Here is a 56667-nt window from a genome sequence, read left to right as displayed (position 1 = left end):
ATCGCAACATTGCCATATTTTGGGCTTTCCAACCCATTGCCATTCCACAGAGGAAGCAAGTAATGGTTCATCCCGCCGATTAATTCTACTTTGTCATACAGGCAAACTCCCACACAGGAACCAAGAACTGTGACAATTTCGGTAGGTTTGATGCCAACAAAAATCTCTCCAACATGGATAAATTTACGAGGCAACATCAAAACTCTTTCATCTCTTGCGTATCGTCAAACATAAATTCGTTGGCACTTTCGCTCATCAGTGCTTCAGCTTTGTCCTGATCTTGCAGTTTGAGGCAAATGCTAAATTTAGTCTCTTCTTCTGTTGAGCTATACTCAACTTCACCATCCAAAGACTCTGCAAGTGAGCTTACGATACTGAGCCCTAAACCCAAGCCATCTACAGACGTTCGTGCTTTACTTTCGCGTACACCCACTTTCTTGAAACGGCTAAAAATCTCTTTTTTATACTCTTTGGAAATTACATCGCCAACATTACTCACACTAATACATAATGATTCATCACGAATATATGCCTTAATGCCTACGTGTGTGCGAGGGAAAGAGTACTCGCATGCATTGGAAATCAAGTTGGAAAAAATAGTGTGGAGTTTTTTTGCATCACTCACGATCAAACGATCTAAGGCAACATCGATATCAAAGCTCAATGCTTTTTCTTCAATAAGATACGCAAACGACTCTTTGACTTCTTCGATGATAAGGCGCAAATCGATCTCGCTCCAGTAGTTTGCAATCTCCCCCGCTTCAATTTCAGCGGCTGTAAAAATGTTATTCAGCTGAAAATCAAGCTTACGCAATTCCATGTCTAAAAGCTGCTTCATTGTCTGTGTTTTAGGCGTATCTTCATTTTTACGCATCATCGAAGAGAGGTTCAAAAGAGAACTTAAGGGGTTGTTGAAAACATTTTTAATCAACGATAAGAACTCACCCTTAATCGAATCATGCTCTTTTAGTTTTTCATTAAGAACATAAAGCTTTTTGGTTAAAAATGCCATCTCATCAAGGGTGCTATTTTTCTGATCAAACCTGCGTTTTACCTCTTCGAGTAAAACAGCATCACTGACATCATCAAAGTTTCTATTTTTACTCATGTTATCCCTTTTGATAGATTGAAGCACTCTTTGATTTAAACTCTTTTTTCATATCGGTAAGGGCTTCAGAACTTCCGATAAACAGATATCCTTCTTTTGTTAACATCGTATGAAAACGCTCTATCAGAGCATTTTGGGTTGGTTTATCAAAGTAAATCATGACATTGCGACAAAAGATAATGTCAAATTCTTTTTGAGCAAACAGACTATACTGTCCCGTCACAAGGTTGAATTCTCTAAAAATAATCTGCTTTTTTAGCATATCATTGATACGGTAGCATACCTCATTTTCAACCATAATTGGCGAAAAATATTTGCGTAAATATCCCTCTTTTAAAGACATACATGCTTTTTGACTGTAAATGCCCTTCATTGCAATTTTAAGGACTTTGGACGAAACATCGGTTGCTAAAATCTTTATATCACACTGCGTCACATTGGGGATATGCTCGGCTAAAAACATCGCAAGACTGTAAGGCTCTTCTCCCGTTGAACATGCCGCTGACCAAATGCGTAACTTTCCACCCGTACGTTCTAAAATAGAGGGAAGATGGGCTTTTAAAAACTCCCACTGTTTTTGTTCTCTGAAAAAAGAAGTTACATTGGTTGAGATCAAAGAAGAGAGATACTCAAGTTCTACACCTTTTGTATCTGCGACTAAATGGTCATAATACTCTCCAAAGCTCTCTAACCCTAATTGCTTGACACGTTTTGCAAGCCTTGCTTGGACTAGATAGATCTTGTGATCCCCCAAAGAGATACCGATGTGTTGATAGATAAAGGCTTGTAAAAGCGTAAACTCCCTACGCTTTAAAACGAGCTGTTCCATCAGTACAACTCTTCAACATTGAGAATCAGAGCAATTTCACCATTGCCCATTACAGCTCCGCCACTGACCCCTTCTGTTTTGGTTAAAAATCCACCCAACGTCTTGATGACCACCTGTTGCCTGCCAACCAATTCATCCACTAAAAGTGCAAATTTACCTCTGACATTTTCAATGCATACCAGTGTTGATTCCCAAGGGTGAGGAGCATTATCGTCCAGCTCTAACACACGATTGAGGCGAACAATTGGTAAAAGATTGGAGCGTAGTTGTACAAATTCTTCTTTGCCGCCTGCGCTGTGAACACTCTCTTGCTGTGGTCTAAACGACTCGGTAATGCAAAGGGTTGGAATAATAAAAATCTTCTCATTGGCCCGTACGATCATACCATCGATAATCGCTAATGTAAGAGGCAATACAATGCAAAACGTTGTGCCCTTGCCTTCTTCGGAATGAATGTCGATTTTACCGCGCACCGCTTCAATCGCCGTTTTTACCACATCAAGTCCAACACCACGCCCCGATATATCACTCACAACATCAGCTGTTGAAAAACCAGGTTGCATAATGAGCCCATAGATTTGAGACTCACTTAACTCTTCATCTTTATCAATAATCCCTTTCTCAAGGGCTTTTTGATACACCTTAGCTTTGTTGATACCCCGTCCATCGTCTCTGACTTCAATGATAATATTGCCACCACGGTGATACGCCTTAAGCGTTACAATGCCCTCTTCACTTTTACCCGCTTTAAGACGATCTTCAGGGCTTGCTTCAATACCATGATCGATCGCATTACGAATAATATGCACTAACGGATCAGAGAGTGCTTCAACCATCGTTTTATCGATTTCTGTCTCTTCTCCATCCAAAATTAAATGAATCGGCTTATTCACTTTTTTGGAGGAGTCTCGCACCACGCGTTTCATTTTATCGAACGTATCACGAATCGGGATCATACGCAAAGACATTACGCGGTTTTGAATGAGACGCGTAATCTTAGAGAGATTCTCAATCGTCTTGGTCACTTCAGCATCTTGGATCGCTTTGATCTTGGTATTTTCGCCCAAGTAATTCTGCGCGATCACCAGTTCACCGATAGAATCAAAGAGTTCATCAAGTTTCAACGCATCGATTTTGAGGAAATTTTTAGAAATCACACTACTTTTTCTCGGCTCTTCTTTCTCTTCGACCACTATGTCTTTGGGGACATCAACAACGTTTACAACTTCTCGTGGTTGTGTTTTGAGCGCTTCGACTGAAAATTCTTCCTCTTCCAAAAAGGCAAAGACATCGGCAATACTCTCAGCATCTTTTTCACTGGCAAAGTAAAGACTTACCTCTTTGATGACATTGCGCTCTACGTCAAATATTTCTTCATCCAAATGCTCAGGAACACTCCAACATGAAGCTAAAATTCTTCCTACATGTAAAAGATTTTTGAAAAATAAAAAATGGTCAAACCCTCGTAGATAAATATCATCATCAAGTTTCAATACAATTTTATACAAGCGTTCATTCTCATGAAGTTCATTTAAAAAAGCATCGACCTTGCATAGGGTAGGTGCTTGAAAAAAGGCATCATTCCCAAACTCTAAAGAGAGATCATTGCTGGAGCTTTTTTCAGGCTCTGCAACATCGTTTACATGTAAAAGAATGTGCTGGATTTTTGCGAGACACGGTGCGTACTCACGGGGCAGTTCAGAATTCTCTTCCACTTCGCAAAAAAGCGTCTCTTTAATGACATTCACGCCTTCTAAAAAAAGGTCTACATCCGCACTACTAGGTATAGCATCACTGTTCCTAAAGTAATCGAGCACATCTTCAAAATGGTGAACGAACTCACCAAGGTGTGAAAAATTAAAGGCGTTAGCGCTACCTTTAAGGGTATGGACACCTCTAAAAATCTCATTGAGCAACGCTTTATTATGAGGAGATTCCTCATAATTTAAGATATCGACATCCATTTTCTCGATGATCTCATTGGCCTCTTCGATAAAAATCAGTCTTAGTTTTTCTCTACTCATGTACTATCCAATTCATCATGCCATAAGTCTCTAAATTGAGATTCATTGTATCGATAAAATCAATCTTGATGGCAGGTTTTTTACGTTTGACCCAAAAGAGCAATGAAAAGAGTGCAGACGTTGAGGGTGTTCCATCTTTTGAGCGTAGCAGAACAATCTCCTCAATATAATCCAAACGATCTTTGATAAAGAGTTGAAGTGTTTTAACCTCTTCTAAATCCATCTCAATATCGAGTTCCAGTACATCGCCATCTATATACATCGCACACCCTTATTTAAAAGATATTTCACGCTACGCTTTACATGTAAAGCAAAAAAAATTAAAACTCTTTTAAATCATCTTCATCTAAAGGGAACACCTCTTCGTTACTTCGCTTGCTTGATGCGGATGATGAAAACGTTGGTTTGGATTTTTTAGGTGCCATGCCTAAACGTTTAGGAGACATACTTAAACTTGCACTTGAAACACGTTTAGCAGCTGATGCTTTCGCACTCTCTTTTCCCATATCAAACCCTGCAAGTGCCGCAATTTCAGCAACACTCTCAAGCATTGAAAGCGCTTGTGCATTCAACTCTTCTGCGGCTGCGGCTGTCTCTTCTGAAGCGGAAGCATTTTGTTGGGTAATTTGATCCACAGAACCCATCGCTGTAGCGATTTGATTCATACCTTCTGCTTGTTCTTTGGCAGAAATAGCAATCTCACCGATAAGATCAGATGTTTTTTTAACGCCCAATAAGATTTCAGCAAAAGATGCTTTTGTACGATTTGCGACCTCAGTTCCCATTTTAACTTGGTCAATGCTCGCCTCAATAATACCTGTAATCTCTTTCGCAGCACCCGCACTACGTTCTGCAAGGTTTTTCACCTCTTCAGCGACTACAGCAAAACCAAGACCATGCTCGCCTGCGCGCGCTGCTTCAACAGCAGCATTGAGGGCAAGAAGATTGGTTTGAAAAGCGATCTCATCAATGGTTTTAATGATTTTGGCAATTTTTTGTGAAGAGTCTGTGATCTTCTCCATTGCCACCATGAGGTCTGCAACTTGTTGATTACCTTGGCGGGCGGCATCGTTGGAGTTTTGTGCTAAAAGGTTGGCTTCACGGCTATTGTCGGCATTTTGATTATTACTCGCCGTTGCTTGCTCTATGGTTGCACTCACCTCTTCTACACTGCTCGCTTGAGAACTTGCACCCTCAGCAAGCGAAACGGAAGCTGAGCTGATCTGCTCACTCGCACTGACCACTTGCGCTGTGCCTTCAGAGAGTGATTTGACAGAATCCACAACAACTTTGACAATACTTCGAATTAAGAAGAAAGCGATGAGAATACTAATAATCAAACCTGCAATAACGCCAATAATCATGATCCAAGAAGCTTTATCTAACGTATCGCTAGACTCATTTGCAATTTCAATGATGGTGCTAAAACCTTCTTCAATAATCGCATCAATCGCACTGTTAAGATCTGTACCAATTCTTGCACGTACTTTTTGCTCATCTTGAGTCTCTTGCATAACGCTCACAAAGCCCTTTAATGAGCTCTCATACGCTTTTGCAGCCGCTTCCATGCCATTGATTTGTGCCAAATTCATCGCATCATCACTATTCAATTTCAATGTAGCAATAGCTTTATAAAGTAACTCAAATTTTTGTATTGCACCATCTAAAACAGTGGCATCTCTAACGACTTGTGCTCTTTGTCCATAGACCCTAGAGTACGTTGCAATATCGAGGATTTCACTTAAATGATTCAGTTTTTCATAACGTGCTTTTAAAGCAGATGGTGATACTTTATCAGCAATCTCTTTGATGAGCTTATCTTCTTGAGATTGACGATACTCCCCTGTGCTCTTAAGAAAAACATTTGCATTCGTAACCATTGTAGCATCAAGCGTTTTCTTTTTCGCAAGTGTTTTTTCACTACGCTCAACAGATGCCATATAATCAGACAGTGATTTAACAGCAAGTTTATCTTGTTCTAAAAGTTTTTTGAGGTTGTATTTTTTACCTAATTCTTCTGCTTTTTGTAAATTGGTTTGTAACTCTGCAAAATTTTTCTTTGCTTTCACTAAAGACGCTTCATCATCAAGGTCAGAAAAAGCTTGAATGTTATAACGCCCAGCACTCACGTTTTGTAAAATGTCATTGGCGATACTCACCTCAGGAACATAAATCTGTGATAAACGAGCTGCTGCAGAAGAAGCCGTACGCATATTGACGATCCCTGTAAGCCCTATTAATAAAACGATTGCTATTAAAAACCCAAATCCTAACGAAATTCTAAACCCTAATGTTGCGTTTTTCATCACTGCTCCTTTGCTTTATCACTGGCTGTTTTACTGAGATTTTGTACCATATTCAACTCTTCTTCGCCAAAAAGGGCAAGAAGGTCTAAAATCATCACTACTTTTTGCTTATATTGCGCCATATTTTTAATAAATTTAGTATCAATATGCCCTCCAAATTCGGGAGGTAAACTTAAATGTTCATCATCCACATTAATGACCTCTTCGACTTTATCAACAATAAAACCAATAAGCTTCTCGCCCAATTTGATGATAACAATCGCCGTGTACATATGTGGAGGAATTGAAGGCATATCAAATTTAAGACGCATATCCACAACAGGGATAATGTTACCTCTTAAATTCATCACGCCGTGAATAAACTTGGGTGTTTTTGGAACGGGTGTCGTTTTCATCATCGCGATGATCTCTTTGACATCCGAAATATGCACACCATACACTTCATCTTCTAAGTAAAAGGTCAAAAAGCGATTGCTCGCTCGCTCACGTTTGCTTGGTTCCATTGTTTATAACCCCAATACCATGTTGATCGCTTTGACAAGTTTGTCATCGCTGAAAGGTTTTACCATCCAACCTGTAACGCCAATGGCTTTACCACGCGCTTTCATTTCAGGTGAACTCTCTGTTGTAAGAATTAAAATAGGTCTGTTTTTGAATTTTTCATGGCTTTTAAGCTCTTCGGCAAGATCAAGACCACTCATCTGCGCCATATTAATGTCGCTAATCAGCAAGTCATAATCTTCATTACCGCTTAAAAGTGCATCGCGTAATTCGGCGGGATTGAGATAAGTAGCAAACTGGATAAGTCCTTTAGTGACCAACTCCTCCAATGCCATTTGCGCTGTTGCGAGAATTGTTTTAGAATCATCGACTAAAATTACTCGTTTACTCACATAATCTCCTTTCTATCTTCAAGGCATTTTATATTTTAAAATAAATGTCACATGTACTGCCTGCAAATATAACTTAAAGAATATTAAAAAAGTGTTAACAATGACGAAAAAAAGGCATTTTAGAAGAGGAATTGATTTTGCTTTAATCCTTTATCAAAGGAGCAAATATGAAACTGCATCTCACATCTGATTGTATTACCATTTATGCTGCAGAAAACTCATCACACTATTTACATGTAAGCCGTGTATTGGCACATGTCATTGGGCGTTCTTTTTGGGTCAATGAAACACTCATCAACTTTGACATACCAGAGCATAACCAAAGGCGTAAAGCTTTTTTGAACGCTTTGTATCACACCTGCGCTTTCACTTCTAAAACGCACAATGCTTCTTTTTTACAAAAGCTTCTCCTAGCGTCTCAAAAGCCTATCAAGCTTGTGAAAAAAAAGCTCAAACAACACACACGGCACATTCCAACAATAGGTCATAATCCCTATCGTTTACTCAATGCCGATGAAGCAGAAAGTTTAGAGAGCATCCGCCAAAAATATCTCGCTCTCGCAAAGACATTTCATCCCGATAGCATCGTACCTAAAGACGAAAATACTCTCAAAAATTCTACAGTAAAATTTCAGCAAATTCAAGAAGCCTATGCCATCATTAAGGCAGAAAAACAGAGAAACTATGCCGCATAAGAGCCAATCTTTAAGTTTCTCTTGGTAAAATACCTCTTCTTCAAATGGGGTGTTAGCTCAGCTGGGAGAGCGTCGCGCTGGCAGTGCGAAGGTCAGGGGTTCGATCCCCCTACACTCCACCACGTATTTTAGGGCTTCCAAGCCACTTACCAAATCTTTAACAAATCCTCATCCACTCACAAAAATTCACTCATACGATCTTTTTGCTTCTTTAGATGATCCCCATACTTTAAATTCTAATACACCCGCGTCACAGTTTGCGTCACAGAATTAAAAAGTTAATAGTTGTTTTTATGAGTTTTGCCATTCTTTTTTATCTTTACATGTATAGTTTTTGTGGCTTAAAAAGGTTTACATGTAAAAAGTTAAAAGTTTAGTCCTGCCCCCCTTTATTTTCACATGTCAATAGGTTCCAACTGAAATAATAAATATTATTTTTGTATAATATGGTTATTTTAAAGATAGGATCACAAATGAACTTAAATAAAATTGCCCTCCTCTCGTCAGCGCTCATAGCCTCTCTTTCTTTTGCAGAGACAAAAATCGATTATGTTTTAATGGATCCAAGAGATTTGCCAAAAGATCAATATACATTCAGGTTCCAGCTTGAAAAGAATGGAGAGCTGATTGCAGGTTCTAGCGTCATTTTTTCTTCAGAAAGACCTTCTTCAACAAAAGGTGGCGGAACAGGCTCGGCAACAAAGATGTATTATTATAATTGTGATAATGGTGAGAGAGATTCTAAACCTTACAGTCAAACAGTTTTAATTAATGACTACCCAACATTAGATTGTCTTGCAAAAGATAATGGTGATGCTACATGTACTGTAAAACTTTATAATGCAAAAGATCAAAACGCCCTTGTTTTTGAAGAGTATAATAAAAAAAGTTGCAAAAAAATTGAGCCAATTATTTCGGTTCAAGAATTCACACTCAATTTGAACGCAACTGATAAAAATGGTATAAAAGATTTTGGCAATGGCTACAAATTACACTACGTGTATAGAGAATTCCAATAATAAAAAGCGAGGTTAAACAACTATGGATATTTTAGAGTTATTTTTTAAAAATGTTTCTTTGGGGCATTGTTGAATGGTTTTATCTTGCTCTTCATTGTCGTGGCGATAAAATTTATTAATAAAAAAGGTTTTGAGTTTGTGGAAAAATACACAAAACTAAAAAGGGGTCAGGGCTAAATTTTTAACTCTTTTGTCATATTTTATCTTTACATATAAAGTATTATCTAGCTTATACTCCCATCGCTTTTCCTATTTTTTTCGGTCAAACTTCACACATTCCGTTACAATAAAATCAACGATCCAGTCAACCGCTTCGTTTTCTCGCTCACCCAATAGCGTTACGTTTTTTGTGCGCGGATATGTCCAGCGTCCAAGTGTTGCGAGGGAGTATCCGCGCTCTTTTGCCTCTTCCAGTTTTGCTTTTCTCACTGCATCCCAAATGACCAGTGTGGGTTTCTCAAAAGCTGCTGCAATGTGTGATGGACCCGTATCGAACCCGACATACACATCGCATGCCCAGATCAGCGCCATCATCTCTCGTACGGTTGTGTGTTCGGGTGTGAAAAGGGGCAATGCTTTATGGTTAAATTTATCGTGTCCTACTTGAAAAAAACTCACCTTACTTTTAAGCTTTTCAATAAGAATCAACCACTTTTTTTCATACCAATCGCTCTGCTTTAAAGGAGCAGAATTGCCATACGGACAAAGCGCAACAATGGGACGAGGTAAATGGCTTAACATTTCAAGAGCCGTCTGTTTTTCTTCTTTGGTGAGGTACAAATCTCCGTGTAATTTTCGAGGTTTCAATCCCCAAGGCGCGCAGATGTTTTCGGTGATGTGACCAAGTTGAGGGAAATTATCGATCTCGCGTGCGATGTGTCGCATGATTTTCAGGTCAATCGCATCAGCGTTCACGATCTCTTTTATATAAGGATTTTCATCCAAAAGGGGATAGTGACGTTCATTTAAAGCTATGCTCTCCTCTGTGTAATAATGAGGTGCTGTTAAAATCTTAAGAGGCCTTCCAAGGCGGAGTGAAAAAGCCTCGATCAACCGTGTATAAACGACCATCGTTCCTAGTGCTGACCAACTGGGGATGGCAAGGTCACATCCGTATTTTAAGGCGTATTTTTGACTGTAATAAAAAGGCTCCGTTTTTAAAAAACGCTTTGGCATCTATGCGTCTTTGACAACAACCGGCATCATCGGGCTTAGTCCAAAGGGATCACTATAGCCGTAAGCTCTAAAATTGGAAAATTCCCCATCAAAAAATTCAGATCTGAGTTGTGCTCTCCAAGGCCTGATAGGCTTTGAATTTTCATCTTCGTAGTAAAATTCTTCTGCATTAAAAAGCTCTTGCACAACATATCGGTTAGCATCTTTGTGAAAAACTTCTTCCATGAGTTCTAATGAAGGTTGGATGTAAACGCCTTGGGTATGAAAATTGTCAATCGGTTTGAGTACTAGATGCTTTTCATCTTTGAAAGCATTGCATATCTCTTGAATGCTTTTAAACTCGCTCATTAACCGCGTCTTGAGGGTGATGCTTTTTAAAATTTCGACATCCTGCGCATCTAATCCAAAATCGCCCACTTTGAGCTGAGGCAGTAACGTCAAAAAGCGTTTATCGCCAATCGTCCAGCACCAAGGATTGGGGAAAAAGAGATCGGATGCCTTTTCATAGAGTTTCGTGTAATTCACAAAAACATCGCTATTATGTTCCCAAATGCGTGGGATGACGATGTTAAAGACACCATCAAACTCTTCATTGTCCCACATGGGTTTATTCGATGAAGAAACCTCCGCATCTTTGGCATAAACCACTTTAACGTCTATACCATGCTTGTTCAAACTCTTTTCAAGATACTTATAGTGCTCAAAGTAGTGAACGCTTAAGCCCAAATGGTTGACCGCCAAGGCAATTTTAGTACCTGAAAATCTTTGTTTGAGAAAGTTGGCTAACTTCTGCTCAAAGCCATCGGCAAAAATTTCAAAAGGGTAGTCAAAGTTTTTCGAGAAAAGTTTGGGAAAAAGCTCTACAAAGCCTATATGCCCTGGTAAAAAGAAGTTCAGTTCGATCAATTTAACCTCATCCCCATTGATGTGAAAGTCTGCACACCCCACAAAATCTTCTTTAGTTACCTCCACTTTAGGCAAAAACCATCCTCGCCTATACACACTCTCTTGATACGCTTTAGAGCTTAAAAGCTTGATGAGTGTGGGTAAAATCGTCTCTCTAATTTTTGAGGCTATGGGTGACTTTAAAAAATAAGGCGCTGTTGAGAGGCTATACAATTTCCCTGATTGCTCTTGAAACTCTTTTTGATACTGTTTATAGCGTGCTTGTGTAAAATGGTTATGGTAAAAAGCTTTATATTCGTTTTGCATTACTCTTCCAATGTTATGAAATAGGGTTTATCGTTTTTGTCTAAAAGCTTTGCTAAATCATCGCGTTTGACTTTGCCCAAGTCTGTTCGTGGGATTTTCTCTTCAAAATAGATTTTTTTGGGTATTTTGTAACTGTACAAGGGCGTTTCATCCACTTTGTATTTGGTTTTGAGCAGTTGGTATATCTCTTGGGTTAGCTGTTTTTTATCGGACGTTGTATGAGGTACTACCACTAGCCCTATTTGATGGTAAGACATTTCATCTTCAAGTGAGCAGACTCCCACATCTTTGATGCCAGCGTGCGTGAGAACAATGTTTTCCAGTTCGGTTGGGAAGATTTTCAACCCATCAATGCTGATGGTATCTTTGATGCGCCCAAGAACTTGAATCAAGCCATTCTCATGCACTTTCCCCACATCGCCACTTCGAAACCATCCATCACTAAATCCATCATCTCCTCTTCCAAGGTACCCTTTCATCACATTGGGTCCTTTGATGAGAATTTCACCTTCGCCATGCAGATTGGGATTGTCAATTTTAATCGCAACGCCAAGAGCGGGTCGACCTGTTAAATGCTCATATCCAGCATTATCTCTGCATACATTGAGGATGCAACGACTCGCTTCGGTGGAGCCATAGTAGGTACAAAAACGAAGATTGGGAAGCATGGCTAAAAGCTCCATGATGACCTCTCTTCGCATCGGTGTTACATTGGCGAGGGTGTAGTGAAGCTTCTGCCCAACGGCAGTAAATCTCGTTTTATACTCTTTTAAAATTTTCATGATAATACCTGGAGTGAGCAAGATACCCGTAATATTTTCGCGCTCAATCACATCAAACAACACCTCAAAACTCTCATCGTTCATTTGCGCATAAAACCCTGGTAAAAGACGTATGGAATTTCCCAACATCAAACACGCGTGAAAATGTCCCAAACCTCCTGTGGAACCTAAAGGCATAAAGATGACCTCTTTCTCCTTTTGTTCTCGCATCTGCGCAACATCAATAAGTGTTTGCGTTACAAAAAGAATGTTCTCTTGGGTTGTTTGCACCGCTTTGGGTGTCGAGGTTGTACCACTGGTGAACATGATATAAGCAACTTCAGATCTATCTCCACTCTTTACATGTAAAGGTTTACACTCTTGGTATTCTAGTTTATTGATAACCATACAAATGTCTAACGGCTCTTTAAAGGTAGTGCTGATAATGGCTTTGGCATCGCAATGTTTTGCGGCAAAGACAATGTACTCATTTTCCCGCTCAGGATAGATATGCACACAAATTGCACCCATATGTAAAAGTGCCATATACGCTAAAAGATGCTGACTTTTTTGCTCCAAATGCACCAGAACATGGTCACCTTTTTGGATTCCTTTTGCTTTAAAAAACGTTCCTAATTTTTGAACATCGTTGTAAAAAGAGTGGAATGTCCACTGTTTACCATCTTCTTCGATAAAAAGTGTATCGGGCGACTGTTGTGCCCACTTTTGCACATAATCAATGATTGAGGGCATCTATGTCCTTGCTTGTGTAAATTCTTGAAGTGTAAGAATCAAAGGATCAAATAGGGTAACACCTGAGAGATACTCTTGGATATCATGGGGAGCCTCTTTTTTGAGCGAATCCACAATAATGGGAAGCTCCGTACACCCTAAGAGCAATCTTTTGGCTCCATAATCTTTTAAAGCTTGGAAAACCTTAATGGCATTAAGCAGTGTTGCATGTTTGTCAAAGCGTTTCACACCTTCAATCGCTAATGCTAAATTCTTTTGATACGCAGAAAGCGCTGGGATTTTATCCATAGAATAAATAGGATGGGTGTCGCCATATATCCCCATAGAAGCTGCAAAATTGGTTTGCAGAGCAATGCATTTGAGCTTTCCAAATGCACTGCTTCTTTTTTCAACAGACTCTTTGAATGAATGAAACCGTATGGTTTTATCTTTATGAACACTGTTTTGGTAAAAATGCTTTAACACCCTTTCCATATAAGGATGCGCGCTGTTGCACAAAACAATCAAATCAATACTTTTATGTGATGGGCACTGGGGAATAGCGTGTTCGAGTGCTTCGTACAGACTCGTTACAATATCAAGATCCGAATCTCGCTTAGGAACAAAACAAGCTTGAAAAAGTGTCATAGAGTATTCATCTTCCAAAAATGACAAACACGATTTCATACCATATGCCCCAGCCATTGGTCCCATACCTCCCAAAAGAAGCAAATGCCTCTGGCATCCACCTCCTAAGGGAATATACGTTAGTAACCCTGAGCTAAAACATTGATCGGCAAGGTCTTTATTTACCTGCTTTAACTGCTCTGCCTCGTGATGGAGTCGGTCAATATAAACATCTAAATAGCTCACAATCTCTTCTGAATTATTGAATAATGTTGTATTAAATGCTAAAGTTGGGCATTGAGACATTAAAGTACTCATCGCTATCAATCTTTACCAAATTTTTTTGATATGGCTTCAAAAGCAACTAAAATCAAGTCAATATAGGTATTGATAACCTCCGTTATCAACTCTTTTGTTATTTTCTCACCCGAAGCATCTTCGTATTTTTGAATGGAATTAAGAACGGCTAAAAAGTGATGAATTTCTGTCTCATACTGGTTATGCACATCGATATAACGTATAGCATCTTCCAATGCATTACCCTCTAAGTTGTAAAAGTTCTCCATACTGTATTTGAACGTTTGGTAACTGTACGCATACTCAGCATGATTGTAAAATTCAGAGACCATATTGATGCACAAGGCATAAGGAATGGTGTTTAAAAGCATACTGCGATAAACCCACCCTGAAAAGGCATTTGCCTCTTTGGTATCGTAACAGCTTAGTTTCCACTCATCATTCTTGAGCATCGCATAGGCAAACTCATCGTACAATCTGCCATGTGAAATCGCATCAAATCCAAGACCTAAATCTTCATGGCTCGTACTAGAGTTAAACGCTGAAGCTTCTAAATAATCCAGTTTTTGAGCAGGATTTTTACACTCAAAACCTAACGTATTCAGTCTGCAAGAAAGCCCATAAATAGGGAGCATCTTTAAGTGAGTGGCTTTCCAACCATTGAGAAAAAAACTCAGTGTTTTATTGGGATATTTTTTAGAGCATACTTTTCTAAAAATGGCTTCTATTGTGGTGAAGCTCTCTTTTTTGCTGGACATCGTCATTGCAATCGCCTCTTTGATAATGCTCGGTGGTAGCATATCTATCACATCTTGCATTGTCTCTAACATTGACCTTTTAACCAAAAGACTCATTCTAACCCCTTATGTTAATGTAATAAATTCCATCAATTTCAACAACTCTTCTCTTTACATGTAAAGACTTCTTCTCATACACTGTAAAAATTATAAATCATTCGCGTCACAGTTTGCGTCACAGCTTTTATTTTTAGTGACGTTAACTGTGACGCCCTTCTTGTAGGATTGTTGTATCCCAATTTTAAAGGAGAGAACATGGTATACATCAACAAAAATGGTGCATTAACGCAGCTTAAAGCGTTAGTGCGAGAAGATGCACATCCACACAACAATGAATCCTTGGAACCTACGCAAGAGAGGGCATTAGGGCTCTTTCAAAAAAGGCTTTTTTTAGAAGAGATCATTGAAGAAAGTATCTCCTTTAATAAAAAGTTGGCATGGAACAATGAGCAAAAAATACTCAAACTCACCACCACAGCAGAAGAGCTCATTAAAGTTTTTACATTACGCAGTGAGGTCTATGCGACAAAAGGGTATCAGCGTGAATTTAAAGATGAAATTGAAGGGCTCAATTTTGATACCTACGATACACACTCTGCTATTTTTTACTACCAAAGTGAACAAGAGATAAGTGGCTCCATTCGGCTTATTTTTGATGAGAAGCATTTTCTTCCCACCGAAAAAAATGTTTCATTGGACTATTTAAGAGAACATAAACTGGTGGAGTTGTCGAGGCAAGTGGTCAAGCAGAGTGATAAAGGGTTAGGGTTGGAGTTTAAGAATTTTTACAAGGGTATCTATGAGCTTGCGCTCCAAAATCCAGAGAAGGTCAATCTCATTTTAGCCGCCATTACCAGTGACCATTATAATTTGTACGCTAAATTTGGCGGTATGAAAATCGAAAAAGAGCTAGACGCTTATGGCAATCTTGATAAAGCTATTTTGGTGCTTTCATGGGACATGAGGCAGGTGTCTGACTTCTTCAAAAAATGCTTTTTAAGATAGCCTAGGAAACGGGGGTGAGTTTACACCCCACAAAGGGAATCGTCTCAATGATTTTGTATTCTAATTTGGCTCTGGTTCTGTAGATAAGTGTTCGAAGTGTACTTCTACTGATAGGACTATTGGGCCAAATGAAATACTCTAATTCTGTAAATGAGATGACTTTCCCTTTGGCTTCAATCAATATTTTTAAGAGTAAATTTTCATTGATACTGAGTTTAATAGGAATATTGTTGTAAAAAAGTTGCTCACCGTTAAGATCATAACTATAATTAAATCCCAAAAAAGTGAGGCGCATATCTGCAATAGCATTTTCCGTCATCGTTTTTTTATGCAAGCCAAGCAATATGGTTGATTTCAACTCTTCGCGTTTAAAAGGCTTAATTAAATAACCAATAGGATTGGTTTTAACAGCTCTACTAATGGTGTCATCATCGGCATAGGCGGTCAAATAGATGATAGGAATATTTGCAATTTTTTGAATCTCTTCAGCCGTTTCGATGCCATCTTTGCTATGGTTTAAGTGTATATCCATGATGATAATATCGGGTCTATTTTTCTTAATGCAAGCTATAGCATCGTCCGCATTGGTAACGCATGCAATCACTTCGTGCCCCAATTTGACCAGAGCATTTTTAATATCCAGTGCAACGATCGATTCATCTTCAACAATCAACAGTTTTGTTTTAATCATGCGCACTCCATGTAATTTCTACGTTAACACCTTGACTTGAATCGACACTGATCTTTCCTTTGAGTTGCTGGACTGTGAGTGTTTCAACCAAAACCAACCCTAATGAGTGAGACGTTTGCTCTTGAACGTACCCTATACCATCATCATAAACACGTAGATGATACTGCTCGTTGACTTTGTTCAAAAAAATGTGAATACTGCCCTTCCCATTGGGGAAAGCGTATTTAAAAGCATTGGTCATCAGCTCATTGAGAATCAGTCCGCAATACATTGCTTGATCGATTTTCAGATCGGTTTTAATATCAAAATGAATGGCGATATCTTTTTCATAGCTCTCCTCCAACTCTTCCATCAGAAGCGAAAAATAGTCGTATGTGTTTACATGTAAAATGGTCTCTTGTTTGTATAAAAGATCATGGAGATGGCTCATAGCATTGATTCTGTTGTACACCGTTTGGAGAATATCTTGCAATTTTTCATCGCTTATTTCATCTTTTTGCAAACGCACAAGCGAGACAATCATCTGCATGTTGTTCTTCACTCTGTGGTTTAGCTCTTTAAGCAGTAACTCTTTTTCATCAAGCGCAACATTGAGGTTTTTTGTTTTTTCGATGACTTTAAGCTCTAGGCGTTGTTGTTCATTTTTTTGCTGATGAATTAGTGTTTCATTGGCAATCTCTTTATCTTTTTGAAGCTGTTTAATTCTATCGGCTAAGGCGATGGAAAAGATAAGTGCTTCTAAGACAATGCAGAGTTCAACAAAATAACGCACGTGTTCATATATATTAAAAATACCTGCACTGGAGAGGAACATAAAGAAAAATGCTACCAAAATCGTAATCCACCCAAAGAGAATAAAATAGGCCTGTCTGTTTTTCTTCAAGGCCGCATAAATGGCTACGATGAAAAGATAAACCAAAAGGGAGATAAAAAAGATATTGCGATACGGATGCAATGCATTGGTTAAGAGCGTCGTCATGAGAAAAAGAGAAAAGACAATGAGGTAGATGTTGAGTATTTTATTGAGCAATGGATACTGTTTAATGCGTAAAAAAGAGCGTGAAAAAAAGGCTAGAGCAGCTATAGGAAAAGCGACAATGAAAGGCGATAAGCCAATGAGGCGTATAACCCACTCTTGATTTAAAAGGTAAATATTGGCAATTCCCACGTAAATGCCATGATGCACCATAACGCCAACGATGTAGAGAACATAGTAAAGATAACTGACATCTTTCGTAAAGAAAAAGAGAAAAAGATTGTAGATGGCAAGAATGCTGATGGCTCCAAAAAAGAGTGCCAAACAGAGTTGATGCACGATCTCTTTTTCATAAAAACGCTCACTCTCCCATAGATTTAACTTAACGATAAGCGCCGTAATATACGAATGTACTTTAAGATAATACGTTTTAGATTCATGCGGTGAAAGCGAAATCCTAAAAATAGGGTTGATCGTTTTACGATCACTGTCAATATGAAAAAGACCCTCTTTAAGAGGATTTTGGTGGAGAGGTTCATAAAATTGGATTTCGGATGTAATCGTATTATCATATTCAAGAATCTTCTCAAGGACTTCATCCGTTGCATTGGTGAGTGTAAATTTCACCCACACATCAAAGCTTGGAGCATAGCCAAAACCCAGAAGCTTTTTCTCATTTGCACTCCATGCAATCTCTTTTTTTTCAAAATCATCCATCGTTAAAGAGTGCGTTTGATCGATATAAATTTCACTGTGCGGAAGAAGGTCGTAAAAAGGAGTTTTAGCATCAATGGTTAAGGAGCTACTCGCATACATCAGTGATGAAAAAAGCATTAAAATAATGAATCGAAGAGATAACATCCCTTAAAAGCCTTTCGTGTCATGATGATCGTATGAGTGCTGTGGATAAATGCTCAAAACAAGGAAGCATTTTTACTTTACATGTAAAGCTTTATCACTTCTCTTTATGCTCTATTCTAGCGAATTTTAGCCCTCAGTCGTATATCGGAAAAAAGTGTCCTTACATGAAGTAAAAAAGATTCTTTTGAGAATTTTTTATTTATTTTATAGGGAAGAGAGGAGTATACTTAACAACTGTACTTAGGTACATTGAGTATTCGCTTTGAGGAGATAGCACAGATGCAAGAGCCTTTACATACGATTATTACCATTAGCCGTCAAATTGGAAGTGGTGGAGCCTACATTGGACAAAAATTAGCAAAAAAACTCGACATCGGCTATGTTGATCGAGAGATTATAGCGCAAGCAGCCAAAGCGTTTTCGATTCAAGAAGATGACCTTGAATCCATCGATGAAAAAACGCCCTCTTTTTGGCAATCCTTCTTTCAATCGACCATCTGTAGCCCCGATGTTTATCTTCCACCCCAGCTCTTTGTTCCAACCGAAGAGGCAATTTTTAAAGTCGAGTCAGAAATTATTCAACGCATTGCTAAAAACCGCTCTGCTGTCATTATAGGCAGGTGTGGTTCGCACATTTTACGTGACAACCCAAATCATCTGAGTGTTTTTTTATACGCAGATACTAAGTTTCGCAAAAAACGTATAGAAGAACTTTACAAAGTTTCAGGAAAAGAAGCAGAGAAAATGATCGAGCAAAGCGATGGTGAGCGAGCGCGCTATCATCAGCTTTTAGTAGAAAAAACATGGAGCGATGCAACACAATATAATCTTTGCATCAACACCTCTAAAATGGGGATCGATAACACAATAGAGTTAATTAGCGAAACAATGAAACGCTACCAAAACCGCTAAAAGAGGACTTATGCCTCTTTTGGTTTTGGTTTACGTGTTCGTTTTGGCTTAGTCACTTCAGTAGGCGTTGTAGTCTCTTGCGCCACTTTGGCACTGCTTTTTTTAGACGGCTGATAGAGCATATGATGCCACAGTGAAAAACCCACAAGCGCCACACCTGCACCAATATGAAGATTTTTCATAATCTTAGACTTCATTCCAAAAGAAGTACCAACCACAATCGCCATCGAAGCGGTCATACCGATCTTAGCAACCTCTTTTTTCGTATCTAAGTCCCATTTTTTAAAGCTTGGTAGTTTTAGCTCTTTTTTTATCAAATTTACGTTTTGCATTTTTTCCTGTCTCATACGTTAAAGCCAAGGTTAAAACCGCGGCAATTCCAAGGGGAAAGAGAAGAGGCATAAATATCCTTTATGATATAAGTTATCATAATTATAAAACCTCTCCCCTAAGACTCTGCTTAGCTTTTCTCAATACGAATTTTTTGCATGGAATTGAGTAATAATCCAATCGTCGTTCCATTGTGCAAGAAGGCTGTTTTAACAGGGCTGAGCAAGCCCACAGCCGCTCCTATCAATATAAAACTGTTAATCCCAACGGTCGCATTAAAATTGCTCTGAATACGTGCCATCGTTTTATTCGCTAAGACTTTAGCTTCAACAACCGCTTCGATGTCATCTTTGAGCAGACTAATGTCAGCTGTTGCTTTGGCGATGTCAGCGCCTTTGTACATGCTTATGCCTACATTGGCATTCATGAGTGCGGGTGCGTCATTGATGCCATCACCTACAAACGCAACATGTTTTCCACTCTCTTTGAGCGCTTGCACGATGCTGGATTTATCGGTTGGTAAAAGTCTTGCGTACACCGTGTCAATGCCAAGCTCTTTGGCTAAAGCTTGGGCTTTATCTTCCACATCGCCTGTCAGCATCACGATCTCTTTAGCCCCTAAAGAACGTAGTTTTAAAAGAGCTTCTTTGGCATTTTCACGCACGCGATCCACCATACCAATCGTGCCTAAAAGCTTGTTGTTATACGCGATGTACAACAAAATCTTGCCATTTTCCAAACACTTCTCGATTTTGGCTTCATGCTCGCTAAAGGAGACTTGCTCATCTTCTTCTAAAAAGTGGCGACTTCCGATGATTGCCTCTTTACCGTTGATTTGGGTGCGAACACCGTGCGCTACGATAAACTCAACCTCTTCATGATGCATATGCACAAAACCACGCTCTTTGGCCGCTTTTACGACCGCTTCAGCGACAGGATGAAAGTAGTGCTCTTCGGCACTGGCCGTTAGATTTAAAATTGCATCTTCACTCCATGCTTTATCAAATGAGCAAATCTCTACCACTTCAAGCTCACCATGGGTCAATGTGCCTGTCTTATCGAAAATAAAGGTATCAACAAGGGAAAGGGCTTCAAGCGCTTTGGCCCCTTTGATCAAAATGCCATGATGTCCTGCAATAGAGAGTGAATTTTTAAACGCAACCGGTGTAGCGAGTTTGAGCGCACACGAGTAATCCGCTTGTAAAACTGCCGCAACACTTGCCATATCACGTCTGATAAGATACGAAAGTCCTGCCATTCCTAAGGTAATAGGAACCAACTTATCGGCTAAACGTGTCGCTTTAAGACCAATGGAGGACTTTTCATCCAGTGAGCTTTTGATGTAGTGCCTGATACGCTGTGTTGCGGTGTCATCACCAACTTGTTCAGCCCAGATGCGAATGCGCCCTGCTTCAACCACCGTACCAGATATTACCCGTCCACCGCGCTCTTTTTTCACAGGTTCCGCTTCGCCTGTCATCGAAACTTGATTGATCGAAGCTGTTCCATCGATAATATGCCCATCAATGGGAATCGTATCGCCTGAACCGACAATGATGATGTCACCGACTTTAACGTCTGAAGTACGGATGCGTTCTTCTGTAATTTTTCCATCCACTTCGACTTCAATCCACGCCTCTTCGACATTGGGTTTAGCAAGCTCTTTGATAAGATCATCACTTTTATGAACGGTGGTCTCTTCAATGTATTCACCAATTTCAAGCATCAAATTCGTACTATTGGCCGCTGTGTAATCACGGCGCGCTAAAGAAACACCCACCGCCATCGCTTCAAGTACTTTTGAGGTTAAACCTTCGCTGAAAAGCTCAATGGTTCCCTCTTTGAGTAAAGGAATACTCGCAAGTGTACTCACGGCTAATTTAAGATTGGGCTGAGGAATGAATGGCTGAACTGCCAATGCTATACCTGAGCGTACAATGCCTTTTACACTTGGTTTTTCATCGCGGTCATTAAAACACGCATTGATGGTAGTATCACACATTTGATACGGCGTAATGTTAAGTTCTTGAAGGTGTTTTAAAAGAACTTCTGCATTCAACTCATCGCCTTCAAAAACGACTGAACCAATTTTAGCATTGATGCGAACTTCGCTCACGCCCTCAATTTTTTTAAGATCAGCTGCGAGACTATGGGTATTGATATACCTAAGCGCATGGCTCACATAGCGCAATCGCTGGGGCGTTTGGTGAATCAGGCGTGTTTTATGCATGAAAAATTACGCTTCTTTAGCCGCTAACTCAGCTTTAGCATCTTCAAAACGCTCTTTCATCTCTTCAATGCCCGCTTGAAACATCTCAGACCCTTTTGCAATGGTTTTGAAAAGATTTTTTTGTGCTTTTTCGTTGGTGAGCAAATACGCTCCTACAGCACCAATGAGTGCGCCAATGACGAACTGTTTCGTGTTAAATGCGCCCAAAAGATGCTCAGGATTGGTTAACATACTGCCTTCGTTTTTTATCTCGTTTGCAGGTTCTGATCCAATGTAAGGATTTTTATCCAGTGAGTTTAATAGTTCCATTATTTTGCGTCCTCTTCAATCGTTTCTGCATCAACTGCTTTATGATCGTATGTTTTAGAATAAAGTTTTTCAATCCCATAAATACCTGCAATTCCAACAGAGAGTGAACCTAAAAGTCCTAACCAACTGTTACGCCCAAGTGCATTAGCCGCGGCAATAGCACTTCCAGTAGCAATGCCACCTTGAACAGCAAGCTTTAGGCTCTGCTTAATGGCTTCTTCTTTAGAGAGTTCAGCTTGTTTATATTTGGTATAAGAGAGTGCGGTTGCTACCATACCCGCTGCCAAGGCTCCACTCACAATATTTCCTGTTACACTACGAGGTGTGCCTGTATTGATCGTTATTTTTGGCGTCATTGTCCCTCCTCTTTTGTTTTTACATGTAAAGCTTTTTTCGACTTCATACACTCAATGGTTCCATCGACACTTTTCTTCACTTCTTCCGCAACCTCTTTGGCTTTGCATACACCTTGTTCAAAACCCTCTTTTAGCTCTTTTTTCTTGCTAAATGCGATAACAGCAGCAGCTCCTGCAAGCGCTCCTACAATAAATGGTAACATCGTTTTCTCCTTGGATTGATCTTTAAAAGTTTACGCTTCTTCATGTTCGTCTTTGTTCTCTTCTGGTTGAACCATACCACCTAAAACACCTGCGCCCACAACGCCTAAAAGTGCCCCTGCTACAAAGGAAAAATTAGAGCTTAAAAGCTTAGTGATCTCCTCTTGGTTGATTTCACCTTTGGCAATTTTTTGTGCCATTTGGCTAAATTCGCCCCATTGTCCCATCATGCCTTCCAATGCCGCCATTGGGTTAGCTTCTGCTGTATTTTTTGGCGAAGCATACGAGATTACAGCATTTCTAAATGCAGGCAAATGGTTGTTAAAAGAAGCTGCTTGGAGTCTGTAAAACAAGTCTTGCACTTCAGCATAATCTTTTACATGTAAAAGAAGTTCATCGTAGCATTGAATATTTTGAATCTCAGCAGCAACGCCCAGTTCGCAACATTCACGAAGTGTTTTTGGAATGCTGATGTGCTCTGGAACAGTACGAACAAGTATGATTTCATGCGCCGTTGCAACAGCGACAAGTGCATCTTGATGGGTCTGTTCGGCTTGAATGATGTTCATAAAAGGAAAAACAGCACCAAATTTTTCAATAACAGCACTGTAGGTTTCATAGGCCTTGACTTCATCATCAAATGCGTGCTGCAAGGCCTCTTTTAAACTTGAAATGGCAGTGACTTTTTGAGTCGTTTTCATATCAGACGATCTCCTTTGCAAGTTTCTCGATAATGGTGATAATTTCATCCGATTCTTTACCCGCAACTAAATTTTCCCATAAGTGATGCGGGAAAATAGCGTGGTCATATTCGACGGTTAAAGAGCCAATAATTTTGTTGATCTTAATCGATTTGATTCCATGAATACGAGCAGGCAAGGCTTCAATGTCTTCAACACCCACATGATGCTTGTGCTCTTTTATCTTGGGGCTTACACGCAAACGAATGCGCCCCTTAATATGATGAACAATGGAAAAATAACCTCCAAGTTCAATGAGTTTTTCTGCCGTAACGTTCATAATTATCCTTTTGTAGTTACATTGTAAAGTGGATAGAATAAAGATTGGCTTAATATTTTTTAAGAATTATTATCAGTTTGAAATATCTCAATTTTTTCTTCTTGGCATTTTTCACACAACCCATACAATGTCAGTGTATGATGTGTTCCTTTAAAATGATGTGAGGCGAGGATTTCTTCTTGTTCTTCTTCGATGGCAGCGTGGCAAAAACGAGTGATCCCACCGCATTGAAGGCAGACCAAATGGTCGTGATGAACAGCGCGTTTGAGCTTGTATTTTTTTATTTTACTGGGGGATCCAAGCACGGTACTGACCACATCTAAGCTTTCAAAAAATGTCAAAATCTTATAAATAGTTGCCAACGAGATATGTATTTGGTTTTCATTGCATAGTTTTACATGTATCTGCTCAGCACTGAGATACGTGTCGCACAAAAATAATGCACGAATCAGAGATTCGCGTTTGCTAGAGTAACGAATCCCTGATTCTTGCATTAAGCGTTCAAAATGGGTGTAAAAATGTTCAAAGGAAGAAGAACAAAAATTCTCTTGCTCTTCTTCTAAAGGCGTGTTAGACAAACACTTTCCTTAAAACTTATACGCTATATGTGCTTTGAATGCATCGTAGCTATCAGCATCATTGTCATTTTTGACATTAGCATAAAGCACAGAGGCCTCAAGGTTTTTGATGATCTCATAGCCAACAGAGAAGTTAAACTCTTTCTCTTTTAGTTTTCTATCGACATCACCATTGTAGTATTTAGTTTGACCGTAAATTGTCTCAAACTTTACACCTTCAATCTCATAAGAAGCTGATATATAAGGAGTTTGAGCATCTGCGTCTATCATATGGTTGTGCTCTTCAAAAGGGAGTTGATCTCCAAAAGTACCAAGCCCTGCCATACCATCTTTATCAACTTTGATATACCCCAACGCTAATTTCGCACCAAAGAGTTCAACACCTTGTTCGAGTTGTGTAAAAGCACCGTCTTTAGTATCTGCAACATCACTGTTAATGGTGACATAGTGTGCCATGGTAATGGTTTTAACCTCTTCACTTGGCTCTAGCGTAAGCGTTGCTTTTAAACCATAAGCATTCAGCAGATTATCCCCATGATAGAGATAAGGGTTGAGTTCGAGAGCTTCAATTGGTGTATATTTGGCGTCCAACATATAAACACCCTTATTCCCATTGATTTTGCCAAATGATTCTGAGATTTCATCAATATCAACGACAGAATATTTACGTGCCCAAGCAAGGTTTAATACAAGGTTTTCGACTGCACTAATCTCAGCTGTCGCACCATCAATATAATCCGCTAACCAATTAAAATCAGCTTTTTGGCGACCAAGGATGACTTTGCCCATGCCTTCATGTTCGATTTTCACATAAGCTTGAGAAAGGACCCCGTGATCGGCTATATTACTTTTATAATCGTCATCGTTTTTTTCACTCGTTTTAGCACTGCCCCAACCCGAAACGCCTAAACTCACACCATGGAGTGGCGCTGTTTCAAAGCCAACATTTAAATAGCCATTTGAAAAACCACTGTTTGGTGTGTCACCTTTTACATTGATATGTTGCCCGAACCAGCCCACGGTTCCTGTAATTTCACCTTGGGTGAAAACCTCTTCTAAATTCGTCGCCTCTGCGGCAAAACCAATAGAACTCCCTAAAATAAGTGCCGCAACAATGCGTGAGTAACCCAATTTCATCCACAATCTCCTTTTTTATTATTGATAATTGTTATCGTATAATAGAGTAAAAGAGCTTAATGTTTTATAACATGATACTTATTATCAATAATTACATTTGCAATGCGGGCTTCTTATAATGATATATGCGGTATCCTCCAACGATAAAAAAGAGGGCTATAAAACTTAAACAAAGCGTTGTCATCGTGCGAAATGCCCGCTCTTTTTGTGACACAGCTACTTTTTTAAAGCCTCCGCGTGGAGGTGGCCCCTCTTCTACGACATCTTGGTCACCCACATACAGATACACCCAATAAGACTCCTGCGGAATCTTTACATGTAAAGCTCTATTCCCCTCCAAAAATGCTTCTTCAAGTACGCGTTTATCAATCATAGAGATAAGTGCAATTTTATTGCCTTCTAGTTTTTTACCCGAACCTTTCATCTTACCCTCAATGCTCATCTTGTCGTTTTCAAGAGGTGTGAGTATGAGGTTTATTCCTTCAATTTTATGCGCAAAGAGATGTGTGGCAAGCATTAAAATGAGCCAAAACTTAGTAACCATTAAAGACTCCTTTGCGCTCATACCGATAAAAGAGCTCTTTTTTCTCCACCCACTTTGCCATATAAAACAACACAATACTGCTTAGAATAAAAGCAATATCCATATAAAAAAGTGTCCAAGCTTTTTGATGAAAACTTTGCCAAATGAAAAAGCCACTTTTTAACCCGTGAAAGAGTACGGAAAGCAGCAAAAACCATGCAGCACTTCCTAACATAAGGCGAATGATCTTGACAATGGAGCGTTCATAGACCGTGTAAAAGAGCCAAAATGACCAAAAGGCATAAAAAGCTCCCCTGATCCAAATCTCTTTATCGAACAGCTCGTAAGCTACAACCCAATGCAAAAAAGGTACAAGCGCACTGGAGGGAATAATACCAATGAGTATGGCAATGCTCACACGATTGGTCAGATCACCAAGAAATCCTTGTTGGTGCAGTTTTTTCTCTGCCCACAACAGATAACCACTCGCCAATGAAATGGCTAAAACAGCGCCAAAGAGAGCGAGTACCACACGTAACCCCAGTGTTTCATCGGGTACAAAATGCAAGAAATAAAACACAGAGAGTGTTCTGCTGATGCCGTGCGTTTGCTCTAATGTTTTGTGCTCCACCACAGCGCCACTGCTCGCATCCAGCGTAATGCTCGGGCGATTTGTGCGCCCGCTTTGTGCTACATTCTCCTTATCAAAGCCTCTAAAACGCACTTTTGCCCCTTCTTTACCGTAATGGTAAAGCGTTGCATTGGTAATAGAAAGTTGCGGGTAGTGCTCTTGTGCTAAGGTTTGCAGTGTTGAAAAAGGAAGCATCTGCTTTTTGGTTTGTACACTTTGGTATTTTGGCTGTGCAAAGAGAATGGGAGCAACGAGTTGACGCATATTGCTGATATTTCCATGCGTCATACTCCATGCAAATGGCTGTGAAGAAGAGAGCATCAAGCCTAAAAAAGATCCCGTGAGTGCGAATACAAGGGCGTAAGGAATGACTCCTAGTCCTGTAATTTTATGCCAAGAAAGCCATGTTTGCCTCCAACCAGCCTTAGGCAAAGCCATATGTTTTCGCTTTTGACAGTAAAGCCAAAAGCCTCCAAAAGTAAGAAACAAAATACCAATACTCATAGCACCCATAAGTGGCATACCGATGAGTGGAATCACAATGCCCGTATGCAGTTCATTAAAAAACGTCGAGATGAGATTTTCCTCTTTGGCAACTTTTAGAACCTCATTGCTTAGAGGGTTGATGTAGAGGCTATTTTGCGCTTCAGAGGAGATCTTAAGCAGCGGATCACGAAAGCTTGGAAACATCATCTCCACAGGCTTATCGCCGATAAAATGGTACTTTTCCAACACCTCATCTAAGAGAGAATCGATGTTAAACGCATGGTTTTCATGTGGGACAAAATGGCGGGATGGCGACTCCCAGACTTTAAGGTAAGGCATAAAAAACGTCAGCGTTCCAAAGTACGTACTCATGTAAAACAGGAAAAGAACGAGCAAACCAATGATGGTGTGTGAACGGTAAAGGTATTTGTAAATGAGTGATCGCTCAAGCATATGCACTCCTAAAAATAAGCGATGATACAGGCATTCAAAAATACCATCAGTGCGATTTTTACCATTACATGTAAAAGAGTTTTTGAAAACAGTAGCCAAAAGCCAAAGCAACAAATCAGTAGCGGTGTGAGAAGCATGGAGGGAAGAAGACGCATGGCAGCGTCTCCTTTTAATACTAAAGTCACACTCATGCCACCAAGGTAGGCTAATAAAAAAGCGCCTACAAGTGTTAGAACTCCATGCGCCCAACCAATAGTTGTTTTAGGCTCATGCAAAAAGCGATAGAGTTTAAGAAAAGCATTCATGCTTAAAATTCATATGAGAATGAGAGCTTGATGTTTCGACCTGGCTCATAGTCCGATGCACTTGCCCAACTACCAAGGTAATAATAAGCTGTGTTGATAGAGGTGTGTGCCACATAGGTTTTATCAAAGATATTATCAACACCTGCAATCAGTGTTAATCCTTTAACACTCTGCGGTTTCCACTTCACCGCAATGTCATGGACGTTATACGACTCTTTTTCCAAATAGCGCGTGGTTGAAGTGGATGCTGGACGGTCATCAAGATCAAACGCAAACAATGAATCCCAACTTAGCGTTAAATTTTTAGCAAACGCATAATCCAATCCAACAGAAAGGCTATCACCTGGTTGCTCATCCAAGGGTTCAGCTGATGATTTAAATTTTGAATCTGAGTGTGCATAGGTAATAAGCGCGTTAAAAGCACCTTTTTGGAAGCCAACACTGGTTTCAAATCCTCGAAGCTCCAACTCTCCGCCATTGGTAAGCACACTTGTGCTTGGGTTTGAAACGATGTAATCGTCAATGTCTGTATTAAAATATTTGAAACTAAAACCAAGCGCATCCACACCCATGGTATTTTTTACTTGGTATTTAAAGCCTACTTCTTTGTTAATTCCTGTTTCGGATTTGAGGTTGGAATTTGAAAGTGCGCTGGTTCGTGTGGAGGCTAAAACATCAACCATCTCAGCGCCTTTATAGAGTGTTGTGGCACTCGCTAGTAACGTTAAATTGTCATTGACAGCATACTCAGCCGCCAAGCCATAGGTCATTTCATCATCATTGATATTGGCAAAAATACCATCAAGCTCATAATGGTTATAACGAATTCCAGGCGTTAAGGTTAGTCCATTACTAAAAGAGAGTGCATCTTCGACATAGAGCGCACCTGTTTTTGCTTCTTCGTCATCGCCATATTTTGCACCCTTCCATTTTACTTTACTGGTTTGCTCATCATACAAGCCACCATAGGTAAAGGTGTTATTCACGCCACCAAGCAGTACGGTAGATTGTGCTTTCATGTTGATACCTTTTGTCTCTACCGTACCATCAAGTTGTCCTTCGGTTTGGGCAACACCGTTTAAAGGCGGGCGAACAGCGGTAACACCATTGAGCTTTTCGTAGCGCTCAAGCTTATTTTCATTACTGTAAATCGTCGTTTGAAGCAGAAGTGCATCCCCAAGATCGATTTCATGTTTCAGGCTGATCGTCTCTCTGGTATATTCGGTTGGGAAGATGTATTTTCCTGTTCGTGCTTCATTGTAACCGCGACCAAAGTTAGGGCGTGGAGAGTAATCACCCTCATCTTTAAGCCTGTCGTAGGAGAAAACGATGCGCTGAACATCGCTAATGTCATAGCCTAATTTAATCAGTGTATTGCCAATGTCACCTTCAGCACCCAACGTTTCAAGCCCATTGCCATCTTCCCAGTTACTGTTGTTGACATAATGGTGGTAGAGTAAAAGATCGACTTTATCGGTTATTTTTCCAAAAGCGGAAACAGAGCTACCGTAACTGTCATTGGTATTGTAATTGCCTTGGACGCGACCACCATACTCTTTACCATCTCTTAAAAGATCTTTCGCATCTTTGGTTTCAAATGCAACCGAGCCACCAAGGCTACCACTCACTACCGAGTTGGTGCCCACTTGAATGTCTGCTTTTTTTAAAATATCAGGGTTGATCAGCAAATTTCCAATGTGATGGAACATGTTGGCATTTTGTACTTTGGCACCATCTAGGGTAATGTCTAAGTTTTCATCTTGGAGACCACGAATATTGATACGGTTATTAATCGAATGCGTTCCACCCACATCGACACCGGGAAGATCACGCAAAAGGTCACTGAGATGATCGGCTTGTTTGGTCTCTATCGCACTGCTTCCGACATTGATGGAAGAGCTGGTGACTTGAGTCTCCCACACTTCAACTGTTTCTAGTTTTTGATCATCAGCTATCACAACGCTGGTTAAAAGGGCAGTTGCGACCAATGATAACCCTAAACTCTTTTTAATTCCTCTTTGAAAAGCCATTTTTGGATTCCTTTATTCTCTTTTTAAATGATATTTGTTATCATAGTCAAAAGAAATCATATCAAAATCTCATTTAGAGGAAAATAGAGCAAATGCGTAAAAAAAATGAAGATATTAAAATTTTAGTTGTCGAAGATGAAACTATTTTAGCATTGCAACTCAAAATGAATCTGCAAAAATTTGGCTATGCCATCAGTGGAGTTGAAGTAACCGCTGATGATGCGATGCGGCATGTGGATACGCACTTACCTGACATGGTACTGTTAGACATCCATCTAAAAGGCGAAAAAAGTGGAACGGATGCGGGGCGTTACATCTGGCAAAACCACCGTATACCTATTGTTTATCTCACATCGTATTGCGATAACACCACGCTTAAAATGGCGATGGAGTCAGAACCTTATGGTTATCTCTCTAAACCTTTTCGCCCTAATGATCTTAAAGCAACACTCCAAGCGGCATGGTATAAACACTCCTACTTTCACCCCACGTTAGAACTGACTCGCACCACAACCCCTCACATCGATCTACCTTGCGGGTATAGGTTTGATCGTACCAGTGGTGTGCTTACCTATAAAAATGAAAGTGTCAAACTCACAGGAAATGAGATCAAACTCTTCCAAATTTTAAGCGAATCCGCTGGAAATACGGTCAGTTTTGAGCATATCAGCGCCTACATCTGGAGAGAAGAGTACAACGATCTCTCGAAGCTTAGAAACCTTGTGTATCGGCTTCGTCAAAAAATAGATGCGCCTTTATTGGAAAATATTTTTGAGGCAGGGTATCGTTTGAATGTCTAAATACCAAAGTATCTTCCGCACCCTCTCACTCTCAGCAAAATTTGCACTCTCTTTGAGTGCCATTGTGCTGTGTATCCTTGTGGTGATGATGTCAATTGTTATTCCCACATGGCAAAATGAACGTTTGCAGAGCGAAACCGATACCATTGATAGACTTCTATCCAACATGGAAAATCAAGTTTTGCTCACCATTCATGTCAACTCTCTTTACAACGCCTCGTATTGGGAAAAGATGAATTTAGAGATGCAAAACAGACTGCACGAGCTTTTAGACGCGTACAGAGAACACCCTAACAAAGAGAAGCAAACGCTCATTACACTGTTAGAAAAACACTTTTCAAACTTTACATGTAATGCCCTTTTGATGCAAAACAATCAAGTCATTTACGGTACAAAAGGGCTTTTAGATAGCGCCACACCGTTTTTTTCAACCCTCTTCCCTCAGTATGAGCAATGGAGCGTGTACGATAAAACACAGCGCATCAACATCTGTCCCGCAAGCGATAAAGAGTACCTCTACTTAAAAGCCGTGCCTCAAAGCAACTATAACATTGCCCTCTTCTGCCACACGCAAGAGTTTTTAAAAAGCCGCAGTGAATTTGAAGCCACCATCGGCTCTATGCTCAAACAGAGTTTTCAAAACATCAAAAACGAAAGTACAGGTTTTGCCTACATGATGTGGATCGATGGAAGTGAAAGGCAATGTGACCACAATACGACGTTTCGTAAAAGCCACGATGAGAGCGCAAAAATGTTCAATACCGCCTGCTGTGTTAGTGAATCCTCCCCCACCGATCAACCCCTTACGGGAAGTCTAAAAACATCGGACTACCTAAGCGCGGCAAAAGAAGGAAAGCCCATTCATCATCTTTTACCCAAAGTGGACGACCCCAGTGGGAAGCTTTACCCAGCTCTGACATGGGTGCGGTACTTTAAAGGAAGCAGAGAGTACCCCTTTATCTTCGCGGCAAGCCTCTACGAAGAGGAAATTTACCGCGATCTTGATCCGATCATTATGAAGTTTTTACCTGCCATTCTTATTGCTATTTTTTCAGCATTTGGGTTGGGATGGTTACTCTTTAGAGGCTTTACATGTAAAATAGACCGCCTCTTAAGTGTTGCGAAAACCATCAAAAATGGTAATCTTCAAGAGCGAAGTCGCATAGCGGGCGATGATGACATTAGCTTGCTTGCTCAAACGTTTGATCTCATGCTCGATTCACTGCAAGAGAACATTCAAACACTCGATGCCAAAGTCGCTAAACGCACGTTAGAGTTGGAGCAACTTCTCAGTGAAAAAGAGGTGCTTTTAAAAGAGATTCATCACCGTGTGAAAAACAACCTCTCCATCATCATAGCGCTCATGCAACTCAAAGAGCATCAAGCCAAGACGGAAGAGGCACAAGCGCTGTTACTGGAACTTCAAGAGCGCATCTATGCGATTGAACTCCTGCATCGCCAACTCTACCAATCCACCAATCTCATCGATATTTCGTTGGATGTTTATGTGGAGGGACTCATCGAAAATATGCGCCAAACGTACGCTACACAAGAGGCGCATATTGTTTTACATGTAAAGATTGAACCTATGACACTTGGCATTGAACAAGCGCTCTCGTGCGGGCTTTTGATTAACGAATGTGTTACCAACGCCATCAAACACGCCTTTGATAAAAAAGGTGGAGAAATTCACATCACCTTTACATGTAAAGAACATCACTGCTTACTGGAAATTCACGATACAGGCAAAGGTTTAGGAAAAGCATTTTCACTCAAAGAGCACACCACTCTTGGCATGCAACTCATAGAGGGCATTGTCATCAACCAATTGCAAGGCGAAATCACCTATGAAAGCAGACACGGCGCACACTTTTTCTTTCGGTTTAACAAAGAATCTACCGTGTAAACAGCACCTATTGTATTCTCAAAGAAGCTTTACTTCTTCGCTTCCACCATAAGTAAAATCCACTGAGCACAAAAAGGGTTGTGAGTAGGCCTAATGTCGATAAAACAATACGATGAGGCAATCCCCAAATACTTCCCTTATGAAGCCCTTCAAGCCACTGTGTCAAGGTATCTCCACTGGCTTTTCCCGTTGGAATAAACGAAGCTTTAAGCACTCCAGAGTTACCATCAAAATAGACGGTTGTTCCACCGTGGTCTATTTCAATGTCACGTGAACTTCTCACGCTGTAGATGTAAATTCCTTTAAGAGCATTGTACATAATGGAAGACTCTTCATAAATTTCAAATCCCTCTTTAACGGAAAGCTCACTTATCAAAGTTCGCCCTCTTTCTCTCGCTTCCATCCACCCCAATTTTGGCTTAGTGCGTGGCTTTTTAAGCTCTTTTATTCGGTCGTATTCGGTTTGAAACGTCATGACGGAGCTTAAAAGATGCTCGTGAAGTTCATGCAAATTTAAAGCAAATGAAGACCAAGCCAAAAGAATCAAAAAAGGTAAAAACCAAAGTCCTGCTGTTTTATGCAACAGATAACTTTTAGCTCTAACATCGCCTTTAAAACGCCATTCCCAGCTCTTTTTCCATTGAGTTAAAAAAGTACTATTCCACTTTGGAAAGGTGATCCAAACCCCACATACAAGCACAATGAGCCAAAGCAGTGCGGCCAATCCCATGATTAATCCACCAACACTTCCAAGATAAAGCGAGTAATGCAACTTATAAATAAAGGGAATCACGTTGGTCAATCCTTGCGTGATGTCTCCCCATAAACGCATACCTTTAATCTCTCCAGAGTAAGGATCGAGATAGACTTCATTGTGCTCAATAGGTTTTGCTATATTTTTAGGAAATAAAAAATAGTGCCAACTGCTTTGATGGCTCAAGCTGAGGCTTACCCAACTCACTTTTGCCCCTGCAACGCTCGCCTCAATCTGCGCAATATGACTTAGCGGGTCACTCGGTTGTCTCTCAAGCGGTATACTGATTTGCCATGGATTCACCGTGGCATCTAAACTATGATAAAACGCGATGACAGAGCCACTCAGCGCTGCTACAAGGATGAAAAATCCTATCGCAACGCCTAGAGTACTATGCCATCTCAAACTTCTGTTGTCTTTCATAAAATTGCGTTTCTTTTTTAAAAGTCAACGGAAACATTGAGCATAAAGGTTCGTGGAGCGCCTAGAACAAGGTAGCCGTTATCGGGGTATCCACCGCTGGATGCCCAGTAATTCGTATCGGCAACATTGAGGATACGAGCACGCCATGTCACCATGTGTTTATCCATAACGGTGACGTAGCGAGCGCCCACATCAACACGCTCCCAGCTTGGAACTTTAAGGGTATTGGCAGCATCTGCATACACCTCATCTGTCACAATTAAACGCGCATCTAAACTCAGTCCCGAAACACCAGGAACATCCCACTCAAAACCAACATTGACCTGCTTTTCTGGCACGCCTATGACATCTTTTCCATCAGTTGTAACATTGTTAGTTGAAACTTGTTTTGCATCTAAAAGGGTAATACCGCCTAAAACACGAAGCCCTTCCATCAATTCACCATAAGCAGTGAGTTCAGCACCTTCATGACGATCTTTTCCCTCTTCAACATAGACATTGCTTGCATTAACAACACCTCTTGGTTTTGTGGTGCTAAAGAGTGCAAGTGTTGCGCCGAGGCTTCCGCTATCATACTTTACACCCACCTCTTTTTGTTTGGAAACATACGGCGATAAACTCTCACCATAGTTAGCCGCGGTTGAAGGAGCAGAACCTCCTTGGCTCAGACCTTCAACATAATTTCCATAAATCGAGAAGTGATTTGTAAGTTTATAAACAATCCCTGTTATAGGGCTAACGCGATCTTTCACATAAGAGCTGGAAAGTATTCCTGTGTTGTAGTCATATCCCTTCTCATCAATTTTTTGCTGACGTACCCCTACGGTGAGTAGAAGCGTATTATCAATCAAAGAGAGTGTATCGCCTAGAGCAAAGCTGGTTAGACGCGTTTTTCCGGTAAGGGCTGGATCATCTAAATCATTACCGCTAAATCCACCACCACTCCAAGCAGGCAAGCTGTACGATGTTGGGTTATACAAATTGGTATTGTAGTGATTGAAATAGTCCCATTTGTAAGCGGCTTTTTTCTTAAGTTCAAAGTAATTGGCAGAAAAAACCCACTCATGCCCAACACCTAAAGTCTCCGCTTTCCCTCGAATACCCGTTTCTGCAGTATTAACAGCATCTTCGCGGGTATTGTCAAAACGTGTGACATAACCTGCACCCGTTGTTCCATCGGTAACAGTAAGGTTTGCTAATGAGTTTGCCTCTTCACTGCGACGAAAACCAGCGGCAAGCCATGCTGTCAATGATGAGCTAAGGTCATACTCTCCACGAAAACTTCCAAAGGTATCGGTTTCGTTCGAGTAACTCCAAGGTTGTGCCCAGTTACTACTTCCACTAGGTGCATCAGGAACGACGGTGACGCCTGAGAGTGTTACATTGGTACGTGTCTCTTTAATGCGGTGTTCTTGGTGCCCGACATCGGCAGAGAGCCTAAGATTGTCATTGCGATAATCCCAACCTATAGAGAAGAGATTAAGCTCTACATTTTCATTATCGACACTTGTTCCACCCTCTTTATGCGCGGCATTGATGCGTACACCTGTATTTTTATTTTCTCCAAAACGCTCTGCCACATCGATGGAAGCTAAACCTTGCTCACCATTCTCAGTGCCTACGGTAACACGCGCTAACGATTCGTTAGGAGCACGCTTCGGGAGCAGATTGATAGCCCCACCTAATCCATCGCCTCCAGGGCTTGCGCCGTTTAAAAATGCAGATGCTCCACGAAGCACCTCAACACGCTCAAACAGTTCTGCTGAGATGTATTGTCGAGGAAGTAATCCGTAAAGTCCATTGTAAGCCACACTATCGGAATTCAGGATGAAGCCTCGAATAAAATATGACTCTTGGAAGTTTCCAAACCCACGCGCAACTCTTACAGAAGGATCATTTAAAAGAACATCGCCTACGCTGTTGGCTTGTTGATTTTGGATCAACTCATTGGTATACGAAGTCACCGTAAAAGGTGTTTCCATAATATCTTTGTTGCCCAAAATACCTACTTTTCCTCCACGTGCAACTTGTCCCCCACTAAAAGAAGGCATAACACCCTCAGCGGAAGCATCCGCACTTGCGGTAATTGCAATGGCTTCTAGGGTGCTATTGTGTGCTGTCGTGATCTTTTGAATCATGACACTGTCCCCTTGTATAATGGCTTCAAGTCCAGAGCCTTTCAAGAGCTTTTCAAAAGCTTCTTTAAGGCTCAATTCACCTTGTAAAGTAGGTGCTTTTTTTCCTTCAATAAGATTTGAATCAACAATGAGCTGAAGCTTTGCCTCTTTGGCAAAAGCATTGAGTGCCGTGCTTAAACTCTGCTCGACACTATTTACATGTAATGTGGTAGAACTCTCCGCCAAGAGAGGGGAAGTGATAGCTAAGGCTGCGGCTAAGGCAATCGAGATGTGACGAAATTTCATAATGGGTCTTTCTCCTAATTTGATAATTGTTTTCATATAAGAGAAGACGTAGAAAAAAACATAAACCTGACATCCATTATCAAAAAGATTGAAATTTTTTCACTTTTGATGTTTTCATGGAGTATGAAAGAAATCTATTACAGTTTCTCAATCGCAATAGAATGAAGATCCTGTGTGACTTTAACAGGCAATACTTTAGGCAATAACTCTAAGAAGCTACCAAAGCGCTCAATCTCAAAACTACCAGAGAGTGGCATGAGTGCAAGCTGTGAAGAGGCAATAAAAGCTGGTTTTGCGCCATAGCGTTCAAATTCAAACAAAACATCTTCTAGCGGTGTTTTATCAAAAACCAAACGTCCATTTCGCCACGGAGCTATAGCGTCATTTTGCAATTTGAGCGTGGAGAGAACAAAACCTCGTTCATCTAAGATTATCTGATCTTTGGCATATAACGATGCTCGTTTAATGAATTCGCCATCATGCGAGCGTTTGGATGAGACATCGACACTGCCCTCTTCCACACTGACACGCACTTCATCTTCCACATGACGTACTTCAAAGATCGTTCCGGTTACACGAACTTGAACATTGTAGGCATCCACAAAAAGAGGTCGTGTTGTATCTTTGCTTACATGTAACGCTATTTGACCTTGATGAAGTTTGACCAAACGCTTGTGTGCATAGTACTCAACACTCACGTTGCTGTCGGTATCAAGAAACAGTTTTGTTCCATCACTCAGGGTATACTCTCGCATTGCCCCTACAGGTGTTACAAGATTTTGCGCTAGTTCAAGACGCGTTGAGAATGCATTCCATTGTAAAATACCTATGGCAAAAAAAGCAATGGCGGCAACACCAGCATAACCCCACCAAGGCTTAACACGCTTTTGTGGACAGGCTCTATTTTGGCTGGGAGCAAGCCCATCCAATTCATGCCATAACGCTTCAAATTGAGTATAGGCTTTTTGGTGCGCGGGATTTACATGTAACCATTTTTCAAATGTATTTTTCTCCGAAGCACTCATTCCATCTTGTGCCTTGACAAACCAAAGCGCTGCCATTTCATCTACCCACGCTTGACTCATACATCCTCCTTCTGCATTGCATCGACACTTTGTTTGCATGCTATGAGTGCTTTAATAATATGTTTTTCAACCGCATTTTTACTAATACCCATCATCTCCGCAATCTCTTTGTGCGAGTAGCCATCAAACTTATGAAGTCTAAAAGCTTCTTGACAACGAGGAGGCAAAGCGTTAATCGTATGGTGTAAGCTTTTCATGCGATTGGAGGAGAGGAGATGCTCAAGGGGTTCTTCATGTTCAGTGCTTACCTGTTCTGCCTCATGAAATGCCATAGGGTGAAAATGTCTGTTTTTGCGCCACTCATCAATGATGATGCGTTTAGCCGTTTGGTACAAAAAAGCACGAGGTTCAAGTACAGCATCAGCACGCTCTCCCATGGCACTGATGCGAAGATAGGTCTCTTGCACCACATCTTTCGCTTGCTCAGTATCACCCAGTGTTCGGCTAAAATAGCCCACCAATTCTTTATAGTAGCGTTCAAACATTACAAAAGAAGCTTATTTGAGCTTAAATGCTATCGGCAAGATAACCGTACTCAAGCTTTTGGGCTTTGGAAGTTGGTCGCCTCTTAACTTCAATGCGGCTTCCAAAGCGGCATCATCCAGCATAGATCGCCCTGAGCTTTGATGAAGTGTTGCACTCACCAACCTTCCATCGGTGTCAATCAACAGAGCTACATGAACCACGCCATTCCAGCCCATGCGACGCGCTATGCTTGGGTAAATCAGACGCGCTAGGACTTTATCGCGAATGATCTCAAAGTCGGTTTTTTCATACGGCTCAGCACTCGTAGAAGTAGGTGTGATAGGGGAAACTTCGTGCGCAATGTTCGGTTGTACTGCGCTCACAGGCTCTGAAGCAGTTACGACCTCTTCGCGTGTCGGCTCAGGAATGAGCACCTCTTTTTTCACCATCGGTTTTGGCAGAGGTTTTATTTTTTCAATGGGTTTTACAGGCTCAACTTTTTTTACCTCTTGCACAGGCGTTGGAGGTGTGGGAACAGATGGCTTTGGCGCCATGCGCTCAATGTTTGAGATTTCCAAAACCACGGTTTTTCCCTGTATGATTTCAAGAGGTTTTTGATGCAAAAAAAGAAGGTAAAACCCAATAACCACCCCGTGAAGTACAAAAGAGAGACAAAGCCCACTTACTTCACGATTTACGCTTTTAATACGCTCTCTTGCTAACATAGCTCACTCCTTGATACACGGGTCTTTTGACGTTTTTTGGTATACCAAAGATAAACGCCTGTGAAGATAAAAAAAAGAAGGCAAAGGGCTAAAATATCTTGCCATATCCACATTCGTTTCTCACCAAAAAGTGCTTTCCCTGTATGCAAATCCATCGTAAGTTTTTTAAGTGAAACCGTATCGACTGCCATTTCGGTTTGGGGAGTGGTTATTTTTTCCCACTCTTTAAGATCTTTTGAGTGAAAAAGTCCATTTTTACTGACAACAAATAGTTCATTATTAACGATCGAAATATCCCAGATAGTCTCTTTAAGGGCATTGAAAAAGCCCTCATTCTCTTGTATAAAAAGCCCATTTCTCGATCCAATAACGACACGATCACGAAAAAGAATTAGTTTGCGAATATCGTGATTTGCAAAAAAAGCAACCACCTCTTTTTCACCCTTGCGTATGATCTGAAGACCTTGTTTGTATCCCAAATAAAGAGTCCCTTTACCATCATCCAAATAGGCTCGAAGTTCAGCTTTTGTGTATTTTTCGTCTTCATATCCAGGGAAAAAAGATGTTTTTACATGTAAATGTTCCAAGGGTATCGCTTTATCATGTGCCATAAAAAGTGTTGTTAGAGCAACCACACAAAGAGGAATGGCAAAAACAACTCCCAACCACATATGCCATTTACGACTCTGTCTTTTCAGCCATACCATTAAACGTTACCTTCATAGGCAATACAAGGTTGCACAATTTCATCGATGCTGGAGTGGTTACTCATTTTTAGTGACAACCATACCAATTTTCTCGATCTCTTTTTGTTTTAAAAGATCAATCACATAGATAAAATCTTCATAAGCAGCCATTTTATCGGCACTAATAGCAACAGAGTCTTCTTTGGTAAGTGTTTCAAACTTCGTCACTAAAGCATCCCTACTGGTAAACTCACCGTTGATGAAAAACTGATGATCCGCCGTAATGCCAATTTCGTAAAATTTAGGCTCAACTTTCGTGAATTGACTTGCTTGTGGAAGCGTTATCTCAATTTTACCAAGGGCAATAAACGAGGAGACGGTTAGAACAATGGTGAGCAGAACCAGCATAATGTCGATGAGTGGGACGACATTGATCCCCTCAACTCTTTTTAATGCTCTCATCTTCCCACTCACTGACAGCTACATCGACTTTACGCAAAAACGCACCGTAAATCATCGTCGAAGGGATCGCTACGATCAACCCTGCCGCGGTCACTTTAAGCGCCAATGCCAAGCCTACGATAACCTTAGACGTATCAAGAGCACCTCCACTGATGCCGATCTCGTAAAAGACCACCATAATACCACCAACGGTTCCCAAAAGCCCCACATAAGGAGCATTTGAGCCGATCAAAGAGATGATCGTTAAGTTTTTAGAAACATCGCGTTCAAGCCTGTTTTTACTCTCATAACTCTTTACATGTAACGCTTTAAAAAACGCAAAGCGTTCAATCGCATAACCTACAACTAAAATGCTCATCAAGAGCAAAATTCCTAATGCACCGTAATCCACGGCAAGTTTTATATTTTCCATCTTTCCTCTATTTTCATAATAACCATTATCAGAATGTTAGACTTTTTGAGCTTAATTTCCTATGAAATTAATAACTCTTATCAAATTATAGCAGTATATTTTTCGTCATTCTGATCTGTTGGTACTTAAACAGACGCGGTTTTTTCCACTCTTTTTTGCTATGTACATCGCTTCATCTGCTCGTTTGATGGCCTCTTCAAAAGCACAATTTTCAACAACACTCACGCCAAAACTGCATGTTACATGTAAAGATTCTATGCTTGTTTCGGCAATACCTTGACGTATTTTTTCAGCAATGTGAAGCGTCTTGTGGACATCAGCGTCAACCCATATCACAAACTCTTCTCCTCCAAAACGAGCCACCACGTCGCTGCTTCGAAGCATACTTTGAATTAAGCGACTTACCTTTTGCAACACCTTATCGCCGATATCATGTCCATAGGTATCGTTAATTTTTTTAAAATTATCAATATCCGAAAAGATAATACATCCTGCTTTTTCTTCACTTAGTGGCTGTTGTAAACGATCAAAAAAACCATTTCGATTCAGAAGAGATGTCAGCGGATCCAACATTGCTTTTTTTTGAAGCATTTGCAGTTGTTCGTTAAAACTTGAAACATCGGTCAGCGTAATGAGTCGTTTATTTTGAAAGAGAGGTTTGGTATTGATGGTAAAGAAGAAATGGCGCTCCCAAAGATAAATTTTAATGGTTTCATGATTTTGAGCATGCAGCAAAGGCATAAATAAAGCTTCTTGTTGAGCACTAACACGCTCCGATGAATCGCCAAATATTTTTTTAAAAGCATCGTTGACTTTGAGAATTTTTTCATGATCAATGACCAAAAGCGCATGTTGCCAAGAGTCGATAATCGTTTGTAAAAAATTTCGCTCCTCTTCCAATAACACCTCCTTGTCACCTAACGCTTTTCTCTGAGATGTTTCAATCTCACAAAGCATCTCATTGATCCAAAGAACCATTTTTCCAAGTTCATCTTTGCTTTTACATGTAATCCTTAAACTCAAATCATTGGGGCTGGACTTGATGGTTTGGATCTGATTTGAGATATATCTGATGTGAGATAGCACTAAACGATCAAGAAGAATATAAAAAAGAATAAGAATAGTCCCCAAAATAAAGATGAAATAGAACATACTTTTATACAAATCTTCTTTCATAAAAGAAAAAATACCGCGATCAAACGTTACTTTTAAGTAGAGCGAAGGGGCAAAAGGGATATAAATATCCGTAAAGCTACCTATTTTTTGAATAAAATAACGCTCCTCTTTGTCCTCAAAAAAGAGTATTGATGAAGGTAAAGACAAAGACGAATCAAAGATAACAAACTGAACGCTTCCTTGCAAAAATTCGCTAAAGCGTTTTGCCAACACCTCATCAACAAAAAAGATTTTACCGCCATAACGTGGTGTTTCAAACGATTCAATAACTGTAAAAATAGCCCATTTTCTATTGTCTTTAGAGATGTTTAGAAGTGCAAATGGCTCTTTTTGAAGCGTTTTTTCAAGCAAATCTTTGTCAATGCCAAATTTTAACAAGAGATCTTCTTGGCTTTGGCTAGGGTTGATAACAATATCAAAAGCACTTTGGGTTGTATTTTTTAAGTCTACTTTCTTCTCATTCCAAAACCCTTTTAGCATATAAAAAGCACGGAAAGCTTCATTTCGTGCCCACATCTGCTCAAGATTGTTGTATTTTTCAATGTTTTGACCTAAAAAAATAAAAAGCAACGCCAATAAAGGAAATGCAATAGAAACAATCAGCCATAAAGCCTTTTTTTTCACTCCCTATTCCTTTGCTTTTTCAATAAAAACCACCATCCACCCATAGGAATTAACAAAAAAAGTGCACTTATAAGCAACCATTGAGATGGAAAAATATGCTTTTGATTGATGCTTTCCATCTCTCGCCTAGAAGACAACTCTTGGGGCGTCATCGCGGAAGCCAACTCTTTTAAATCACGATCCATCTCTTCCGTATAATTTAAAAGTGTCGTGACCGCCTCTTTTTTTTTCATCATTTCTGAAAAAATTCTAAAACGTTGCTCTGCTTTGAGTTTACGATCCTCGCTCAATGCTAAAATCGCCTCTTCCATACCGCTATTTTCAAAAATATCGAAATAGGCGGATTGAACTTTAGAAACGGCTTGTTTAATGGCATTATGCTCATAAAGTACAATCGCTTCTAAAAGAGCCTCTTTTATTTCTTGTGCAACACTGTGCCAATTTTTTATCGTCGCTTGTTTCATCAAAGGAGAAAGTTTTGGCAAAACAGCACGAATAGCTTCTTGCAAAACATTCATTTCCAAAATAACAAGATGCGATTGATGAGGATCTTCGATCAATGCCTCAAGTCTTAAAAACTTTTCCTCCATAGCATTGGCTTCTTCAAAAGAACGTTCTTTTTCGATTTGGCTTTTAAACCCTGTATTACGATAGCCATGATACAGTGCAAATTTCAACGCTTCTTTGGCATTTTTACTATCGCCGATTTTATAAAGATTGAGTGTCCTCTCCAAGTCACTTTGAATCATATCCATTACAAAATCATTGGACGAGGAAGCATGCGTCAATGTCATGATAAGAGTGAGAAACAACCACACTTTTTGCATTCTTTTTTAACCTTTATCGTTAGCGATTTTACTGCTGATGTTTAAGTGGCTAAAGATGTAACCTTGCACAAAATCAACACCTAACGCTTTTGCAACACAAAAGTCTTCTTCACTCTCAACACCCTCCAAAATGCTCTTTTTACCTTGTGCTTTAGCAAAGCTCAAAAAGCCTTTGAGAATCTCTTGATAATCGCTGCATGCTCTAATTTTCAAAAGCCATGTACGATCAAATTTTAAAAACTGCGCACGTTTGGTAAGGTCAAAACAAAACGGCTTTTGATCATTACCAATGTCATCTTGCGCAATGGGAATGCCACTTTTTTGTATCTCATCCAAGCAGTGTGAGAGCAGTGTTGTTTGCATGTCATCGGTATTTTCAGTAACTTCAATGCAAACATCATGCACATCCTCAAAAAGATCATGCCAATAGGCGATCTTTTCACCATCACTAAAATTATGCGGATCAATGTTAACAAACAGCATTCCCCCTTCGTTAGGGCGATGTGAAAGTTGCATGATTTTTAGAGCACGTTCAAGCCTGAAAAAAAGCTCTTTCACTTGATGTGCTACTTGTAAAACGGGAGTGGGTGGGATCTGTTTGCCATTTAAAACAAAACGAGCCAGTGCTTCGTAACCATAAATGTCACCATTTTTCATATCAATGATGGGTTCATACTCGACCCAAAAACTTTGGGTATCAATGATTTTGCATATATCATCGTAATTGAGAAATTGTTCGTATGTAAGAATCGTAGGGATAGACATCATAAAACCTTTGGGAATAGCTAAAATAAGCCCTAATGCACGTTAGGGCTTACTCATAACGCTTATTTTTCGAGCATACATCCGCCGTTAGGATTGTACTTTTTACAGAGTTCACAAAAGACAGAGCTTTCGCTACGTTTCGCACAGATAAATTCAATCGCTTTGCGCTTGGCTTCATTTTTGAATTTATTCATCGCGTTGTGGTTTAAAAAATTGGTAAGCATAATCACCAACGTGACATCTTGTGGAATCTCTTTTTTAACCACAGAAGGGTTTCTTGCATCCCAATGTGTGACCTTCTCAAAAGAGAAATCCTGTAAAACAGAGGTTATTGAATCAATTTTATCGCCACCTATGACAAGTACTGCTGACATCACTTCTCCTTTTTGATAATTGTTATTGAAATTGTAAGATAAACAACCTTAATTTCTTTTAAACTTGATAGTTGTTATCATTTTATTGCATGCTATAATCACAGTAATGTTTCAAAGGGAGATGATGGACTATCTTAAATCACTGGGCTACTTTGTTCTTGCAGGCATTTTTGAAATTGGTGGAGGCTATCTCATTTGGCTGTGGCTTAGGGAAGGCAAAGGAATTCATTATGCCTTTATTGGCGCTGCTGTTTTAGTGCTTTATGGTGTTATTCCAACACTGCAACCTGCTAATTTTGGGCGTGTTTATGCCGCATATGGCGGTATTTTTATTGCACTTTCCCTACTTTGGGGTTGGGCAGTTGATGGAGTGATTCCTGATCGTTTTGATCTTATTGGAGGTGTGATTGCGTTGATTGGTGTTGGTGTTATAATGTACGCTCCTCGATAAGTGCAACTAAGTTGTATTTACTTTTTTTGAGCTACAATACCTTTTATAATCTTAGGACAAAAGTACTTCTATGGCAAAATATATCCTGCTCTTTTTTTGTTTTATTTCCATTGGATATGCACACCCACATACATTTATAGATGTTTATTTAGATCTTAGAGGCACTGAGCTTAAAATTAAATGGGTTTTTGATGAAATGACATCCACAGCATTACTGGAAGATTTTGATTCAGACCATAATCACATTTTCGATGCTAAAGAAGTAGACCTTTTTAAGAAAGAGGTTTTTAATCCTCTTGAGAAACTCTCTTTTTTTACGAACCTCAAAGTTGCGAAGAAAAAGATAACGCTTTCTCCTAAAAACATTCAACTCTCACAAATAGGAAATAGTTTTGTGGTAGAATTCTGCGTTGATTTAAAGCCATATGAACACCAAAAAAAATCTATTGGCTTTTGGGATGAATCTTTTTTATGTGCTCTATCACTTGAATCTGCGCATATCCACTCAACGGCACACTACACCTTAAAAGAAGTCGATAACACCTATTATTACGGATACCTTTTGGAGCTACCATGACCCTCTCTTCTATTGCCCTCAGTTTTGCTGAAGCAAATCGCTATTTCAATACCGAACTCTCTGCTCATTTTCGAGCCATTGATGAGGGAAACCTTATGCCGATGTTACTTATTTTTGCACTCTCTTTTGGTTATGGCGTAGTTCATGCCATAGGCCCCGGGCACGGTAAAGCGCTGGTTGCAGGCTACCTTTTAGCCAACCCTACCAAACGCTCTCACGTGTTTCAAATAGGCTTTTTAATCGCCATTGTGCATGCACTCTCCGCACTTCTTGTGACACTAGCGGCAACGTATCTGATTCAGATCAGTGCGATGAAGCTTTTTCGCCAAGTCAACCCCCCTCTGTTTCAAATCTCAGGTGCACTCATTGTTCTCATGGGCTGTTGGTTACTGTATGACGTTTGGCGTTCACGTAGCATTACGAAAGAGAATGTTCGCCCCCATAAAAGCCGTTTTGGTGTCGTTGTTTTAGCAGGCGTTGTACCCTGTCCCGGTGTGATTACCCTCTGCTTTTTTGCCATCACGTTGGGACATATCACGATTGGTATGATCGCGGCTGTCTTTATGAGCCTTGGTATGGGTCTCACCATTTCGCTTGCAGGATTGCTGGTTAACACCCTTCAAAAAGCACGTCCTATCGTAACACAACCACGTTGGTTCTGGGCACTGCGCTTTGTGGGTGTTTTATGTGTCATCGCTTTAGGTATTTGGTTTTTACTCAATCCTATGTCCACACGAGCGTTTTAAGTATGTTAAAAAAGTTTCTTTTTGCATTTTTGTTTTTAGCCCTACCCTATCAGCTGTGTGCCTGTGCGTTGTGTGCCCTCTATACACCCTCGGCAACGATTAAAATCAACCTAGAGGGAACGCCTTCTAAAATTGAGACTATAACCTTTCAATGGACATTTAGCCAAGATTTTATTAACACACTGATAGCGCGTTACGATGAAAATCATAACAACAAACTTGATCCCAAAGAGTTAGAGCGCATTAAAATTATCTTAGAAAACTATATAGCAAAGCGTCATTACCTCACAAACATTGAATACGTCAGTGGTGCGAGTACGCAAGCAGAAGTCAAAAAAATTCCCATTAAAATTGTCAATAAATCTTTTTGGCAAGAAGCCGATACACTGATTTTTCGCTTTACAACAAAGGTCAATCAAGAAGTTACCGCAGGCGATGAACTCTCTTTTGTAACGGAAGATAAAGAGGAGTATTTTAAATTTCTCGTGCATACGGTTACCCATACCATAAGTGAACCTTTTTCAATGGAATTCAATCTTTTCAACCATATTGCTTTCACCAAAATAACGAGTGGTACAGCGATACAAACAACCACACCACCCTCAGAACCACTCGTAAAAGAAGTAACGCCACAACTACCAAAAGAACTTCCAGCTTCGATGTCATGGTTACAATCACGCCTAACCCATATGCAGCAAACTATCCAAGCAGCCATCACGAATTTGAAAGAAAAAGGCACCTTTACAGCTTATGTGCTCTTTCTAGGCATCTCTTTTTTATATGGGCTACTGCATGCCGCTGGTCCTGGGCATGGTAAAGCACTCGTTAGCTCTTACCTTTTTGCCTCACAGCATCGCTACACCAAGGCCCTTAGTATGGCAGCACTCATTGGCATCGTGCATACCTTTGCAGCCTTCTTGCTGACACTCATTATCTTTGCACTGTTTGATCTCTTCTTTAACGCCTTTTTTGCCGATGTCACGTATTATGCAACGAAGCTCTCAGCTTTTGCCATTATCGGCATTGCTGGCTACTTGGGCTGGCAGAAAATTCAAGCGATCAAACGCACGCCAAAGCGTGTCTCGTTTTCAGCACATCCCTTTACATGTAAATGCTCCTCCTGTTCGCCAAAGTCCCAAAGTACGGACTGGGGCGTGGTTTTAAGTGCGGGTGTTATTCCCTGCCCTGGAACCATCACTATCTTTATTTTTGCACTCAACACGGGAGCCTATCTCTTAGGTTTTTTAGCGGCTCTTAGCATGAGTTTGGGCATGAGCAGTGTTATCGCCCTAACCGCCATTGCAACCGTGTTTACCAAAAATCGTTTTCAAACCAAAAGCCCAAAAATCCTTATCTACAGCGAGACCATCAGTCTCATGATTATGTTAGGTCTTGGCTTTATACTACTCATTGCTTAAGGAGCAGATGTGTTTTTTCGCTCGATTTTTTTCGCCTGTTGTTTCAGTACTTTTTTGTGCGCGCATCCGCATGTTTTTATCGATACCAAAGTGCAAGTTTTACCGGAGAAGATCATTTTTACATGGAGCTTTGATGAGATGAGTTCGGCGATGCTCATGGACGATTACGATAAAAATAAAAATAAAAAGCTCGATCCCGAAGAGGTTGCTTTTATGGAAAAAGACCACTTTAAAACACTGGAGCCTTACAGCTATTTTATTCATATGTCCGATGGCAAAGATGAGTTCGATCTTAAACGCGTCATTGAATTTGGGGCGTCTTTTGAGAACAAAAAACTTATCTACACCTTTGCGATTCCAAAGCCAAAACTCAAAAAATACGAGCTACGTCTTTACGATGCTGAGATGTATGTTGCACTGATTATCAAGAAAGAGTGGCTTACATGTAAAGAGCCAATTAAGTGTAAAATTGAGGGGTATGATGCAGACTTTTACTACGCTTATAAGGTTGTCGTTCAAGAATAAAGAGAAGGCGATTAGCCTTCTCTTCTTAATTTAGCACGTGCATTTGCAAAAAAGGAGGCGTTCTTTCGCACTCTTTTCGCGTTTTTCATCCGATTGATTCTTGTTTTTTGACAGTAAATTCGCCTTAATATTTGGCTCTGTGCATGCTACACTCATGCGCACTCCTTTAGCGAAGTTTCCAATTGATTGCACCATGTTGCTATACGGTTATCTGTGAGTTCACTTTGATTGTCTTCATCAAGCGCAAGTCCCACAAATTTACCATCAATCACCGAAGCTGAACTCTCATATGAGTAGCCACTATCATCCCATGAACCAATGACTTTAGCACCTTTTTCGATGACTATATCGTAAATAAGGCGCATACCACTTACAAAATCACTGCCGTACCCTTCTTGATCTCCTAAACCAAAGAGTGCTACGATTTTGCCACTGAGATCCGCAGATTTGAGATGAGCCATAAAGCTGTCCCAATCATCTTGTAAATCACCATCATACCATGTGGAAGTGCCTAAAATGAGCATCTCGTATTTGGCAAGATCATCTCCATTTTTTAGTTTTCCCACATCGTAAATATCCGTATTTAAACGTTTTTGTATTTTTAAAGCCGCATCGGCCGTATTGCCGTTCGTACTTCCATAAAATAGTGCTGTTTTCATAAACTCATTCTCCTTTGTAAGATTTAATAGATGGTATAAGGTACTAACTTTAATGTGTACTCAATGCCTAAAGCATCAAGTTTGGGGCTACGAATAGGCAAATGTTTTCTAAAATTTGCACTTCTAGGAAACAGGAGATAGATATGCTTGCACTCCAAAGATTCGAGTAAATCAATCGCACGATTCACCTCTTCGCATGCTTCCATTTCAACGCGTTGTTCGATGGTTTTCCATGTCGGATAAAGATGCAACGCTTCAGCACTCTCCTCGCTTTGAATCACAATGCGTTCTTCTTCATGCGTAATCAATTTATCAGGGTTTTGACGTTTGACACGACTAAAGATATGATGTGAAAAAAGATCATAACTGTTGATCGTAAAACACAAATCAGGATGCTTTGCAAGGAGTACCAAATCTTCTTTATCAAAACGCCTACTTATTTCATTTAGGGTTGAATACGCTTCGGACATCTTTCACCTCTTTTTATTTTACGAAATGATAACCGTTTTCAAATAAGAAGTCAATATCTTTTTAGCCCTCTTGCTGTAAAATTTTAAAATTCTTTGAATTAACCCATCTTTTAGTCCTAAAATGGGTTGTTAAAACGATGTTATGAAATTTTGAAGCTTTACATGTAAAAGGAATAGTATGCCACTTGATCTTTGGACTTTTTTAATCGCCATTACACTGCTTACGATGACCCCAGGGGCCGATACAATGATCGTCATTCGCAATACGATGCGTGGCGGGGCAAAAGATGGACTGGTTTCAAGTTTTGGAATTTGTTTGGGGCTTTTTGTTCATGCAACACTCTCGGCTGTGGGTATTTCAGCGATTTTACTCTACTCGGCAACTGCCTTTACATTTTTAAAAACGATAGGGGCACTTTACTTACTTTGGCTTGGTTTTAACTCACTCAAATCGTTTTGGAACGCCAAGAAAATGCACCAAACCGTCATCCAAAAGAAACCTTTTTCATTTTGGATCTCGATGCAAGAAGGGTTTTTATCGAATGTTTTAAACCCTAAAGCGGTTATTTTTTACATGGCATTTTTGCCACAATTTATCTCACATGAGCACTCAGCACTTGCTCAATCACTCTTTCTAGCATTGATTCATTTTAGCATTGCAACACTCTGGCAAGCTATTTTGATCTATACTATTGTCTCTGCCAATGGTTTTATCACGAAAAAAAGTGTACGCCAAAGCCTTGATGCCATCTCTGGCATCGTGATGATAGGTCTTGGCATCCGACTTTTTTTGGAAAAACGCTAAGCTAAAATCTTTTGAAGAGAGCTCTCCAAATCAGGGTACGCAAATACAAACCCTTTGCCTAAAAGCGCTTTAGGATAGGCTTCTTTACTATCCAGCAAAACCGTTGAGCCTTCACCAAAGAGCATTTTAATGATAAAAGAAGGTACGGGGAAAAAGGTAGGTCGATGCAGTACTTTGCCTAGTATTTTGGTAAATGTGTAATTGCTGAGCGGTTGTGGCGCAGTGGCATTGAAGATGCCTTCACACTTGTGGTCTAAAACAAACGCATAGATGGAAACTAAGTCGTCAATATCAATCCAACTGGTTACCATTTTTCCATCACCAATGATACCACCAAGCCCTATTTTAAAGGCAGGTAACATCTTCTCCAAAGCACCTCCATCACGACCAAGCACGACACCAAAACGTAATATTGTCGTACGTTTCGTGCATTTTAGCGCCTCGCTTTCCCAAGCAAGGGCGAGTTTCCCTAGAAAATCTTCGCCAAATTTTTGCGTCTCTTCATCACACGGGACATTATTGGGATAAATGCCAACCGCAGACGTAGAGATAAAATGCTCGACCTCACTTTGATTGATCGCTTCGACTAGTTTTTTGGTCGTATCAATACGGCTTGAGTACAACACTTTTTTATACGCCTCATCCCATTTGGCAACGATAGGCGCCCCTGCGAGATTAAAAACGGCTTGCACACCTACGAGTTTGCGTTTAATGGCTTCCACATCATCACCGCGTTCAATGACAACATAATTGGGAAACTTCTGCTTCAACGCATTGGCAACAAATCCACTGGCTCCACTCATCGCTACTTTCATTTTAGTGTCCTTGTAAATGGTGTTTAACTTTAGAATCACTCATGTTTTCGCCCCGAAGCATACGAAGCCGCATTTCACTAAACTCAATCATACTCTCTTTGTGCTTCTCATACGCTCCAAAACCATACTGCATCGGCGTTGCATCATCAATCCTGTAAAAAGCAGTAAAGGCATCTATGTAACGGTTTGTATCATTGCTATACACCCAAAAGGTGATGCTATATGGCTCAATTTTATGCTCTTTAAGCCATAAAATGGCACACCCAATATCATCAAAAATATGCGTTATGAGATCATTCGTGATGATCTGAGCAGTGTATTTTTTACCCACGATGAACATATGACACTGGGGGCATTGAACGGTATTGTCTTTAAACTCCAAAGGAGCTTTGAGTGTATTGGTGATTTCCGTTGGGAGTTGATTCTTTACATGTAAAAACCAAAAGAGCGCTGCTAATGCCACTAAAGGCAGTAAAATAAGCACCAACATCATCACTTTATTTTTCACAACCAGACTCCATTTTTAACATAATAGATTAAAGGATAGGAAGAAATTATCGCGAGATAAAGCATATTCAAACAGATAGAAGCTTTCATAAAAGAGGGTTGAGCTTTTTTGCTCAGTAGTGCCAATGCCCCACCACCAATACCGTAAAACGTTCCTGCAAAGAGCAGTGTATAGAGCAGATACCCCACATAATAATACTCTTTTTGCAGAAGGCAAAATGGGCAACGGTGTGTTGGAAGCTCATACACGTAAGGACTAAAAAAGACGATTAACGAGATGATTGAAAAGATTAAAAACATACTATTGGCAAAGATCATAACAGGAGTATTTTTAAGCCTAAAAGCGACGATAGATAGTGCAAAAAACCCATAAAAACCTCCTACCCAAAGTAATTCATCCACCACAAAAAAGAGCGAAATATAGGAGCTACTTGTCGCTGAAAAGAGTGTACCGCAACAACTGACTATTTTGCTAATATTTAGCCCTACAAAAAAAGCTATTTCAAGCCCAATTTCCGCAAAAAGTGGTAGTGAAAAAAGCACAAAAAGCGCAAATTTAAGCCTAGTGTACGGCAATTTTTCATTATTTATATCAGTATAATGAAGCAGCAACCAAAAACCAAACAGATAGAGATTGAGCAGTTTAAACAGTGTAAGGTAAAGTCCAAAATCAACGGAATTAACCACACCACTCGCACACATCGCTCCTGCAATGATAGAAGAGAGCTTGTCGCACGTATAGATAAAAAAGAGAAACAGAGGCAGTTTGAGCATAAAAATGTATTTGATGATGGTGGAAACCAGATAGCTTTGTTTACTAAGCGTGTATTGCAGTGGGGTACTTTTTTGGTTATCCCACCAAAGGGCAATGCGCCCACTGGCGAACAGAGCAATCAAGCCTAAAAAGAGAAAAATTGCGTCGAGTGTGAGAAGAGCAATAATCTCAGGCGTTAAGCTCATACAATAATCTCGCCATTTTTAATTTCAACGAGGCGGTCCACAAAAGGAAGGTCAAAAAAGAGCGGATCGTGGGTTGCGATGAGTTGCGTTACGCCACGCTCTTTAAGCTTTTGAAACTCCTCAATCAACGCTAGAGAAAGTTTTTCATCAAGATTTGCCGTTGGTTCATCGGCTAAAACGATGACAGGATTATTCACAAGGGCTCTTGCAATCGCCACACGTTGCTGTTCTCCTCCAGAGAGGCGATTCACGCGCATCCCAGCTTTATGGGCAATACCACACTGTACCATCACCGCTTTGGCTTTTTCGTCTAAGACACTCAGTGGAAGATCCTCAGGCATTAAAGGAGCAATGATGTTTTCCTGCACGGATAGATGAGGAATCAAATGATACTTCTGAAAAATAAATCCGATCTTTTCACGCCTTAGGTGTGCGCTAAAATGCTCAGGCAATTTGGAAATTTCCTTGCCATCAACGCACACTTCGCCACTGTTGGGTTGCGCAAGTCCTGCGATGAGAGAAAGCAAAGTACTCTTACCACTGCCACTCATTCCTCTTAGTACCACACACTCCCCACGCTTTACATGTAAAGAGATATGACTCAGTGCATGAACACTCTCATCGCCTGACATAAAACGTTTATTGACATCTCTAAGCAGTATCATCGCATCACCTCATCCGCATCCAACGTAGAAGCTTTCCATGCAGGAATCAGTGTCGCTGCAATATAAATGGGCACACTCAGCAAAAAGAGTAACACAAGCATCGAACTGTCTAAACTAAAGGGAAGCATAAAAGAGGGTTTTAACGCTGAATAGCCCATAAAAAGATTGCGCAAAAGAGGTGCTTGCAAGCCATAAACAAAGAAGAGCGAAAAGGCAATACCCACCAAAAAAGCACCTAAGGATAGAATAAAACTCTCGTAAAACTTCTCTTTGAGTATGTCATCACTGCTCCAACCCACTGCTTTTAAAATGCCGATTTCTTTCTTCTCTTCAGAGCTTAAACCACTCGTTTTATCGTAGATAATGATAAAAAAAGCAAAGGCGCACACACTAAAGAGGGCGAGAAAAAAACCGCTTTTATAGTCAAAAATATTTTGGTAACTCACTCGAATATCATCTTGGGTGATGGCGCGAATATCTGGGTAGCGTGTCGTGATTTTTTGCACAATGGTGGGAATCTCTTTCGCATTAGCCACCTTGACCACAATGTCAGTGGCCCTGCTCTCATCCATCCCAAAGATGGCATAAGCGAGTTTTTTGGGAAGAATGATGAGATCGTTCGATTCGAGGGCAAGGTCTGAGTGAAACACCCCTGCGATGTGAACCCTTTTCCATTTTCCTTCACTTGTCACAAAGTTAAAAAAATCGGTGTAGTAGTTCTCGGCCAAGATTTTTTGAACACCCTCTCCTACGATCATACTCTCTTGCGTAGAGAGCAGTTTCATATCAAAATTTTGCGTAATTAGTGTCAGCGTAGGCGAATACTGCTCTTCGTAGGCGTCAATGCCCACAATGGAAAAATTAACGCCCGCAGGCTTAAAATAGTAGTAACCCCACACACGAGGCGTTACGGCACTAATGCCCTCAATATCCAAAAGTGAATCTACTCGCTCGACGGGTATATCGCTCTGCTTCCCTGCGATAAAACGCTGCAACGTAATCTGTGGCAATGTTTTCAAGGTCGTATTCAGCTCCAATTTAATCGCATCGGCAATCATCAAAACCGAAGAGAGCAGAAAAATAAGCAGGCTTAAAATCAAAAAGATAAAAAAGCTCTTTCCAAAACGGCGCATAAGTGAGCGAATAGCGTAATCGAGCAGTGAAAAATTGGGTTTAAAAAACACGTTCAATCCTTGAAGGCTGAGTACTTGGTGTATAGTGATAAACAAAAGTAGAAGGAAAATACTCTAAAAGTTCAGGTGATTCGTTAAAGTAGGCGAAAACACTGCTAAGACTGCGATGACGCACATAGTGTGCTTCATTCACCAGCGCAAGATCGGGAAGGCCTACGAAATCGCTCAATGCTTCTTTACATGTAATGTTCTGAGGGCTTAGCGCATGTGTCTGTGAGAAGTAAAATACTTGTGCCATTATTGTGACACAAAGTGTGAAAAATAGTGCAAAAAACGTTATTCTAGCGTGCATTGCTTCTCCTATAACCTAAGTGAAGATTGTACCACAGCAAAATGCTTTTATCAATACCCTCTAAGCCATTTTGGATTACAATTGTGTATCTTAAAAGCGTGTACGAAGGATTCTTTTATGCAACTTGATATTTGGCTTACGATGCTGGTGGCATCCATTTTGATTAGTGTCTCTCCCGGTGCTGGAGCCGTTGTTTCCATGAACTATGGACTCAAATACGGACTTAAACGTTCCTACGCTGCCATTATGGGACTGCAAATGGGTCTTTTTGTGCAAACCTTTGTCGTGGTCATCGGACTAGGTTCACTGATTATGAGTTCACTGCTTCTTTTTAACATCATTAAATGGATTGGTGTCGTTTACTTGGTTTTTTTAGGCGTTATGAAGTTTATCGAAAAGCCACATTTGCCCGATGACACCGCGAACATCAAAGCATATTCTGCATCCAAAGCATTTATTCAAGCCACGCTTATCAACCTCACGAACATTAAAGCAACCGTCTTTTTGGTGGCATTTATTCCGCAGTTTCTAAATCCAAACGAACCTCTTTTAGGACAGTTTGTCATCATTTGTGCGACGCTCATTTGTGTGGATATTATCGTTATGACAGGGTATAGTTCTTTAGCTTCGAGGCTTAAAAATGTCATTAAGTCTGTTCGCGCTATCAAGATTCAAAACCGCCTTACGGGAGCTTTTTTACTGCTTGCCGCTTTTTTTATCTCAACGGCAAAACGCGCTTAAGCAAATTTTTTAGTATAAACCTCTTCATCAAAACCAACCAAAAGCGCTCCATCTTCACACTCAACGATGGGGCGTTTAAACAGCAGTTGCTCCCTTAGAAGCCAACCTCTTTTTTCCGCATCACTGATCTCTTTGGTTAATCCCAAGGTTTTAAACTTGGTTCCTTTAGTATTAAACATAATCGACATCGGCTGTTTACTCAACCACTCACTGAGCTTTGATTCGCTGATCTGTGTACTTTTAAGATCGATAAAGCTATAAGGAACAACCTTCGCTTTAAAAAATGCAATCGCTTTTTTCACACTACCACACGTCGTGATACCATACACTTTTACCATGATTACTCCTTACTAAACTCTATACAATTTCGGCCTTTTTGCTTGGCTTGATACATTGCGCTGTCTGCCGCACTAAAAATGCGCTGTTTGTCCTGTTTATCATACCCAAAAAGTGCTACGCCAATGCTTGCTGTACACTGATGAGTGATCACTTTTTCATTCCCTTCTTCATCCAGTACAATGACATAAGGAGCGCTTACATGTAAAAGTATTTTAGAAGCTATTTTCATTGCCTCTTCATGTGCATACGCTTCATCTTCATGCAAATCTCCAAGGGCAACAATGAACTCATCGCCGCCAAAACGAGCAACAACATCGCTTTCACGCATGCAACTCCTAAGCCGCCCTGCCACTTCGATGAGTAAAAGATCTCCTGCATTATGCCCAAAGGCATCATTTAGCGGTTTAAAATTGTCCAGATCAATTGCCAAAAGTGCGCCCCATTTATGATGACGTTTGGCATGAGCTAATAAGAAGGTAAACCGTTCATCAAACATCCTTCGATTTGGCAGGTGCGTTAATGGGTCGTGATACGCCAACTCACGAATCAGCTCTTCTGTTTTTTTGCGCTCCGTAATGTCCGTTGAGATACCACACAAGGCATATACACTGCCATCTTCGTTCAAAAGAGGCATTTTTGTAGAAAGGTAAGTCGTTGTCATACCTGTTAGCTTACTAACAAGAATCTCTTCACGCGTGACTTTACGCCCATACTCAATCACTTCACTATCTGTTTTTCGCATATCTTTCACGGTTTTTTCATCAAAAAAGTCTTCATCTCTTTTGCCTACGATTTCAATCCCATCACTCGTCTTTTTGTTAGCATAAATATAACGATACTGCGTGTCTTTAATGTAAATGACCGATTCAATACTCTCTAAAATCGTATTGAGCTTCGCCTCACTTTGCATCAATCCTAAAGTTCGCTCTTTAATTCTATCTTCAAGCGCTAAGTTATTGGCACGTACATAATTGATCATCTGCGTAAAATGTTCGGAAAGATCAGCAATTTCAGATGTTCCCACCGAAGAGAGATCCGTGCTATAGTCGCCCTGTTGTATTCGTTGCATCTTCACTTTCAGTTTTGAAAGAGGTCCTAAAACTAAAAAATTGAGTGCCAACCCTACACATATCAGTGATACCAAAAAGAGCAAACTCAAAATGGGCAGTACTGTAAAATTGGTAATAAACGTCAACTCCCCAGCATCAATCAATGTCAAACTAAACCAACCGATTTCTTGAATATAGGCTATTCCTAAAAGGGATTTTTTACCCTCAAAATTTACCCATAAAGTTCCGATTTTTTCTGGCTCATGTATCTGTGTTTGCATAGCTTTTTTGATACGAAGCGTATCTTTTTCATTGAAAAGTGAGTCAATCGTTTTTCGCTCCCCGTTAGGATTCGAAAAACTGTTGTAATCAATGAGTCCCGTATCTCGTGCGAGTTGAACCGCATAATTCTTATTAATAAAAAAATTATGCACACCCTCTTGCTCAATGCCAACAGACTCATACAAAAAGTGCTCGAAATCAAATCCCGTTCCAACGACTCCAACCTTTTTACCTTCGCTCTCAACCACAGCACTGATCCATACTTTAGCAGTGGGTAAATTTTGATTTTTACGAATATTCACCCACCATGGCTCGCCCCCTGCTAAGATTTTAAAAAACCATGTGTCATTGGGCTGTTCTGTTGAAAGCGTATAACTTCGTAATGCTTTATCTGTATCTTTTTCAATATCACCTTTAGTATAATTGCGCTTTGTCTTCTCATAGGCTGCAAAATAACTGTGATCTTGAAAAGTGAGACGATAGCGTTCCAAAAGAGCCAATCCCTTCTCTTGAATCGCGGTGTCTTCCTCATGCAATGCCATGGCTATAATATCAGGCTCTTTTGCCAGTTTTTGCACACGTGAGAGTTCATGTAAGAGAGGTGACAGGGTTCTGTTTTTATCAAAAATTACCTGTTTTTTAATAAAACGTTCCACCCATTTTTTGTTAATGTTCTGAAAGAGAAAATCTGAATAAATCCATACCACGCTTGAGAAGAAGATAAAAAGAACTGACATAAAAATAAAAAGTTTTCCC

General features: G+C 40.2%; 63 protein-coding genes and 1 tRNA gene (2 of these 64 cut by a window edge). 14 read left to right on the top strand and 50 right to left on the bottom strand.

Annotation, left to right across the window (positions count from 1 at the left end):
• The 8 genes in view from SAR02S_RS09600 to SAR02S_RS09565 are tightly spaced (at most 58 nt apart) and all read right to left on the bottom strand, a layout consistent with a single transcriptional unit that may run on beyond the window.
• Window positions 1-197, bottom strand: partial view of a chemotaxis protein CheD gene (locus SAR02S_RS09600; protein WP_041959163.1) — the 5' portion only. Its footprint begins 271 nt before the window's first position; only the first 197 of its 468 coding nucleotides appear in the window; the start codon lies at window positions 195-197; the stop codon falls past the left edge of the window.
• Window positions 197-1108, bottom strand: coding sequence for a sensor histidine kinase (locus tag SAR02S_RS09595; RefSeq protein WP_041959161.1), 912 nt, complete (start codon window positions 1106-1108; stop codon window positions 197-199). Before SAR02S_RS09595 ends, SAR02S_RS09600 begins: the two co-directional genes overlap by 1 nt.
• Window position 1109: 1 nt before the next feature.
• Window positions 1110-1937, bottom strand: coding sequence for a CheR family methyltransferase (locus SAR02S_RS09590; RefSeq protein WP_041959159.1), 828 nt, complete (start codon window positions 1935-1937; stop codon window positions 1110-1112).
• Window positions 1937-3961, bottom strand: a complete 2025-nt coding sequence (locus SAR02S_RS09585; protein ID WP_041959157.1) for a chemotaxis protein CheA — start codon at window positions 3959-3961, stop codon at window positions 1937-1939. The genes SAR02S_RS09590 and SAR02S_RS09585 overlap by 1 nt, the downstream gene beginning before the upstream one ends.
• Window positions 3954-4223 (bottom strand): hypothetical protein, encoded by a 270-nt coding sequence (locus SAR02S_RS09580; protein WP_041959155.1) that lies wholly within the window; start codon window positions 4221-4223, stop codon window positions 3954-3956. The genes SAR02S_RS09585 and SAR02S_RS09580 overlap by 8 nt, the downstream gene beginning before the upstream one ends.
• A 58-nt stretch (window positions 4224-4281) precedes the next feature.
• Window positions 4282-6267: a methyl-accepting chemotaxis protein gene (locus SAR02S_RS09575; protein WP_041959153.1), complete on the bottom strand. Its 1986-nt coding sequence runs from the start codon at window positions 6265-6267 to the stop codon at window positions 4282-4284.
• On the bottom strand, window positions 6267-6770 hold the full coding sequence (locus SAR02S_RS09570; RefSeq protein ID WP_041959151.1) for a chemotaxis protein CheW: 504 nt from the start codon (window positions 6768-6770) through the stop codon (window positions 6267-6269). Before SAR02S_RS09570 ends, SAR02S_RS09575 begins: the two co-directional genes overlap by 1 nt.
• A gap of 3 nt (window positions 6771-6773) precedes the next feature.
• A complete protein-coding gene (locus SAR02S_RS09565; RefSeq protein ID WP_041959148.1) occupies window positions 6774-7160 on the bottom strand; it encodes a response regulator in 387 nt (128 codons plus the stop codon).
• Window positions 7161-7327: 167 nt separating this feature from the next.
• On the opposite strand from SAR02S_RS09565, the gene SAR02S_RS09560 reads away from it, so the two are divergent.
• The 3 genes from SAR02S_RS09560 (at window position 7328) to SAR02S_RS09550 (ending at window position 8874) form a co-directional block, all read left to right on the top strand.
• Entirely contained in the window at window positions 7328-7855 is a 528-nt protein-coding gene (locus tag SAR02S_RS09560) for a J domain-containing protein (RefSeq protein WP_041959146.1), read from the top strand.
• Between the two features lie 46 nt (window positions 7856-7901).
• A tRNA-Ala gene (locus SAR02S_RS09555) sits at window positions 7902-7977 on the top strand.
• A gap of 351 nt (window positions 7978-8328) precedes the next feature.
• Entirely contained in the window at window positions 8329-8874 is a 546-nt protein-coding gene (locus tag SAR02S_RS09550) for a hypothetical protein (RefSeq protein ID WP_041959144.1), read from the top strand.
• A 249-nt stretch (window positions 8875-9123) separates the two neighbouring features.
• Here the strand turns inward: SAR02S_RS09550 and SAR02S_RS09545 are convergent, their stop codons facing one another.
• Genes SAR02S_RS09545 through SAR02S_RS09525 form a run of 5 tightly spaced genes read right to left on the bottom strand, consistent with a single transcriptional unit; the run spans window position 9124 to window position 14533 of the window.
• Window positions 9124-10050 (bottom strand): glycosyltransferase family 9 protein, encoded by a 927-nt coding sequence (locus tag SAR02S_RS09545; protein WP_041959142.1) that lies wholly within the window; start codon window positions 10048-10050, stop codon window positions 9124-9126.
• Window positions 10051-11262: a hypothetical protein gene (locus tag SAR02S_RS09540; RefSeq protein WP_041959140.1), complete on the bottom strand. Its 1212-nt coding sequence runs from the start codon at window positions 11260-11262 to the stop codon at window positions 10051-10053. It lies immediately after the preceding gene.
• Window positions 11262-12776 carry a class I adenylate-forming enzyme family protein gene (locus tag SAR02S_RS09535; protein WP_041959138.1) on the bottom strand — a complete coding sequence of 505 codons (1515 nt, stop codon included), beginning with the start codon at window positions 12774-12776 and terminating at the stop codon, window positions 11262-11264. The genes SAR02S_RS09540 and SAR02S_RS09535 overlap by 1 nt, the downstream gene beginning before the upstream one ends.
• Window positions 12777-13700: an aspartate/glutamate racemase family protein gene (locus SAR02S_RS09530; RefSeq protein WP_041959136.1), complete on the bottom strand. Its 924-nt coding sequence runs from the start codon at window positions 13698-13700 to the stop codon at window positions 12777-12779.
• A gap of 5 nt (window positions 13701-13705) precedes the next feature.
• On the bottom strand, window positions 13706-14533 hold the full coding sequence (locus SAR02S_RS09525) for a hypothetical protein (protein WP_041959134.1): 828 nt from the start codon (window positions 14531-14533) through the stop codon (window positions 13706-13708).
• Between the two features lie 198 nt (window positions 14534-14731).
• On the opposite strand from SAR02S_RS09525, the gene SAR02S_RS09520 reads away from it, so the two are divergent.
• The gene (locus SAR02S_RS09520; RefSeq protein WP_041959132.1) at window positions 14732-15481 is read left to right on the top strand and encodes an N-acyl amino acid synthase FeeM domain-containing protein; all 750 of its coding nucleotides are present in this window, start codon (window positions 14732-14734) and stop codon (window positions 15479-15481) included.
• A 1-nt stretch (window position 15482) separates the two neighbouring features.
• On the opposite strand, the gene SAR02S_RS09515 is transcribed toward SAR02S_RS09520, so the two are convergent.
• Both SAR02S_RS09515 and SAR02S_RS09510 read right to left on the bottom strand, forming a co-directional pair.
• On the bottom strand, window positions 15483-16172 hold the full coding sequence (locus SAR02S_RS09515; protein WP_041959130.1) for a response regulator: 690 nt from the start codon (window positions 16170-16172) through the stop codon (window positions 15483-15485).
• Window positions 16165-18009: a 7TM diverse intracellular signaling domain-containing protein gene (locus SAR02S_RS09510; protein WP_041959127.1), complete on the bottom strand. Its 1845-nt coding sequence runs from the start codon at window positions 18007-18009 to the stop codon at window positions 16165-16167. Before SAR02S_RS09510 ends, SAR02S_RS09515 begins: the two co-directional genes overlap by 8 nt.
• 279 nt (window positions 18010-18288) lie before the next feature.
• Between SAR02S_RS09510 and SAR02S_RS09505 the strand changes: the two genes are divergently transcribed.
• A complete protein-coding gene (locus SAR02S_RS09505) occupies window positions 18289-18921 on the top strand; it encodes a cytidylate kinase-like family protein (protein WP_041959125.1) in 633 nt (210 codons plus the stop codon).
• Between the two features lie 8 nt (window positions 18922-18929).
• Here SAR02S_RS09505 and SAR02S_RS09500 read toward each other — a convergent pair whose 3' ends face one another.
• From SAR02S_RS09500 to SAR02S_RS09440, 13 genes are all read right to left on the bottom strand, one after another.
• The gene (locus SAR02S_RS09500; RefSeq protein ID WP_232294031.1) at window positions 18930-19253 is read right to left on the bottom strand and encodes a hypothetical protein; all 324 of its coding nucleotides are present in this window, start codon (window positions 19251-19253) and stop codon (window positions 18930-18932) included.
• A 128-nt stretch (window positions 19254-19381) separates the two neighbouring features.
• The gene (locus tag SAR02S_RS09495; RefSeq protein WP_041959123.1) at window positions 19382-21481 is read right to left on the bottom strand and encodes a heavy metal translocating P-type ATPase; all 2100 of its coding nucleotides are present in this window, start codon (window positions 21479-21481) and stop codon (window positions 19382-19384) included.
• Between the two features lie 6 nt (window positions 21482-21487).
• Window positions 21488-21790 carry a YtxH domain-containing protein gene (locus SAR02S_RS09490; RefSeq protein WP_052433594.1) on the bottom strand — a complete coding sequence of 101 codons (303 nt, stop codon included), beginning with the start codon at window positions 21788-21790 and terminating at the stop codon, window positions 21488-21490.
• Window positions 21790-22146, bottom strand: a complete 357-nt coding sequence (locus SAR02S_RS09485; RefSeq protein ID WP_041959121.1) for a magnetosome protein MamC family protein — start codon at window positions 22144-22146, stop codon at window positions 21790-21792. The genes SAR02S_RS09490 and SAR02S_RS09485 overlap by 1 nt, the downstream gene beginning before the upstream one ends.
• A complete protein-coding gene (locus tag SAR02S_RS09480) occupies window positions 22143-22349 on the bottom strand; it encodes a hypothetical protein (protein ID WP_041959119.1) in 207 nt (68 codons plus the stop codon). The genes SAR02S_RS09485 and SAR02S_RS09480 overlap by 4 nt, the downstream gene beginning before the upstream one ends.
• A gap of 30 nt (window positions 22350-22379) precedes the next feature.
• Window positions 22380-23048, bottom strand: a complete 669-nt coding sequence (locus SAR02S_RS09475) for a ferritin-like domain-containing protein (RefSeq protein WP_041959117.1) — start codon at window positions 23046-23048, stop codon at window positions 22380-22382.
• A gap of 1 nt (window position 23049) precedes the next feature.
• A complete protein-coding gene (locus SAR02S_RS09470; RefSeq protein ID WP_041959115.1) occupies window positions 23050-23367 on the bottom strand; it encodes an HMA2 domain-containing protein in 318 nt (105 codons plus the stop codon).
• Between the two features lie 59 nt (window positions 23368-23426).
• The gene (locus SAR02S_RS09465) at window positions 23427-23945 is read right to left on the bottom strand and encodes a Fur family transcriptional regulator (protein ID WP_041959113.1); all 519 of its coding nucleotides are present in this window, start codon (window positions 23943-23945) and stop codon (window positions 23427-23429) included.
• Window positions 23946-23954: 9 nt separating this feature from the next.
• The gene (locus SAR02S_RS09460) at window positions 23955-25082 is read right to left on the bottom strand and encodes an Opr family porin (RefSeq protein WP_041959111.1); all 1128 of its coding nucleotides are present in this window, start codon (window positions 25080-25082) and stop codon (window positions 23955-23957) included.
• 91 nt (window positions 25083-25173) lie between these two features.
• Entirely contained in the window at window positions 25174-25626 is a 453-nt protein-coding gene (locus tag SAR02S_RS09455) for a hypothetical protein (protein WP_041959109.1), read from the bottom strand.
• Window positions 25616-27175, bottom strand: a complete 1560-nt coding sequence (locus tag SAR02S_RS09450) for a PepSY-associated TM helix domain-containing protein (RefSeq protein WP_041959107.1) — start codon at window positions 27173-27175, stop codon at window positions 25616-25618. The genes SAR02S_RS09455 and SAR02S_RS09450 overlap by 11 nt, the downstream gene beginning before the upstream one ends.
• Window positions 27176-27183: 8 nt before the next feature.
• On the bottom strand, window positions 27184-27480 hold the full coding sequence (locus SAR02S_RS09445; RefSeq protein ID WP_041959105.1) for a hypothetical protein: 297 nt from the start codon (window positions 27478-27480) through the stop codon (window positions 27184-27186).
• A 2-nt stretch (window positions 27481-27482) separates the two neighbouring features.
• Window positions 27483-29510, bottom strand: a complete 2028-nt coding sequence (locus tag SAR02S_RS09440) for a TonB-dependent receptor domain-containing protein (protein WP_041959103.1) — start codon at window positions 29508-29510, stop codon at window positions 27483-27485.
• 92 nt (window positions 29511-29602) lie between these two features.
• Here SAR02S_RS09440 and SAR02S_RS09435 point away from each other — a divergent pair, with 92 nt between their 5' ends.
• Both SAR02S_RS09435 and SAR02S_RS13265 read left to right on the top strand, forming a co-directional pair.
• A complete protein-coding gene (locus SAR02S_RS09435) occupies window positions 29603-30310 on the top strand; it encodes a response regulator (RefSeq protein WP_041959101.1) in 708 nt (235 codons plus the stop codon).
• The gene (locus SAR02S_RS13265) at window positions 30303-32216 is read left to right on the top strand and encodes a histidine kinase dimerization/phosphoacceptor domain -containing protein (protein ID WP_052433593.1); all 1914 of its coding nucleotides are present in this window, start codon (window positions 30303-30305) and stop codon (window positions 32214-32216) included. The genes SAR02S_RS09435 and SAR02S_RS13265 overlap by 8 nt, the downstream gene beginning before the upstream one ends.
• 7 nt (window positions 32217-32223) lie before the next feature.
• Here the strand turns inward: SAR02S_RS13265 and SAR02S_RS09425 are convergent, their stop codons facing one another.
• From SAR02S_RS09425 to SAR02S_RS09370, 12 genes are all read right to left on the bottom strand, one after another.
• On the bottom strand, window positions 32224-33393 hold the full coding sequence (locus tag SAR02S_RS09425; protein WP_041959099.1) for a PepSY-associated TM helix domain-containing protein: 1170 nt from the start codon (window positions 33391-33393) through the stop codon (window positions 32224-32226).
• Window positions 33394-33410: 17 nt separating this feature from the next.
• Window positions 33411-35816, bottom strand: a complete 2406-nt coding sequence (locus SAR02S_RS09420; RefSeq protein ID WP_052433592.1) for a TonB-dependent siderophore receptor — start codon at window positions 35814-35816, stop codon at window positions 33411-33413.
• A 137-nt stretch (window positions 35817-35953) separates the two neighbouring features.
• Entirely contained in the window at window positions 35954-36901 is a 948-nt protein-coding gene (locus SAR02S_RS09415) for a FecR family protein (RefSeq protein ID WP_041959098.1), read from the bottom strand.
• On the bottom strand, window positions 36898-37386 hold the full coding sequence (locus tag SAR02S_RS09410) for an RNA polymerase sigma factor (RefSeq protein WP_041959096.1): 489 nt from the start codon (window positions 37384-37386) through the stop codon (window positions 36898-36900). The genes SAR02S_RS09415 and SAR02S_RS09410 overlap by 4 nt, the downstream gene beginning before the upstream one ends.
• A gap of 12 nt (window positions 37387-37398) precedes the next feature.
• Window positions 37399-38091, bottom strand: a complete 693-nt coding sequence (locus SAR02S_RS09405) for an energy transducer TonB (protein WP_041959093.1) — start codon at window positions 38089-38091, stop codon at window positions 37399-37401.
• Window positions 38085-38798 carry a PepSY domain-containing protein gene (locus SAR02S_RS09400; protein ID WP_041959091.1) on the bottom strand — a complete coding sequence of 238 codons (714 nt, stop codon included), beginning with the start codon at window positions 38796-38798 and terminating at the stop codon, window positions 38085-38087. Before SAR02S_RS09400 ends, SAR02S_RS09405 begins: the two co-directional genes overlap by 7 nt.
• 57 nt (window positions 38799-38855) lie before the next feature.
• The gene (locus SAR02S_RS09395; protein WP_041959089.1) at window positions 38856-39239 is read right to left on the bottom strand and encodes a biopolymer transporter ExbD; all 384 of its coding nucleotides are present in this window, start codon (window positions 39237-39239) and stop codon (window positions 38856-38858) included.
• Window positions 39217-39651: a TonB-system energizer ExbB gene (gene exbB, locus SAR02S_RS09390; RefSeq protein ID WP_041959087.1), complete on the bottom strand. Its 435-nt coding sequence runs from the start codon at window positions 39649-39651 to the stop codon at window positions 39217-39219. The genes SAR02S_RS09395 and exbB overlap by 23 nt, the downstream gene beginning before the upstream one ends.
• A 105-nt stretch (window positions 39652-39756) precedes the next feature.
• Entirely contained in the window at window positions 39757-41451 is a 1695-nt protein-coding gene (locus tag SAR02S_RS13260; RefSeq protein WP_052433591.1) for a sensor domain-containing diguanylate cyclase, read from the bottom strand.
• Complete coding sequence (locus SAR02S_RS09380) at window positions 41448-42278, bottom strand: hypothetical protein (RefSeq protein ID WP_041959085.1); 831 nt, start codon at window positions 42276-42278, stop codon at window positions 41448-41450. The genes SAR02S_RS13260 and SAR02S_RS09380 overlap by 4 nt, the downstream gene beginning before the upstream one ends.
• 6 nt (window positions 42279-42284) lie before the next feature.
• The gene (locus SAR02S_RS09375) at window positions 42285-43043 is read right to left on the bottom strand and encodes an EAL domain-containing protein (RefSeq protein ID WP_041959084.1); all 759 of its coding nucleotides are present in this window, start codon (window positions 43041-43043) and stop codon (window positions 42285-42287) included.
• Between the two features lie 62 nt (window positions 43044-43105).
• Window positions 43106-43417 carry a DUF2325 domain-containing protein gene (locus SAR02S_RS09370; protein ID WP_037961956.1) on the bottom strand — a complete coding sequence of 104 codons (312 nt, stop codon included), beginning with the start codon at window positions 43415-43417 and terminating at the stop codon, window positions 43106-43108.
• A 124-nt stretch (window positions 43418-43541) separates the two neighbouring features.
• On the opposite strand from SAR02S_RS09370, the gene SAR02S_RS09365 reads away from it, so the two are divergent.
• The 5 genes from SAR02S_RS09365 (at window position 43542) to SAR02S_RS09345 (ending at window position 47134) form a co-directional block, all read left to right on the top strand.
• Window positions 43542-43868 carry a YnfA family protein gene (locus tag SAR02S_RS09365; RefSeq protein WP_041959080.1) on the top strand — a complete coding sequence of 109 codons (327 nt, stop codon included), beginning with the start codon at window positions 43542-43544 and terminating at the stop codon, window positions 43866-43868.
• Window positions 43869-43938: 70 nt separating this feature from the next.
• Window positions 43939-44445, top strand: coding sequence for a DUF1007 family protein (locus tag SAR02S_RS09360; RefSeq protein WP_041959079.1), 507 nt, complete (start codon window positions 43939-43941; stop codon window positions 44443-44445).
• The gene (locus SAR02S_RS09355) at window positions 44442-45191 is read left to right on the top strand and encodes a nickel/cobalt transporter (RefSeq protein WP_041959077.1); all 750 of its coding nucleotides are present in this window, start codon (window positions 44442-44444) and stop codon (window positions 45189-45191) included. Before SAR02S_RS09360 ends, SAR02S_RS09355 begins: the two co-directional genes overlap by 4 nt.
• A 2-nt stretch (window positions 45192-45193) precedes the next feature.
• Entirely contained in the window at window positions 45194-46609 is a 1416-nt protein-coding gene (locus tag SAR02S_RS09350; RefSeq protein ID WP_041959075.1) for a nickel/cobalt transporter, read from the top strand.
• 9 nt (window positions 46610-46618) lie between these two features.
• A complete protein-coding gene (locus SAR02S_RS09345; RefSeq protein ID WP_041959073.1) occupies window positions 46619-47134 on the top strand; it encodes a DUF1007 family protein in 516 nt (171 codons plus the stop codon).
• A gap of 152 nt (window positions 47135-47286) precedes the next feature.
• On the opposite strand, the gene SAR02S_RS09340 is transcribed toward SAR02S_RS09345, so the two are convergent.
• Entirely contained in the window at window positions 47287-47793 is a 507-nt protein-coding gene (locus tag SAR02S_RS09340; RefSeq protein WP_041959071.1) for a flavodoxin, read from the bottom strand.
• A 23-nt stretch (window positions 47794-47816) separates the two neighbouring features.
• Window positions 47817-48263 carry a hypothetical protein gene (locus SAR02S_RS09335; protein WP_041959069.1) on the bottom strand — a complete coding sequence of 149 codons (447 nt, stop codon included), beginning with the start codon at window positions 48261-48263 and terminating at the stop codon, window positions 47817-47819.
• A gap of 178 nt (window positions 48264-48441) precedes the next feature.
• Between SAR02S_RS09335 and SAR02S_RS09330 the strand changes: the two genes are divergently transcribed.
• Window positions 48442-49068: a LysE family translocator gene (locus SAR02S_RS09330; RefSeq protein ID WP_041959067.1), complete on the top strand. Its 627-nt coding sequence runs from the start codon at window positions 48442-48444 to the stop codon at window positions 49066-49068.
• On the opposite strand, the gene SAR02S_RS09325 is transcribed toward SAR02S_RS09330, so the two are convergent.
• The 6 genes from SAR02S_RS09325 to SAR02S_RS09300 are packed head-to-tail and all read right to left on the bottom strand — an operon-like array spanning window position 49065 to window position 53500.
• A complete protein-coding gene (locus tag SAR02S_RS09325; protein ID WP_041959065.1) occupies window positions 49065-49883 on the bottom strand; it encodes a TIGR01777 family oxidoreductase in 819 nt (272 codons plus the stop codon). The two genes, SAR02S_RS09330 and SAR02S_RS09325, sit on opposite strands and share 4 nt — an antisense overlap.
• A gap of 1 nt (window position 49884) precedes the next feature.
• The gene (locus tag SAR02S_RS09320; RefSeq protein ID WP_232294030.1) at window positions 49885-50391 is read right to left on the bottom strand and encodes a nitrous oxide reductase accessory protein NosL; all 507 of its coding nucleotides are present in this window, start codon (window positions 50389-50391) and stop codon (window positions 49885-49887) included.
• Window positions 50388-51350, bottom strand: a complete 963-nt coding sequence (locus SAR02S_RS09315) for a hypothetical protein (protein WP_041959063.1) — start codon at window positions 51348-51350, stop codon at window positions 50388-50390. Before SAR02S_RS09315 ends, SAR02S_RS09320 begins: the two co-directional genes overlap by 4 nt.
• Window positions 51347-52015, bottom strand: coding sequence for an ABC transporter ATP-binding protein (locus SAR02S_RS09310; protein WP_041959061.1), 669 nt, complete (start codon window positions 52013-52015; stop codon window positions 51347-51349). Before SAR02S_RS09310 ends, SAR02S_RS09315 begins: the two co-directional genes overlap by 4 nt.
• On the bottom strand, window positions 52012-53199 hold the full coding sequence (locus SAR02S_RS09305; protein WP_156961458.1) for an ABC transporter permease: 1188 nt from the start codon (window positions 53197-53199) through the stop codon (window positions 52012-52014). The genes SAR02S_RS09310 and SAR02S_RS09305 overlap by 4 nt, the downstream gene beginning before the upstream one ends.
• Complete coding sequence (locus SAR02S_RS09300; RefSeq protein ID WP_041959059.1) at window positions 53189-53500, bottom strand: hypothetical protein; 312 nt, start codon at window positions 53498-53500, stop codon at window positions 53189-53191. Before SAR02S_RS09300 ends, SAR02S_RS09305 begins: the two co-directional genes overlap by 11 nt.
• Window positions 53501-53617: 117 nt before the next feature.
• Here SAR02S_RS09300 and SAR02S_RS09295 point away from each other — a divergent pair, with 117 nt between their 5' ends.
• Window positions 53618-54241: a LysE family transporter gene (locus tag SAR02S_RS09295; RefSeq protein ID WP_041959057.1), complete on the top strand. Its 624-nt coding sequence runs from the start codon at window positions 53618-53620 to the stop codon at window positions 54239-54241.
• Here SAR02S_RS09295 and SAR02S_RS09290 read toward each other — a convergent pair.
• Together SAR02S_RS09290 and SAR02S_RS13255 are read right to left on the bottom strand one after the other, a co-directional pair.
• On the bottom strand, window positions 54238-54579 hold the full coding sequence (locus SAR02S_RS09290) for an arsenate reductase family protein (RefSeq protein ID WP_041959055.1): 342 nt from the start codon (window positions 54577-54579) through the stop codon (window positions 54238-54240). The two genes, SAR02S_RS09295 and SAR02S_RS09290, sit on opposite strands and share 4 nt — an antisense overlap.
• Window positions 54580-54581: 2 nt before the next feature.
• On the bottom strand, window positions 54582-56667 hold the 3' portion of the coding sequence (locus SAR02S_RS13255; RefSeq protein ID WP_052433590.1) for a diguanylate cyclase domain-containing protein. 17 nt of this gene lie beyond the right edge of the window; only the last 2086 of its 2103 coding nucleotides appear in the window; the start codon falls outside the window, past its right edge; the stop codon is at window positions 54582-54584.

Origin of the sequence: Sulfurospirillum arsenophilum NBRC 109478 (assembly GCF_000813345.1) — a bacterium.
Lineage (GTDB): Bacteria > Campylobacterota > Campylobacteria > Campylobacterales > Sulfurospirillaceae > Sulfurospirillum > Sulfurospirillum arsenophilum.
The sequence above is the reverse complement of the archived record's forward strand: the minus strand, read 5'-3'. Positions and strand labels throughout refer to the sequence as shown.

Bases quoted from the DNA above. Each gene is read 5' to 3' on its own strand.
- SAR02S_RS09595 (WP_041959161.1), bottom strand. From the start codon at position 1,108: ATGAGTAAAAATAGAAACTTTGATGATGTCAGTGATGCTGTTTTACTC.
- SAR02S_RS09590 (WP_041959159.1), bottom strand. From the start codon at position 1,937: ATGGAACAGCTCGTTTTAAAGCGTAGGGAGTTTACGCTTTTACAAGCC.
- SAR02S_RS09585 (WP_041959157.1), bottom strand. From the start codon at position 3,961: ATGAGTAGAGAAAAACTAAGACTGATTTTTATCGAAGAGGCCAATGAG.
- SAR02S_RS09580 (WP_041959155.1), bottom strand. From the start codon at position 4,223: ATGTATATAGATGGCGATGTACTGGAACTCGATATTGAGATGGATTTA.
- SAR02S_RS09575 (WP_041959153.1), bottom strand. From the start codon at position 6,267: ATGAAAAACGCAACATTAGGGTTTAGAATTTCGTTAGGATTTGGGTTT.
- SAR02S_RS09570 (WP_041959151.1), bottom strand. From the start codon at position 6,770: ATGGAACCAAGCAAACGTGAGCGAGCGAGCAATCGCTTTTTGACCTTT.
- SAR02S_RS09560 (WP_041959146.1), top strand. From the start codon at position 7,328: ATGAAACTGCATCTCACATCTGATTGTATTACCATTTATGCTGCAGAA.
- SAR02S_RS09550 (WP_041959144.1), top strand. From the start codon at position 8,329: ATGAACTTAAATAAAATTGCCCTCCTCTCGTCAGCGCTCATAGCCTCT.
- SAR02S_RS09545 (WP_041959142.1), bottom strand. From the start codon at position 10,050: ATGCCAAAGCGTTTTTTAAAAACGGAGCCTTTTTATTACAGTCAAAAA.
- SAR02S_RS09540 (WP_041959140.1), bottom strand. From the start codon at position 11,262: ATGCAAAACGAATATAAAGCTTTTTACCATAACCATTTTACACAAGCA.
- SAR02S_RS09535 (WP_041959138.1), bottom strand. From the start codon at position 12,776: ATGCCCTCAATCATTGATTATGTGCAAAAGTGGGCACAACAGTCGCCC.
- SAR02S_RS09530 (WP_041959136.1), bottom strand. From the start codon at position 13,700: ATGAGTACTTTAATGTCTCAATGCCCAACTTTAGCATTTAATACAACA.
- SAR02S_RS09525 (WP_041959134.1), bottom strand. From the start codon at position 14,533: ATGAGTCTTTTGGTTAAAAGGTCAATGTTAGAGACAATGCAAGATGTG.
- SAR02S_RS09520 (WP_041959132.1), top strand. From the start codon at position 14,732: ATGGTATACATCAACAAAAATGGTGCATTAACGCAGCTTAAAGCGTTA.
- SAR02S_RS09515 (WP_041959130.1), bottom strand. From the start codon at position 16,172: ATGATTAAAACAAAACTGTTGATTGTTGAAGATGAATCGATCGTTGCA.
- SAR02S_RS09510 (WP_041959127.1), bottom strand. From the start codon at position 18,009: ATGTTATCTCTTCGATTCATTATTTTAATGCTTTTTTCATCACTGATG.
- SAR02S_RS09505 (WP_041959125.1), top strand. From the start codon at position 18,289: ATGCAAGAGCCTTTACATACGATTATTACCATTAGCCGTCAAATTGGA.
- SAR02S_RS09500 (WP_232294031.1), bottom strand. From the start codon at position 19,253: ATGCAAAACGTAAATTTGATAAAAAAAGAGCTAAAACTACCAAGCTTT.
- SAR02S_RS09495 (WP_041959123.1), bottom strand. From the start codon at position 21,481: ATGCATAAAACACGCCTGATTCACCAAACGCCCCAGCGATTGCGCTAT.
- SAR02S_RS09490 (WP_052433594.1), bottom strand. From the start codon at position 21,790: ATGGAACTATTAAACTCACTGGATAAAAATCCTTACATTGGATCAGAA.
- SAR02S_RS09485 (WP_041959121.1), bottom strand. From the start codon at position 22,146: ATGACGCCAAAAATAACGATCAATACAGGCACACCTCGTAGTGTAACA.
- SAR02S_RS09480 (WP_041959119.1), bottom strand. From the start codon at position 22,349: ATGTTACCATTTATTGTAGGAGCGCTTGCAGGAGCTGCTGCTGTTATC.
- SAR02S_RS09475 (WP_041959117.1), bottom strand. From the start codon at position 23,048: ATGAAAACGACTCAAAAAGTCACTGCCATTTCAAGTTTAAAAGAGGCC.
- SAR02S_RS09470 (WP_041959115.1), bottom strand. From the start codon at position 23,367: ATGAACGTTACGGCAGAAAAACTCATTGAACTTGGAGGTTATTTTTCC.
- SAR02S_RS09460 (WP_041959111.1), bottom strand. From the start codon at position 25,082: ATGAAATTGGGTTACTCACGCATTGTTGCGGCACTTATTTTAGGGAGT.
- SAR02S_RS09455 (WP_041959109.1), bottom strand. From the start codon at position 25,626: ATGGTTACTAAGTTTTGGCTCATTTTAATGCTTGCCACACATCTCTTT.
- SAR02S_RS09450 (WP_041959107.1), bottom strand. From the start codon at position 27,175: ATGCTTGAGCGATCACTCATTTACAAATACCTTTACCGTTCACACACC.
- SAR02S_RS09445 (WP_041959105.1), bottom strand. From the start codon at position 27,480: ATGAATGCTTTTCTTAAACTCTATCGCTTTTTGCATGAGCCTAAAACA.
- SAR02S_RS09440 (WP_041959103.1), bottom strand. From the start codon at position 29,510: ATGGCTTTTCAAAGAGGAATTAAAAAGAGTTTAGGGTTATCATTGGTC.
- SAR02S_RS09435 (WP_041959101.1), top strand. From the start codon at position 29,603: ATGCGTAAAAAAAATGAAGATATTAAAATTTTAGTTGTCGAAGATGAA.
- SAR02S_RS13265 (WP_052433593.1), top strand. From the start codon at position 30,303: ATGTCTAAATACCAAAGTATCTTCCGCACCCTCTCACTCTCAGCAAAA.
- SAR02S_RS09425 (WP_041959099.1), bottom strand. From the start codon at position 33,393: ATGAAAGACAACAGAAGTTTGAGATGGCATAGTACTCTAGGCGTTGCG.
- SAR02S_RS09420 (WP_052433592.1), bottom strand. From the start codon at position 35,816: ATGAAATTTCGTCACATCTCGATTGCCTTAGCCGCAGCCTTAGCTATC.
- SAR02S_RS09415 (WP_041959098.1), bottom strand. From the start codon at position 36,901: ATGAGTCAAGCGTGGGTAGATGAAATGGCAGCGCTTTGGTTTGTCAAG.
- SAR02S_RS09410 (WP_041959096.1), bottom strand. From the start codon at position 37,386: ATGTTTGAACGCTACTATAAAGAATTGGTGGGCTATTTTAGCCGAACA.
- SAR02S_RS09405 (WP_041959093.1), bottom strand. From the start codon at position 38,091: ATGTTAGCAAGAGAGCGTATTAAAAGCGTAAATCGTGAAGTAAGTGGG.
- SAR02S_RS09400 (WP_041959091.1), bottom strand. From the start codon at position 38,798: ATGGTATGGCTGAAAAGACAGAGTCGTAAATGGCATATGTGGTTGGGA.
- SAR02S_RS09395 (WP_041959089.1), bottom strand. From the start codon at position 39,239: ATGAGAGCATTAAAAAGAGTTGAGGGGATCAATGTCGTCCCACTCATC.
- exbB (WP_041959087.1), bottom strand. From the start codon at position 39,651: ATGGAAAATATAAAACTTGCCGTGGATTACGGTGCATTAGGAATTTTG.
- SAR02S_RS09380 (WP_041959085.1), bottom strand. From the start codon at position 42,278: ATGCAAAAAGTGTGGTTGTTTCTCACTCTTATCATGACATTGACGCAT.
- SAR02S_RS09375 (WP_041959084.1), bottom strand. From the start codon at position 43,043: ATGTCTATCCCTACGATTCTTACATACGAACAATTTCTCAATTACGAT.
- SAR02S_RS09370 (WP_037961956.1), bottom strand. From the start codon at position 43,417: ATGTCAGCAGTACTTGTCATAGGTGGCGATAAAATTGATTCAATAACC.
- SAR02S_RS09365 (WP_041959080.1), top strand. From the start codon at position 43,542: ATGGACTATCTTAAATCACTGGGCTACTTTGTTCTTGCAGGCATTTTT.
- SAR02S_RS09360 (WP_041959079.1), top strand. From the start codon at position 43,939: ATGGCAAAATATATCCTGCTCTTTTTTTGTTTTATTTCCATTGGATAT.
- SAR02S_RS09355 (WP_041959077.1), top strand. From the start codon at position 44,442: ATGACCCTCTCTTCTATTGCCCTCAGTTTTGCTGAAGCAAATCGCTAT.
- SAR02S_RS09350 (WP_041959075.1), top strand. From the start codon at position 45,194: ATGTTAAAAAAGTTTCTTTTTGCATTTTTGTTTTTAGCCCTACCCTAT.
- SAR02S_RS09340 (WP_041959071.1), bottom strand. From the start codon at position 47,793: ATGAAAACAGCACTATTTTATGGAAGTACGAACGGCAATACGGCCGAT.
- SAR02S_RS09335 (WP_041959069.1), bottom strand. From the start codon at position 48,263: ATGTCCGAAGCGTATTCAACCCTAAATGAAATAAGTAGGCGTTTTGAT.
- SAR02S_RS09330 (WP_041959067.1), top strand. From the start codon at position 48,442: ATGCCACTTGATCTTTGGACTTTTTTAATCGCCATTACACTGCTTACG.
- SAR02S_RS09325 (WP_041959065.1), bottom strand. From the start codon at position 49,883: ATGAAAGTAGCGATGAGTGGAGCCAGTGGATTTGTTGCCAATGCGTTG.
- SAR02S_RS09315 (WP_041959063.1), bottom strand. From the start codon at position 51,350: ATGAGCTTAACGCCTGAGATTATTGCTCTTCTCACACTCGACGCAATT.
- SAR02S_RS09310 (WP_041959061.1), bottom strand. From the start codon at position 52,015: ATGATACTGCTTAGAGATGTCAATAAACGTTTTATGTCAGGCGATGAG.
- SAR02S_RS09300 (WP_041959059.1), bottom strand. From the start codon at position 53,500: ATGCACGCTAGAATAACGTTTTTTGCACTATTTTTCACACTTTGTGTC.
- SAR02S_RS09295 (WP_041959057.1), top strand. From the start codon at position 53,618: ATGCAACTTGATATTTGGCTTACGATGCTGGTGGCATCCATTTTGATT.
- SAR02S_RS09290 (WP_041959055.1), bottom strand. From the start codon at position 54,579: ATGGTAAAAGTGTATGGTATCACGACGTGTGGTAGTGTGAAAAAAGCG.